General features: G+C 54.4%; 53 protein-coding genes, 1 tRNA gene and 4 pseudogenes (2 of these 58 cut by a window edge). 28 read left to right on the top strand and 30 right to left on the bottom strand.

Annotated features, from left to right (window positions below):
* Together Q3V30_RS03755 and dctA are read right to left on the bottom strand one after the other, a co-directional pair.
* Positions 1-377: the 5' end (the start) of a mandelate racemase/muconate lactonizing enzyme family protein gene (locus tag Q3V30_RS03755; RefSeq protein ID WP_306210608.1), read on the bottom strand. Its footprint begins 787 nt before the window's first position; the window shows 377 of its 1,164 coding nt (coding positions 1-377); the start codon lies at positions 375-377; its stop codon lies off the left edge, out of view.
* On the bottom strand, positions 359-1,726 hold the full coding sequence (gene dctA, locus Q3V30_RS03760; RefSeq protein WP_306210610.1) for a C4-dicarboxylate transporter DctA: 1,368 nt from the start codon (positions 1,724-1,726) through the stop codon (positions 359-361). The genes Q3V30_RS03755 and dctA overlap by 19 nt, the downstream gene beginning before the upstream one ends.
* 142 nt (positions 1,727-1,868) lie before the next feature.
* On the opposite strand from dctA, the gene Q3V30_RS03765 reads away from it, so the two are divergent.
* Positions 1,869-2,807 carry a LysR family transcriptional regulator gene (locus tag Q3V30_RS03765; protein ID WP_306210612.1) on the top strand — a complete coding sequence of 313 codons (939 nt, stop codon included), beginning with the start codon at positions 1,869-1,871 and terminating at the stop codon, positions 2,805-2,807.
* 11 nt (positions 2,808-2,818) lie between these two features.
* On the opposite strand, the gene Q3V30_RS03770 is transcribed toward Q3V30_RS03765, so the two are convergent.
* From Q3V30_RS03770 to Q3V30_RS03780, 3 genes are all read right to left on the bottom strand, one after another.
* On the bottom strand, positions 2,819-3,898 hold the full coding sequence (locus tag Q3V30_RS03770) for a tartrate dehydrogenase (protein ID WP_306210614.1): 1,080 nt from the start codon (positions 3,896-3,898) through the stop codon (positions 2,819-2,821).
* Positions 3,899-4,059: 161 nt separating this feature from the next.
* On the bottom strand, positions 4,060-4,323 hold the full coding sequence (locus tag Q3V30_RS03775) for a hypothetical protein (RefSeq protein WP_306210616.1): 264 nt from the start codon (positions 4,321-4,323) through the stop codon (positions 4,060-4,062).
* Between the two features lie 541 nt (positions 4,324-4,864).
* Entirely contained in the window at positions 4,865-5,206 is a 342-nt protein-coding gene (locus Q3V30_RS03780; RefSeq protein ID WP_306210618.1) for a hypothetical protein, read from the bottom strand.
* Between the two features lie 186 nt (positions 5,207-5,392).
* Here Q3V30_RS03780 and Q3V30_RS03785 point away from each other — a divergent pair.
* A pseudogene (locus tag Q3V30_RS03785) lies at positions 5,393-5,560 on the top strand (tartrate dehydrogenase); the annotation flags it as partial.
* Between the two features lie 102 nt (positions 5,561-5,662).
* Here the strand turns inward: Q3V30_RS03785 and Q3V30_RS03790 are convergent.
* Positions 5,663-6,253 (bottom strand): DJ-1/PfpI family protein, encoded by a 591-nt coding sequence (locus tag Q3V30_RS03790; RefSeq protein WP_306210620.1) that lies wholly within the window; start codon positions 6,251-6,253, stop codon positions 5,663-5,665.
* Positions 6,254-6,927: 674 nt separating this feature from the next.
* Between Q3V30_RS03790 and Q3V30_RS03795 the strand changes: the two genes are divergently transcribed.
* The 9 genes and pseudogenes from Q3V30_RS03795 (at position 6,928) to Q3V30_RS03835 (ending at position 14,445) form a co-directional block, all read left to right on the top strand.
* Positions 6,928-7,755 carry a type VI secretion system contractile sheath small subunit gene (locus tag Q3V30_RS03795; protein ID WP_306210622.1) on the top strand — a complete coding sequence of 276 codons (828 nt, stop codon included), beginning with the start codon at positions 6,928-6,930 and terminating at the stop codon, positions 7,753-7,755.
* Positions 7,733-8,275, top strand: coding sequence for a type VI secretion system lipoprotein TssJ (gene tssJ / locus Q3V30_RS03800; protein ID WP_306210624.1), 543 nt, complete (start codon positions 7,733-7,735; stop codon positions 8,273-8,275). The genes Q3V30_RS03795 and tssJ overlap by 23 nt, the downstream gene beginning before the upstream one ends.
* Before the next feature lie 2 nt (positions 8,276-8,277).
* Complete coding sequence (gene tssE, locus Q3V30_RS03805) at positions 8,278-8,733, top strand: type VI secretion system baseplate subunit TssE (RefSeq protein WP_306210626.1); 456 nt, start codon at positions 8,278-8,280, stop codon at positions 8,731-8,733.
* A 27-nt stretch (positions 8,734-8,760) separates the two neighbouring features.
* Positions 8,761-8,883 (top strand): annotated as a pseudogene (locus Q3V30_RS03810) (carbohydrate porin); the annotation flags it as partial.
* 165 nt (positions 8,884-9,048) lie between these two features.
* Positions 9,049-9,882 (top strand): BglG family transcription antiterminator LicT, encoded by an 834-nt coding sequence (gene licT / locus Q3V30_RS03815; protein WP_306210628.1) that lies wholly within the window; start codon positions 9,049-9,051, stop codon positions 9,880-9,882.
* Between the two features lie 25 nt (positions 9,883-9,907).
* A pseudogene (gene bglF / locus Q3V30_RS03820) lies at positions 9,908-11,879 on the top strand (PTS beta-glucoside transporter subunit IIABC).
* 12 nt (positions 11,880-11,891) lie between these two features.
* On the top strand, positions 11,892-13,286 hold the full coding sequence (locus tag Q3V30_RS03825; protein WP_306210630.1) for a glycoside hydrolase family 1 protein: 1,395 nt from the start codon (positions 11,892-11,894) through the stop codon (positions 13,284-13,286).
* 43 nt (positions 13,287-13,329) lie between these two features.
* Entirely contained in the window at positions 13,330-13,539 is a 210-nt protein-coding gene (locus tag Q3V30_RS03830) for a hypothetical protein (protein ID WP_306213293.1), read from the top strand.
* Between the two features lie 48 nt (positions 13,540-13,587).
* Positions 13,588-14,445, top strand: coding sequence for a manganese catalase family protein (locus Q3V30_RS03835; RefSeq protein WP_306210632.1), 858 nt, complete (start codon positions 13,588-13,590; stop codon positions 14,443-14,445).
* A 625-nt stretch (positions 14,446-15,070) separates the two neighbouring features.
* Here the strand turns inward: Q3V30_RS03835 and katG are convergent.
* Complete coding sequence (katG, locus tag Q3V30_RS03840) at positions 15,071-17,281, bottom strand: catalase/peroxidase HPI (protein WP_306210634.1); 2,211 nt, start codon at positions 17,279-17,281, stop codon at positions 15,071-15,073.
* 270 nt (positions 17,282-17,551) lie between these two features.
* On the opposite strand from katG, the pseudogene Q3V30_RS03845 reads away from it, so the two are divergent.
* A pseudogene (locus Q3V30_RS03845) lies at positions 17,552-17,755 on the top strand (site-specific integrase); the annotation flags it as partial.
* Between the two features lie 47 nt (positions 17,756-17,802).
* On the opposite strand, the gene Q3V30_RS03850 reads toward Q3V30_RS03845, so the two are convergent.
* From Q3V30_RS03850 to Q3V30_RS03875, 6 genes are all read right to left on the bottom strand, one after another.
* Positions 17,803-17,878, bottom strand: a tRNA-Phe gene (locus Q3V30_RS03850).
* Between the two features lie 167 nt (positions 17,879-18,045).
* Positions 18,046-19,362 (bottom strand): NAD(P)/FAD-dependent oxidoreductase, encoded by a 1,317-nt coding sequence (locus Q3V30_RS03855; RefSeq protein WP_306210636.1) that lies wholly within the window; start codon positions 19,360-19,362, stop codon positions 18,046-18,048.
* Between the two features lie 17 nt (positions 19,363-19,379).
* Complete coding sequence (locus Q3V30_RS03860) at positions 19,380-20,129, bottom strand: amino acid ABC transporter ATP-binding protein (RefSeq protein WP_306210638.1); 750 nt, start codon at positions 20,127-20,129, stop codon at positions 19,380-19,382.
* Positions 20,126-20,932, bottom strand: coding sequence for an amino acid ABC transporter permease (locus Q3V30_RS03865; protein WP_306210640.1), 807 nt, complete (start codon positions 20,930-20,932; stop codon positions 20,126-20,128). The genes Q3V30_RS03860 and Q3V30_RS03865 overlap by 4 nt, the downstream gene beginning before the upstream one ends.
* 2 nt (positions 20,933-20,934) lie before the next feature.
* Positions 20,935-21,645: an amino acid ABC transporter permease gene (locus Q3V30_RS03870; RefSeq protein WP_306210642.1), complete on the bottom strand. Its 711-nt coding sequence runs from the start codon at positions 21,643-21,645 to the stop codon at positions 20,935-20,937.
* Between the two features lie 17 nt (positions 21,646-21,662).
* A complete protein-coding gene (locus Q3V30_RS03875; protein ID WP_306210644.1) occupies positions 21,663-22,478 on the bottom strand; it encodes a transporter substrate-binding domain-containing protein in 816 nt (271 codons plus the stop codon).
* A gap of 252 nt (positions 22,479-22,730) precedes the next feature.
* On the opposite strand from Q3V30_RS03875, the gene Q3V30_RS03880 reads away from it, so the two are divergent.
* The 4 genes from Q3V30_RS03880 to Q3V30_RS03895 all read left to right on the top strand — a co-directional run bounded on the left by Q3V30_RS03880 (position 22,731) and on the right by Q3V30_RS03895 (position 28,335).
* A complete protein-coding gene (locus Q3V30_RS03880) occupies positions 22,731-23,534 on the top strand; it encodes an IclR family transcriptional regulator (RefSeq protein WP_306210646.1) in 804 nt (267 codons plus the stop codon).
* 166 nt (positions 23,535-23,700) lie between these two features.
* The gene (locus Q3V30_RS03885; protein ID WP_306210648.1) at positions 23,701-24,405 is read left to right on the top strand and encodes an SDR family NAD(P)-dependent oxidoreductase; all 705 of its coding nucleotides are present in this window, start codon (positions 23,701-23,703) and stop codon (positions 24,403-24,405) included.
* Between the two features lie 11 nt (positions 24,406-24,416).
* Positions 24,417-25,745, top strand: coding sequence for an NAD(P)/FAD-dependent oxidoreductase (locus Q3V30_RS03890; RefSeq protein WP_306210649.1), 1,329 nt, complete (start codon positions 24,417-24,419; stop codon positions 25,743-25,745).
* 439 nt (positions 25,746-26,184) lie between these two features.
* Positions 26,185-28,335, top strand: a complete 2,151-nt coding sequence (locus tag Q3V30_RS03895) for an ornithine decarboxylase (protein WP_306210651.1) — start codon at positions 26,185-26,187, stop codon at positions 28,333-28,335.
* Positions 28,336-28,369: 34 nt separating this feature from the next.
* Here Q3V30_RS03895 and Q3V30_RS03900 read toward each other — a convergent pair whose 3' ends face one another.
* Complete coding sequence (locus tag Q3V30_RS03900; protein WP_306210653.1) at positions 28,370-28,987, bottom strand: TetR/AcrR family transcriptional regulator; 618 nt, start codon at positions 28,985-28,987, stop codon at positions 28,370-28,372.
* A gap of 314 nt (positions 28,988-29,301) precedes the next feature.
* Between Q3V30_RS03900 and Q3V30_RS03905 the strand changes: the two genes are divergently transcribed.
* Together Q3V30_RS03905 and Q3V30_RS03910 are read left to right on the top strand one after the other, a co-directional pair.
* On the top strand, positions 29,302-30,522 hold the full coding sequence (locus Q3V30_RS03905; RefSeq protein WP_306213061.1) for a Tm-1-like ATP-binding domain-containing protein: 1,221 nt from the start codon (positions 29,302-29,304) through the stop codon (positions 30,520-30,522).
* A 2-nt stretch (positions 30,523-30,524) separates the two neighbouring features.
* The gene (locus Q3V30_RS03910; RefSeq protein ID WP_306210655.1) at positions 30,525-31,352 is read left to right on the top strand and encodes a phosphoenolpyruvate hydrolase family protein; all 828 of its coding nucleotides are present in this window, start codon (positions 30,525-30,527) and stop codon (positions 31,350-31,352) included.
* Positions 31,353-31,513: 161 nt separating this feature from the next.
* Here Q3V30_RS03910 and mltC read toward each other — a convergent pair whose 3' ends face one another.
* The 3 genes from mltC to mutY are packed head-to-tail and all read right to left on the bottom strand — an operon-like array spanning position 31,514 to position 34,005.
* Entirely contained in the window at positions 31,514-32,593 is a 1,080-nt protein-coding gene (gene mltC, locus Q3V30_RS03915; RefSeq protein WP_306210657.1) for a membrane-bound lytic murein transglycosylase MltC, read from the bottom strand.
* A gap of 51 nt (positions 32,594-32,644) precedes the next feature.
* Positions 32,645-32,917, bottom strand: a complete 273-nt coding sequence (locus Q3V30_RS03920; RefSeq protein WP_306210659.1) for an oxidative damage protection protein — start codon at positions 32,915-32,917, stop codon at positions 32,645-32,647.
* On the bottom strand, positions 32,917-34,005 hold the full coding sequence (gene mutY, locus Q3V30_RS03925; protein ID WP_306210661.1) for an A/G-specific adenine glycosylase: 1,089 nt from the start codon (positions 34,003-34,005) through the stop codon (positions 32,917-32,919). The genes Q3V30_RS03920 and mutY overlap by 1 nt, the downstream gene beginning before the upstream one ends.
* 151 nt (positions 34,006-34,156) lie before the next feature.
* On the opposite strand from mutY, the gene trmB reads away from it, so the two are divergent.
* From trmB to Q3V30_RS03940, 3 genes are all read left to right on the top strand, one after another.
* On the top strand, positions 34,157-34,876 hold the full coding sequence (trmB, locus tag Q3V30_RS03930) for a tRNA (guanosine(46)-N7)-methyltransferase TrmB (RefSeq protein WP_306210663.1): 720 nt from the start codon (positions 34,157-34,159) through the stop codon (positions 34,874-34,876).
* Entirely contained in the window at positions 34,876-35,202 is a 327-nt protein-coding gene (locus Q3V30_RS03935; protein ID WP_306210665.1) for a YggL family protein, read from the top strand. Before trmB ends, Q3V30_RS03935 begins: the two co-directional genes overlap by 1 nt.
* Before the next feature lie 87 nt (positions 35,203-35,289).
* The gene (locus Q3V30_RS03940) at positions 35,290-36,003 is read left to right on the top strand and encodes a YggN family protein (protein ID WP_306210667.1); all 714 of its coding nucleotides are present in this window, start codon (positions 35,290-35,292) and stop codon (positions 36,001-36,003) included.
* Between the two features lie 66 nt (positions 36,004-36,069).
* Here the strand turns inward: Q3V30_RS03940 and hemW are convergent, their stop codons facing one another.
* The 4 genes from hemW to Q3V30_RS03960 are packed head-to-tail and all read right to left on the bottom strand — an operon-like array spanning position 36,070 to position 39,091.
* A complete protein-coding gene (gene hemW / locus Q3V30_RS03945; protein ID WP_306210669.1) occupies positions 36,070-37,212 on the bottom strand; it encodes a radical SAM family heme chaperone HemW in 1,143 nt (380 codons plus the stop codon).
* Complete coding sequence (gene rdgB, locus Q3V30_RS03950; protein ID WP_306210671.1) at positions 37,205-37,798, bottom strand: RdgB/HAM1 family non-canonical purine NTP pyrophosphatase; 594 nt, start codon at positions 37,796-37,798, stop codon at positions 37,205-37,207. The genes hemW and rdgB overlap by 8 nt, the downstream gene beginning before the upstream one ends.
* Before the next feature lie 22 nt (positions 37,799-37,820).
* Positions 37,821-38,375, bottom strand: a complete 555-nt coding sequence (locus Q3V30_RS03955; RefSeq protein ID WP_306210672.1) for a YggT family protein — start codon at positions 38,373-38,375, stop codon at positions 37,821-37,823.
* A gap of 8 nt (positions 38,376-38,383) precedes the next feature.
* On the bottom strand, positions 38,384-39,091 hold the full coding sequence (locus Q3V30_RS03960) for a YggS family pyridoxal phosphate-dependent enzyme (protein WP_306210674.1): 708 nt from the start codon (positions 39,089-39,091) through the stop codon (positions 38,384-38,386).
* 14 nt (positions 39,092-39,105) lie between these two features.
* On the opposite strand from Q3V30_RS03960, the gene Q3V30_RS03965 reads away from it, so the two are divergent.
* Positions 39,106-40,125 carry a type IV pilus twitching motility protein PilT gene (locus tag Q3V30_RS03965; RefSeq protein ID WP_306210676.1) on the top strand — a complete coding sequence of 340 codons (1,020 nt, stop codon included), beginning with the start codon at positions 39,106-39,108 and terminating at the stop codon, positions 40,123-40,125.
* A gap of 7 nt (positions 40,126-40,132) precedes the next feature.
* Here Q3V30_RS03965 and ruvX read toward each other — a convergent pair whose 3' ends face one another.
* From ruvX to metK, 8 genes are all read right to left on the bottom strand, one after another.
* Complete coding sequence (ruvX, locus tag Q3V30_RS03970; protein WP_306210678.1) at positions 40,133-40,555, bottom strand: Holliday junction resolvase RuvX; 423 nt, start codon at positions 40,553-40,555, stop codon at positions 40,133-40,135.
* Complete coding sequence (locus Q3V30_RS03975) at positions 40,555-41,118, bottom strand: YqgE/AlgH family protein (protein WP_306210680.1); 564 nt, start codon at positions 41,116-41,118, stop codon at positions 40,555-40,557. The genes ruvX and Q3V30_RS03975 overlap by 1 nt, the downstream gene beginning before the upstream one ends.
* Positions 41,119-41,210: 92 nt before the next feature.
* Positions 41,211-42,155, bottom strand: coding sequence for a glutathione synthase (gene gshB, locus Q3V30_RS03980; protein ID WP_306210682.1), 945 nt, complete (start codon positions 42,153-42,155; stop codon positions 41,211-41,213).
* A 234-nt stretch (positions 42,156-42,389) separates the two neighbouring features.
* Positions 42,390-43,121 (bottom strand): 16S rRNA (uracil(1498)-N(3))-methyltransferase, encoded by a 732-nt coding sequence (rsmE, locus tag Q3V30_RS03985; RefSeq protein ID WP_306210684.1) that lies wholly within the window; start codon positions 43,119-43,121, stop codon positions 42,390-42,392.
* 74 nt (positions 43,122-43,195) lie between these two features.
* The gene (gene endA / locus Q3V30_RS03990; protein ID WP_306210686.1) at positions 43,196-43,909 is read right to left on the bottom strand and encodes a deoxyribonuclease I; all 714 of its coding nucleotides are present in this window, start codon (positions 43,907-43,909) and stop codon (positions 43,196-43,198) included.
* Positions 43,910-44,015: 106 nt separating this feature from the next.
* On the bottom strand, positions 44,016-44,540 hold the full coding sequence (locus tag Q3V30_RS03995; protein ID WP_306210688.1) for a SprT family zinc-dependent metalloprotease: 525 nt from the start codon (positions 44,538-44,540) through the stop codon (positions 44,016-44,018).
* Positions 44,541-44,608: 68 nt separating this feature from the next.
* Positions 44,609-46,006: a sugar porter family MFS transporter gene (locus Q3V30_RS04000; RefSeq protein ID WP_306210690.1), complete on the bottom strand. Its 1,398-nt coding sequence runs from the start codon at positions 46,004-46,006 to the stop codon at positions 44,609-44,611.
* 406 nt (positions 46,007-46,412) lie between these two features.
* Entirely contained in the window at positions 46,413-47,567 is a 1,155-nt protein-coding gene (gene metK / locus Q3V30_RS04005; RefSeq protein WP_306210692.1) for a methionine adenosyltransferase, read from the bottom strand.
* A 490-nt stretch (positions 47,568-48,057) separates the two neighbouring features.
* Here metK and Q3V30_RS22725 point away from each other — a divergent pair, with 490 nt between their 5' ends.
* Genes Q3V30_RS22725 through speB form a run of 3 tightly spaced genes read left to right on the top strand, consistent with a single transcriptional unit; the run spans position 48,058 to position 51,061 of the window.
* On the top strand, positions 48,058-48,159 hold the full coding sequence (locus Q3V30_RS22725) for a virulence promoting factor (protein WP_412916661.1): 102 nt from the start codon (positions 48,058-48,060) through the stop codon (positions 48,157-48,159).
* Entirely contained in the window at positions 48,152-50,128 is a 1,977-nt protein-coding gene (gene speA, locus Q3V30_RS04010; RefSeq protein ID WP_306210694.1) for a biosynthetic arginine decarboxylase, read from the top strand. Before Q3V30_RS22725 ends, speA begins: the two co-directional genes overlap by 8 nt.
* 12 nt (positions 50,129-50,140) lie before the next feature.
* The gene (gene speB, locus Q3V30_RS04015) at positions 50,141-51,061 is read left to right on the top strand and encodes an agmatinase (RefSeq protein ID WP_306210696.1); all 921 of its coding nucleotides are present in this window, start codon (positions 50,141-50,143) and stop codon (positions 51,059-51,061) included.
* A 136-nt stretch (positions 51,062-51,197) separates the two neighbouring features.
* Here the strand turns inward: speB and loiP are convergent, their stop codons facing one another.
* Positions 51,198-51,950 carry a metalloprotease LoiP gene (gene loiP / locus Q3V30_RS04020; protein WP_306210698.1) on the bottom strand — a complete coding sequence of 251 codons (753 nt, stop codon included), beginning with the start codon at positions 51,948-51,950 and terminating at the stop codon, positions 51,198-51,200.
* Between the two features lie 285 nt (positions 51,951-52,235).
* Here loiP and tkt point away from each other — a divergent pair, with 285 nt between their 5' ends.
* From tkt to pgk, 3 genes are all read left to right on the top strand, one after another.
* Positions 52,236-54,227, top strand: a complete 1,992-nt coding sequence (gene tkt / locus Q3V30_RS04025) for a transketolase (RefSeq protein WP_306210700.1) — start codon at positions 52,236-52,238, stop codon at positions 54,225-54,227.
* A gap of 335 nt (positions 54,228-54,562) precedes the next feature.
* A complete protein-coding gene (gene epd / locus Q3V30_RS04030) occupies positions 54,563-55,582 on the top strand; it encodes an erythrose-4-phosphate dehydrogenase (RefSeq protein WP_306210702.1) in 1,020 nt (339 codons plus the stop codon).
* 50 nt (positions 55,583-55,632) lie between these two features.
* Positions 55,633-56,327, top strand: partial view of a phosphoglycerate kinase gene (pgk, locus tag Q3V30_RS04035; protein ID WP_306210704.1) — the 5' portion only. Its footprint extends 466 nt past the window's final position; only the first 695 of its 1,161 coding nucleotides appear in the window; its start codon is at positions 55,633-55,635; the stop codon falls past the right edge of the window.

The raw sequence follows: 56,327 nt of genomic DNA on the forward strand, positions 1-56,327 counted from the left end.
TCAATTTTGGCCACGGCATCCCAAATCGCCATATCCAGCGTACCTACTGCCACCGAACGTTCACCGTGGCCACCCGGTTTCTCATTCGACATCATCAGATGCCACAGCTTATCCGGATCAAAATTACTGCCCATATCGTTCAGATAGCTGTCCGGGTCCGCTTCCAGCAGCCGGCTGCGAAACCGTTCGCGGATCAGTCCACCCTGGCCGTAGCGGCCATTGGAGTTAAAACCATACCCGACCACCCGGCGTCCGTCGCGGATCTCATCGGTCACCACCGCCACCAGGCTGGTGGTCATTTTGGAAAAATCGATGTAGGCATTGCGGATGGGCGACGCAATGGGCTGGGTAATTTCTACTACGTCAGTAATGCGCATGGTCTTCTCCAGACTTCAGAAATAAATGATTGATGGGATGATTTTGACGCCGGGACGTCCGTTAAAGCAGATTTTGGGGATTTTTGTTGCTGAACGATCTCCCTGGCTTTCGCCACGTCAAAAGTGTTGTCCCATTTTGCGATCGCCAGCGTGGCGACAGTGTTACCAATCAGATTCACTACGGCACGGGCCTCGTTCATAAAACGGTCCACGCCCAGTAACAGCACCAGGCCTGCAACCGGCACGGTGCCGATAGAGGAGAGCGTTGCGGCAAGTGCTACAAATCCCGCGCCCGCAACGCCTGCCGATCCTTTGGAGGTCAGCAGCAGCACACCAAGCAGCACAAGTTGCTGCATCCACGAAAGATCGGTATTGGTAGCCTGGGCGACAAACAGCGCCGCCATCGTCAGATAGATGCTGGTCCCGTCGGCATTGAAGGTATAGCCCGTCGGCAGCACCATGCCTACTGTGGCTTTCTCCACGCCCGCCTCTTCCAGCTTCATCATGATGCGCGGCAGCACTGCTTCGGTTGAGCAGGTGCCCAGCGTAACGAAGATCTCATCCTTGATGTAACGCAGCAGAGGCAGCAGTGGAAAGCCCACCCAGGACGCTATCGCGCCCAGTACTACCACCACAAAAATAAAGGAGGTGATGTAGACGGCCAGCATCAGATAGCCAAAGGAGAGCAGCGTGGCGACGCCGTATTTGCCAATAGTAAAGGCGATCCCTGCACCGGCTCCGAGCGGAGCCAGCCGCATTATCAGATTGATCATTCTGAACAGACCCTGCAGCCCCCGGTCGATAAAGTCGATCACCGGTTTGCCACGCTCACCGGTTTGCAGCATAGCAATGCCGAACAGCACGGAAATCAGGATCACCTGCAACATGTTACCTTTCACGAAGGCGTCGCCCAGGGTGGCAGGAATGATGCCCATAATGAAGTCGATAATCCCGCCGCCGCTTTCCGCCTTATGCACATAAGAAGAGATGGCACTGGCATCGATATGGCTGGCATCAATGTTCATTCCAGCACCGGGCTTGAGAACATTGACGACGACCAGCCCAATCAGCAGCGCCAGAGTGGAAACAACTTCAAAATAGATCAGCGCCTTGGCTCCGGTTTTGCCGACCTTTTTGATATCACCCATTTTGGCGATGCCCACAACCACGGTGCAAAAAATGATTGGGGCCAGCATCATTTTGATCAGCTTGATAAACGCTTCGGCAATCGGCTGAAGCTGAGTGCCCATCGCGGGAAAGAAATAACCAAACAGACCACCAATAACGATGGCTATCAGAACCTGGACGTAGAGTTGTTTCAGCAAACTGAAACGTGAGGGGCTTTGCATCACACTCACTCCCACAGCTGTTATGCCGTTTTGTTAAAGTAGGGTAGGGTGGTGGCACATCATCAGGCGCCGTCTATGCCTTGTTAGCAGTGAGAATAGCGGCGAAGGCAGTAGCAATCTAATGCCTGTCAGGAGCGCTGTTATGCAAAATCGGCATCATATTGAGTTGACCTGGCTTGAAGACTGCGTTGCGCTGGCCGAGTCGCTGAATTTCTCCAGAGCGGCAGCGGGACGATATGTGACTCAACCCGCATTCAGTCGTCGGATTCGGTCGCTGGAAGAGTGGGTAGGCACCCCGCTTTTTGAACGGACACGGCGTGGTGTACATCTTACCCGCGCGGGCGAGCTGTTCTGCAAACAGGCACCGGATTTGATTCGTTCACTGTATGCATTACGTAGCGAGACGCTGGATCTGGCTGGGCAAGGGGCGCCAGAGGTGGTTTTCTCCGCCACCCATGCCCTCTCATTTACCTTTTTCCCCGCCTGGCTACGTAAGAACGAAAAAATAGCCCGCTTTGGCTCCTTCCAGCTGCTCTCTGATACCATGCGCGCCTGCGAGCGCATGCTGAACCAGGGCGAGACGCAGTTTCTGCTGTGCCATTACCATCCGCATATGCACCTTAACCTCGATATGGGGCGCTATTTCAGCGTTCGGGTGGGCACGGACTGGCTTAAACCTTATTCCAGTGCAATGCCGGGGAACCAGGGTGAAGCGGCAAAACCCCGCTGGTCCGTGGAGAATAAAAAGCCGTTTCCTCTGCTCTCCTACAGTAATGAGTCCGGTCTGGGGAGGATCATTGCCAGTACGGCATCGGTCAATCGCAGGAAAAGGGGAATGGAGGTAGTATTTACGTCCGATCTCGCCGCCACGCTACAGGTTATGGTGCGATCGGGAGATGGTGTGGCATGGCTGCCAGATTCACTGGCGGCGCTGGAGGTCAGCAACGGCACCTTGTGTCCTGCAGCCAGCGAGCAGAGCGACCTTTGTATTCCGGTGGAAATTCGCCTTTACCGCCCGGCAGGCAAGCTGTCGCGGGCGGCTGAAGAACTCTGGACAATTTTTGTTGGAGATCGTGTATAACCCGTTCTGGCTTACAGGGTTGCGGCGATAGCAGAGCCGAGATCCTGCGTAGTGCCGTGACCGCCCATATCCGGCGTTAACGCCGCCTGATTATTCTGCGCTGCCAGCACCTGCTCAATACCTTTTACCACCGCTTCCGCGGCGTCAGCATGCCCAAGGTGCTCTAACATCATTGCACCGCACCAAATCTGTCCAACCGGATTAGCGATATTCTGCCCGGCGATATCCGGGGCAGAGCCATGCACCGGTTCAAACAGACTTGGGAATGTTCTCTCAGGATTGATATTGGCAGATGGGGCAATCCCGATGGTGCCGGTACAGGCAGGCCCCAGATCCGAGAGAATATCGCCAAAGAGATTGCTGGCCACCACCACGTCGAAACGGTCGGGGTGCAGGACAAAATTCGCGGTCAGAATATCAATATGATATTTGTCGAAGCGGACGTCAGGATAGTGGTGGCTCATCTCTTCCACACGGCTGTCCCACCACGGCATAGTAATGGCAATGCCGTTAGATTTAGTCGCGGAGGTGAGGTGCTTTTTCGGGCGCTGTTGTGCAAGATCAAAAGCAAATTTCAGAATACGATCGGTGCCGGTGCGGGTCATCACCGTTTCCTGAATCACGATTTCACGGTCGGTGCCCGGGAACATGATGCCGCCTACGCTGGAATATTCACCTTCGGTGTTTTCCCGCACGACATAAAAGTCGATATCTCCCGGCTTGCGGTTAGCCAGCGGCGCTTTAACGCCAGCTAACAGCCGGACCGGACGAAGATTCACATATTGATCAAACTGACGACGGAACTGCAACAGCGATCCCCAGAGGGAGACGTGATCCGGCACCACCTCGGGCCAGCCCACGGCGCCGAAGTAGATCGCATCGAATGATTTCAGCGTTTCAAACCACTCATCCGGCAGCATTTTGCCATGCTGCTGGTAATATTCCGCACTGGCGAAATCAAACCATTCCCACTCAAAAGCAAGGCCAAACTGGCGGGCGGCAGCCTCCATCACCTTGACGCCTTCCGGCATCACTTCTTTACCAATACCGTCGCCGGGAATAACAGCAATTCTGTATGTTGCTAAAGCCATGTGAAAACTCCTTCAGAGAGCACCATTTATGCTGGATCCATTACAGCATAAAAGTAAGGTACTCATATGGCCTGGCATCCCAGGATCCCCGCTCTCCGACACTCTTTGCCTTTTCAGAAGTGCTTCCGTTCATAAAAAAGGGTAGGTAAGAGGTAGCGCATTCAGTTGTTCGAATGGCGGCGGGACTGGATTTTGTCTGGCAAAGGCGGCTCGCCTTCCTGTCTGGGACGACAGCAGTGATAGCAGGCTTTCACCTTTTTACCTACGCGCATCTGCGCCACTGTTAATGCCTGAGAAACATCGTAGAGGCTGCCGATAAAAAGCAGCGTCTCTTTCGCTGGCATTGCCGGACAGCCTGCCCGGTGAAGCATATAAAAATCCATCTTATCGGGTCGCTGTGTAACATAATAATATTCGGCAGTCATTTTATCACTCCCGTTGTAAAAAGGTCTGAAGAACATAATGTTATTATTTTTTAAAATTTGTTTAACCGGCATTATATATCCGTCAGGACCCATCCTGGCGTTTTACAGAATAAGCCCTTATCCGGCAGTTAAGCCTGGGTAATGTATGCAAAATAATCAGATTTACGTTACTGACAACTCATCTTTTATGCGGCGGAAAGGATGCGGGAATTTTAAGAAAAAACAGAGGGAAAGGTTTTGTAAGAAAAATTAATTCTGGCTCGGTTTCCGGCCTCTGTTCGGGACAGACAGGCCTTTTTAACTGAAAGATATTGATAATTCCCCTGATTTACACGTTTTACTATACCCACTCATAATTAATAAAAACGTTACGCGGCGGATTAAGGTTCACGGAATTTTCTCATTTTTAAATAATCATAACGTTTACCATTTGGGATAATAATAACGACGGAAGGCAGGAAAAAAGAAGAATTATCAAACTAATAAATTTTCATGATAAATAGCTGTTTTACAGCTGACTGGCGGCCGGGCTGCCAGATGCTCAGGATTTATCTGCAGGCAGCATGATCTTCAGGCAGGCATTCATTCCCTGACGGGTCAGAGCCTGCTGCTCTGGCGTCAGAGCATAATAGCGTTTGCTGGCACCGCGCGCAGAGTAGCTGTCGAATTCAACTTTATCAAAAGCATAAGAGGCATTTTCATTCATAATCACCTCCTGAAGTTTCGCCATAAACTGCTCCTGACTGGTGGGTTCTCCAATGTCATTGATCATCACGCAGGCCGCAGCAAAGTAATGCGGGTTTTGCTGATGGGGCTTCAGCGCCAGAAAAAGGGCAATGGCGATCACGACCAGAATCAGTATGGCCAGCAGTTTAGTCTTCATATCAATCGTTCAGGCTGGAGAAATTTGCGCAGAGCTTAGCGTGGGGCGCCTGACGCTGCCAGAAAAATTTAGGTTAGTTCACTCTTCATTAACGCTTTGTTGTTGTTACGGCAATTTGAGGGGGTTCCGCTCTCAGAGAGATAATTTCACCGTTTCCGCTCTCCCTGGAGTCAGGTAAACACCCGTGAAACTGCGGTGGAAGTGGCGCAGGAATTTCCGGATATGAAGTGGGACAAAATGCTGGGGGATGCGATGACGCATCGCAGGACGCTGTATCCCCAGAGTCTGGACACCATTCATTCTGCATGCATTTTGTCTGGCCTGCCTGGCGCCCTGGCAAGATACCGGGGGCTGCTGGCCATTCCGTTCTCCGTCCAGCATCCGGACGGCAGCGAAATAAAGGCATCCTTGTAGCTTTGATAAATCAAACCTCCCGCCTCTGCGGGAGGTCTGTTATTATCTGGCGTTAATCCCTTCGTAGCTCCGCCAGTGATCGAAATAAATATGCTCAGCCTGAAAATCGGCAGTAGTGGTGTCGTGGGTTAAACGCCACGCCAGCTGAAACGCAAATTCGAAACTCACCCCTAATCCCTTTCCACTAATCAGATTGCCATCCTCAACAATATCATCGCCCCTGTAAGTCCCTTCGGTGACCACCTTATAAAGATCGCCGGAGCAGGTGTAATTGCGGCCTTTCAGCAGATGGTTTCCACCCAATACGCGAGCTGCGGCGGAGCAGATGGGGGCTATCCATTTACCGGCGTCGTCGTGTCGGCGGATAAACTCAATGACCTGCGGATTGGCAGCGAGATTCACCGTTCCCTCTGGTCCGCCAGGAATGACTACGGCATCGAACTCCCTCTCCGTAAGATCGGCCAGCAGCGCGTCGGCAATGACCGGTACAGCATGATAGCTGGCAACCTCACGCGAGGTATGGCAGGCCACGGTAGTAACCTTGACATGCAGCCGGTTGAGAATATCGATAATGATAAAAGCTTCAGCCTCTTCAAAACCTGGGGCAAGCAGTATGGCAGCCTGTTTACTCATTATTCCTCCTGAATTTAAATTGAGCGATTAGCATTATTGAAATAACGTTTTATTTTTCATGTGTCAATCGGCGAGCGGCCAGAATGGGGGGAGGGGAGATAACGACAAACGCCGCTGCTTTTTAGCAAAATAGATAAGCCTCCTTTAAGTGAAAGATAAAAGTTGTGCTAATGAAAAAGAGCCTGTTTTTTCGCGTTATTCAACAATCTGTTAACGCTCATTTTTTGCAGAAAATGATAAATCAGACTTTTCATACGGATGGTGGTTTTTTGTACATTTTCAGGCGCCAATTCAAATCGATGATTTTATGCCCACCCTTATTCCATAAGGCCTGAAGGGGGATTATCTGGAAAATACTTAAAAATCAATCTGATGATCTGATTTTCTAAATTCTCAATCTGTAAAATTATGTTACATTTTTTTATTTCCGCTAGCACATGTAACGTTTTTACACTCCTGCCTATAGGGCATTGTCCGAAAGGATGCAATTTCAGATAAACCCTTAAAAATGAGGTGTCAGCTTGCTGGTGAATGGAATGTGCTCGCTTTTGACCCCGGCAGTAAGATTCGCGTTGGATAATGCGAACAGGGATATGTTTTGGCAGGGTAAGCCTTTCTTATTAATTTCTCACTGGCAATGACCGTTTCTATTACTCCATAGAACAGGGATAGCCATGTCTAACTCCTATCAGTCCGAGATCCCCAAGGCCCGCGTTAACATCCAGTTAAGCCTGCACACGGGCGGTGCCCAGAAAAAAATCGAACTCCCCCTCAAGCTGATGGTGGTGGGGGATTACAGCAATGGTGCCGAGCAACGTCCGGTGTCGGAGCGTGAGACTGTCAGCATCAATAAAAACAACTTCGATAACATCTCACAGTCACTGCTGGGCCTGGTGGGGCTGGGTATTCCCGGCACCGCTGAGCATATCCCCGCCCCGATGTCGCGCTTTCTGTCACTGCTTGGCGTGCTGCAGCAGCCCGGGAAAACTCAGGAGGGCATGCAGGCATTGGTGAGCCTGCTGGCGCCTGACACCAGAGTGCAGGTCAGCCCGTACTGCCTGCGGCCGGTGGAGATCGGTAAACCACTGGGCTTTTACGGCGATGAAGATTTTCTGCTGGATGGCAACATGCCGCTTGGCGATGAAGCGATGGATGCCAACAGCCAGCTGCTGATTGGACTTTCCACCGATAACGAGCAGGAGACACAGGGCTGGAAACCAGATGGTCTGCTGTATCAGGATTTTCTGGTCATGCTGAGGGTGTATCTGGGCTGGCGGTTTAAGGCAAAAATCACCCTGACCACCCGCACCTGCCTGCTGGCACTCCCTCCGTTGGGGGAGGGACCTTTCTGGCTCGGCATGAACGGTGTGCTGGGCGTCGAAGGCGATAACCTTCCGGATGATATTCCGCAAACATTTACCACTGAACTGGGTTACTACGCCGGGCTGGAGCCTGCGATACCACAACAAGGAAACCGACGTGTTACGTACAAGTTTGACTAAATCTGGGCGCTGGTTATTACCGCTGCTGGCTTTCAATCTGACGGGCTGCGGCCTGACTCAGAGCGTCAGCGACGGGACTAAATCGGCCTTTACCGCCGTATTTTACAAGAAAATTAAGGAACTGCATCTGGACTTTACCGCCCGTGAGGCACTGAATACCGATTCCCGTGAAAGTAATTCGCTCTCCGAACCGTTGGTGGTAAGAGTTTACCAACTGAAAGATCGTAAAACGTTCGACAAAATGGTGTATCAGCAACTGTTGAAAGAGGGGGAGACGATCCTGAAAGCGGATCTGCTGGCGAGCCGTGATGTAATAGTCAAGCCGGGCGGTGATGCGAACCTTGATATGCCAATGGAGGCCGGTGCGCAGTTTGTCGCGGTGGTGGGGCTGTTCCGCTATCCGGATATGATCAACAACACCTGGAAGCTGGTGGTAGAACGTGAAGAGCTGGACCCGGACAAGGCCAGAATTATTGAAGCGGGGAATAATCATCTGACACTGATGCCAGTGAAGGAGTAATTATGCCACAGTCACATCGCACCCCCTCGCTGTACGAGATGCTTTACGGTAACTTCACTGGCGGCCTCGATCTCCATCAGGTCAGCGAAGAAAACCAGGTGATCCTGTCCGTGCTGGACAACATGCAGCGCATCCTTAACTGCCGCGCCGGGACGCTGGCGCACCTGCCGGACTATGGGCTGCCGGATATGACCAAAATCTTGCAGGGCATGCCGGGAACTGCTCATCAGTTACTGGGCACGCTCTCAGCAGTTCTGCTCAAATATGAGCCCCGCCTGAACAGTATTAAGGTGCTGCTGCTTGAACAAACTCAGCCCGGCGAGCTGCGCTATGCCATTGATGCTGAGCTGAAGGGACTTGGCCTTGTACGCTACGGCACGGAGTTTATGCCGGAAGGGCGGGTGTTGTTACGCCATCTCAGGCAGCAGCACTACCTTGGTAATGGCGCGAGAGTGTGAGCCACTTTATTATCCCGTGCAGAAAACCAGATCCGTCCGGTAGCATGGCTCGAACTGCAGCCGGATATTCAGTACTGGCACCATCCAGGCGGCGTCGCCCGAACACAGAATGCATGGGTAACAGAGCTGAAAACCGGGGTGACTTTCTGATGTCAGCGTAGCAAGTACGATCCGGATCACGATTTTACTGGTGACGGATTGAGGCTGAGAATGAAACTGATAGAGTGCCAGAACTGGATTGTTACTGCTCAGGCAGGCAAAACCTGATTTTCTGGCTTCTGCCGGAGGTCAGGTTTTTTTGTTTCTGGAGTTCCGATGAAAATCGCCAAAATTCTTAATAATAATGTGGTGGTTATTCAGGATGAGCGCGGGTGCGAACAGGTCGTGATGGGCCGGGGACTGGCCTTCCAGAAGCGCGTCGGTGAAGAGCTGGATACCTCGCTGATTGAAAAGGTGTTTGCGTTACAAAGCGACGAACTGGTACGTCGGCTGGGGGAGCTCATCAGCCAGATCCCGCTGGAGGTGATGACCACCTGCGACCGCATTATTGGGCTGGCGACGCAGCGGCTGGGGACATTGCAGGAGAGTTTGTATATCACCTTAACTGACCACTGCTACTTTGCGATTGAACGGCAGAAAAAAGGGCTGGCAATCAAAAACGTGCTGCTGTGGGATATCAAGCGCCTCTATCCGAAGGAGTTCGAACTGGGGCAGGAGGCGCGGGCCATTATCGCCAGACGCCTGAACGTTGAGCTGGCGGAGGATGAAGCCGGGTTTATTGCACTGCATCTGGTTACCGCGCAGTTGAACAGCGAGATGTCAGAAGTGATGCACGTAACCCGGGTTATGCAGGAGATCCTGCAACTGGTGAAGTATCAGCTGCAGCTCGAGTATGACGAAGAGTCGCTCAGCTATCAGCGTTTAGTCACCCATCTGAAGTTTTTTGCCCAGCGGATGCTCACCCGCACCGTGGTGGAAGATGATGATGTCTCACTGCATACGGCGGTGAAAGACAACTACGCGAAAGCCTGGAAATGTGCCGAGAAAATCGCGCAGCATCTGAATAAAAGTTATCAGCGTGAGCTGACAACCGAAGAAATTATGTTCCTCGCTATTCATATCGAACGGGTGAGAAAAGAGAGGCATTAAGCCTCAAAAACTGGATTGTTACTGCATAACGCAGGCAAAACCTGAGCGCGGCCTTCGAGAGGAGGACGCCCTCGGGTTTTTTTATTTTTATACTCAGTCAACAGCTGCCCGCGGGCATCGGAAGTAAGGAAATCGAGATGGAATACCAGGCTTTAGCTAAGGATATTCTCGGCCACGTTGGCGGAAAAGAGAACATTGTCACTCTTGTCCACTGCGCCACCCGGCTTCGTTTCAAACTGAAAAATAATCAAAAAGCGGATGCAGAAGGGCTGAAGGAAAACCCGGGCGTGATTATGGTGGTTGAAAGCGGTGGCCAGTTCCAGGTCGTTATTGGCACCCATGTGAATAGCGTCTGGAAGGCGGTGCGTAGTGAAGCAGGGCTGACGGATGAAACCCCCGCTGTTGAAGAGAAGGGCGAAAAAGGCAATCTGCTGAGTCGCCTGATCGACATCGTTTCCGGGATTTTCACGCCGTTTATCGGCATTCTGGCGGCCTCCGGTATTCTGAAAGGGTTGCTGGCACTGGCAGTCGTCTGTGGCTGGCTCACCCTTGAAAGCGGCACTTATAAAATCTGGTTTGCGGCGAGCGATGCGTTGTTCTTCTTCTTCCCACTGGTGCTGGGCTACACCGCCGGGAAAAAATTTGGCGGCAACCCGTTTATCACCATGGTGATCGGAGGGGCGCTTACCCATCCAATGATGATTGCAGCGTTTAACGCCAGCCAGCAGCCTGGGGCCGTTACAGAAGCGTTCCTCGGCATACCTGTGACCTGGTTTAACTACAGCTCGTCGGTAATCCCGATCATTCTCGCCTCCTGGGTGAGCTGCTGGCTGGAAAAACAGAGCACGAAACTGCTGCCATCGTCGATGAAAAACTTCTTTGCGCCGCTGATCTGTTTAGGCGTAACCGTGCCACTGACCTTCCTGATGATTGGTCCGCTGGCCACCTGGCTGAGCCAATTGTTGGCGAATGGCTACCAGTGGATTTACGTTCTGGCACCGTGGCTGGCGGGTGCAGCTATGGGTGCGCTGTGGCAGGTCTGCGTGATTTTCGGCCTGCACTGGGGACTGGTGCCGCTGATGATTAACAACCTGGCGGTGCTGGGCCATGACTCGATGCTGCCGATGCTGCTGCCAGCGGTGTTTGGTCAGGTGGGCGCCGCACTGGGGATCTTTCTGCGTACCCGTGATGCTCGTCAGAAAATGCTGGCCGGTTCATCCGTAACGGCAGGGATTTTCGGTATCACCGAGCCGGCAGTGTACGGCGTTAACCTGCCGCTGCGTCGTCCGTTCATCTTTGGCTGTGTGGCGGGTGCAATTGGTGGAGCAATTGTCGGTTTTAGCGACACCCACGTCTATTCCTTCGGCTTCGCCAATATCTTTACCATCGCCCAGATGATCCCGCCAGCTGGCGTGGACGCCACGTTATGGGGCGGCATTATCGGTACCGTAGTAGCACTGGTGCTGAGCTGCGGCCTGACGCTGGTAGCGGGTATGCCGGGTCATAAAGCGCAAGATACCGCGGTGCCGGTAACCCCCGGTGATAACGACGTGCTGTCACCGATGACGGGAACCGTTCTGGCGCTTGACCAGATCCCAGATACCACCTTTGCCAGCGGCCTGTTGGGGAACGGCGTTGCCATCATTCCCTCTGATAACAAGGTAATTGCTCCTTTTGCCGGTGAAGTGGCCTCGCTGTTCCAGACCAGACATGCCATAGGTTTACTCAGCAACAGCGGCATTGAACTGTTTATCCACGTCGGGATAGATACCGTGAAGCTCGACGGCAAGCCGTTTACTGCCCATGTAAAGGTGGGCGACAAAGTGCAGCCGGGTGACCTGCTGCTGGAGTTTGATCGTCAGACGATGATCGATGCCGGATATGACCTGGCGACGCCGATTATTATCAGTAACAGCGACGAGTATCGGGAAGTCATGACCGTGGCGACAACGTTCGTCAACGCTGGCGCACCGTTACTCAGCGTAAGCCATCAATAACAGGAGAACGTGATGAAGACTTTCCCGGATAATTTTTTATGGGGCGGTGCCGTGGCCGCGAATCAGGTAGAAGGCGCTTATCTGGAAGATGGCAAAGGGCTCTCCACCTCTGATGTTCAGCCGCAGGGGGTCTTTGGCCCGGTGGTGGAGCGTGTGGCAGGAGACAGTGGCATCAAGGATGTCGCTATCGACTTCTATCACCGCTACCCGGAAGACATAAAACTCTTTGCCGAGATGGGCTTTAGCTGCCTGCGCGTCTCCATTGCATGGACGCGTATTTTCCCGAACGGGGATGAGCAGCAGCCAAACGAAGCGGGCCTGGCGTTTTACGACAAGCTGTTTGATGAGCTGGCGGCGCACGACATCACGCCGCTGGTGACCTTGTCCCACTACGAGATGCCGTGGGGGCTGGTGAAACACTACGGCGGCTGGGGCAGCCGTCAGACCATCGGGTTCTTTGAACGCTATGCCCGTACCCTGTTTGCACGTTACAAAGAGAAGGTGAAGCTGTGGCTGACCTTTAACGAGATCAACATGTCTCTGCATGCGCCGATGACAGGTGTGGGCCTGCCGGAAACCAGTAGTAAAGGTGAGGTGTATCAGGCTATCCACCATCAGCTTGTGGCTAGTGCGCTGGCGGTGAAAGCCTGCCATGAGATTATCCCTGACGCCAAAATTGGCAATATGCTATTAGGCGGCCTGATGTACCCGCTGACCTGCAAGCCTGAGGATGTACTGGAGGCGCTGCAGGAAAACCGCGCGTGGCAATTCTTTGGTGACGTGCAATGCCGTGGGGCCTATCCGGGCTATATGTTGCGCTTCTTCCGCGACAACGGTATTCAGCTTGAGATCACTGATGCTGACCGCGAGGCGCTGAAATCGACTATCGATTTTATCTCATTCAGTTACTACATGACCGGCTGCGCCACCACTGATGAAGAACTTAAGCAACTGACACGCGGCAACATTCTGAGCATGGTGCCGAACCCGCACCTCGCAAGCTCCGAATGGGGCTGGCAGATTGATCCAGTTGGTCTGCGCACGCTGCTGAACGTGCTGTGGGATCGCTACCAGAAGCCGCTGTTTATCGTCGAAAACGGTCTGGGCGCGAAGGATAAACCGGATGCGGATGGCGTAGTGCAGGATGATTACCGCATCAGCTACCTTAACGATCATCTGGTGCAGGTACGTGAAGCTATTGACGATGGTGTCGAGGTAATGGGGTACACCAGCTGGGGGCCGATCGATCTGGTCAGCGCATCTAAAGCGGAGCTCTCCAAGCGCTACGGCTTTATTTATGTCGACCGTGACGACAATGGGAATGGCACGCTGGCGCGTAGCCGAAAGAAAAGCTTCTACTGGTATAAAGAGGTTATTGCCACGAAAGGTGCGTCACTGAAAGTGTAATTACCATTGGTATTAATGGCATCAAATCTTGTCGCGAGTGTTGATGAATGCTCGCGGCGAGAAACAGAGGTCAGAAGGCGACTTTGCGGTTTCATCATACGCTGACGACGGAGCTGATAAAATCGCCGGTACGGGATTTTCAACTGGTAAAGGGCTTGCTGGGGCACAGGAGCGTCAGTACAAAAGCGTTTCATGGCCAGGAAAGGGAAAAAATAAATACTTCTCATTACGCTTTATTTATCTGACTTCTTGAACCAGGATTTTTACTGCAAAACATATTCAAGTTTACCAGGAGGAAGCCATGTTTCATCATTCATCCAAAATGCAGTTCCCTGTTCGAGTTGAAAAACCAGACCCGGAATTTGCCATGCTACTTCAGCAGGCGATTGGTGGTGTGGAGGGCGAAATCCGTGTGGCGATGCAATACTTTTTCCAGGCCATGGGCGCTCGGGGCGATGCCCGAATCAGGGATCTGCTGATTTCTACCGCAACAGAAGAACTGAGTCATATTGAAATGCTGGGGTATGCCGTTGCCCTGAATCTTGAAGGCGCGCCGCTTTCCTATCAGGAAGAGTCAGCGAAAGACCCGGTAATTAACGCTATTCTGGGTGGCATGAACCCCCGCCACATCCTCTCCTCCGGGCTGGCCGCCATGCCGGTAAATGCTAACGGAGTGCCCTTTGATATGAGTCACATCTACGCATCTGGTAACGTAGCTGCCGACATGCTGGCAAATGTCACTGCGGAGGCAACCGGCCGAGTGCTGGCCACCCGCCTGTACAACCTTACTGAAGATAAGGGCATGAAAGATTTCCTTTCGTTCCTTATCGCCCGCGATACCATGCACCAGCAACAGTGGCTGGCAGTGATTGAAGAAATGGGTGGACTCAACGCTTCGCTGCCTATCCCAAACAGCTTCCCACAGGAAAATGAGGCACAGGAACACTCTTATTATTGCCTGAATACTTCTCTGGACAAGCCATTACCTAAAGGACGCTGGAGCGAAGGCCCGGCTTATGACGGACGTGGTCAGTTCACGGCTAAAGAGCAACCGGACATGTTGGGTGGAGAACCAATATTGGGTGCTGCCCGTCCGGGTTCAGGTGCGCAGCAGGAACAAATTGAAGGAAATGTTCCACCGGCAGGCAAGCCTTTGTAAAACCGTTTAATCTCTTTTTAATTGCAATAAAGTACAGACTAACTGCGGTCCATGCACCCAGTTAGTCTGTCCACCCCCCGCCTGCTTATCCGGCATCAGTTTGTAGCCTGTCGATATCTCTGCCAAACCCGGTCTTTCAGTTACGCAGCTTGAGCGAACGCTGTTGAAAACGCCAACTTCGGACCGGATCAGGCTAAACTGAGTACGCCGATGCCGGAAGTCTGCCGTAAGCTGGACATTCCCCCTTCACTGAATAATGGCCAGATGCAGGGGTGACAGGATTCAATGCGATTCCATGGACGGTGAATGTTTCTGTCCACAAAAATGCTGAAACTCTTCCATACGAAAGCCGGTTATTTCGGCGATCTCGGGACAAGAAAGACCTAATTTATAAAGGCTCAGGATCTGCAAATGCTCTTTGGTATTTGAACATATGATTCGTGGATTAGCGAAAGCGGGTTGGAGTGCATTAATCGGCCTGTCGGGACAGGCGTTATTCTTTGGCTTGCCGCCAGGCATTATCTTCCTCCTTCAGCCAGACCCTGCTTTAATATTTAAAGGGCCTTGGTATCACGGGGTTAAATACCGGGGGAGGGCATTGATCTCCCTCCTCCGGTTAACCGCCTCAGATATCGAATCGATCCAGATTCATGACCTTGGTCCATGCCGCGACGAAGTCTTTAATGAACTTGTGACTGGCATCTCCGCTGGCGTAGACTTCTGCTGTGGAACGTAAGATGGCGTTCGAGCCAAACACCAGATCGGCGCGGGTTGCGGTAAATTTCACCTCGCCGCTGACGCGATCCCGTCCTTCGAATAACTCGCCGGAGGTATCGGCGGCTTTCCATTCAGTACGCATATCCAGAAGATTCACAAAGAAGTCAGTGTTAAGTTGACCCACATTTTCAGTGAATACACCGTGACGACTACCGTCATAGTTGGCGCCAAGTGCTCTTAACCCACCAATCAGCACGGTTAATTCCGGTACAGTCAACGTAAGTTGCTGCGCCTTGTCAATCAGCAGATTTTCAGTCGACGTAGTGCTGTAAACGCCCCGGTAGTTACGGAAACCATCGGCTTTAGGTTTAAGTAAGTCGAACGATTCAACGTCTGTCTGATCCTGACGTGCATCTACACGTCCCGGTGTGAAAGGCACCTCGATGTCGACGCCTGCCGCTTTTGCTGCCTGCTCAACGCCCACCACGCCCGCCAGCACAATCACATCTGCCAGTGAAACGTTATGGAATGACTGCTGCAGAGATTCCAGCGTCGGCAGCACCCGGGCGGCAATGGCGTTAATGGCCCATTCTCTTTGCGGGAGCAGCGCCAGGCGGGCACCGTTTGCACCGCCACGCTTGTCACCGCCGCGGAAGGTGGAGGCTGAAGCCCACGCTACCGAGGTCAGCTCACTAACCGTAAGGCCGGATGCGGCAATTTTCTCTTTCAGCTGAGCGATATCGTTCACTGTTGGCGCAGACGTTGCCACTGGCAGCGGATCCTGCCAAATCAGATCTTCTTTTGGCACTTCCGGTCCAATGTAGCGCGCTTTTGGCCCCATATCACGGTGAGTCAGCTTATACCAGGCGCGGGCAAACGCTTCGTTGAACGCCTGAGGATCGTTCAGGAAACGCCGCGAAATTATCTCAAACTCTGGGTCGAAACGCAGGGTGAGGTCGGTGACCAGCATTGTGGGCTTATGTTTTTTTGATGCATCAAAGGCGTCAGGAACCATATCCGGCGCGTTGGAGGCTTCATACTGAATCGCGCCGGCAGGGCTACGCGTCTGGACCCAGTCATATTTGAACAGGTTTTCGAAGAAGTAATTACTCCACTGGGTTGGCGTCTGAGACCACGTCACTTCCAGACCTGACGTGATGGCATCAGGACCGACACCTGTCCCATGGCTACTACTCCAGCCTAATCCCTGTGCTTCGATGGGGGCCGTTTCAGGATCGACGCCCACATGACTGGCCGGGCCTGCGCCGTGGGTTTTGCCCAGCGTATGACCGCCAGCAATCAAGGCGACGGTTTCTTCATCGTTCATCCCCATATTGCCGAATGTGGCGCGGATAGCCGGAGCTGCCGACGCGGGGTTACCGCTGTGGTTCGGGCCCTCAGGGTTGACGTAAATCAGGCCCATTTCGGTGGCTCCCAGCGGGGCCTGGGCCAGTGATTCAGGATGGCGGTGCTCAAGCCAGGTTGTTTCATCACCCCAGTTTACGTCAAGATCAGGTTCCCATACGTCTTCGCGTCCGGCACCGAAACCAAAGGTGCGGAAACCGGAGTTTTCAAGCGCTACGTTGCCTGCAAGAATATAGAGATCGGCCCAGGAAATTTTTTGACCATATTTTTGCTTTACAGGCCACAGTAAACGGCGTGCTTTGTCGAGGCTTACGTTGTCTGGCCAGGAGTTCAGAGGTGCAAAACGCTGCTGTCCGCGACCCGAACCGCCACGGCCGTCGGCCGCACGGTAAGTCCCGGCGCTGTGCCACGCCATGCGTATGAAAAGCCCGATGTAACTACCCCAGTCAGCTGGCCACCAGGACTGCGATTCGGTAAGTAAGGCTTTGAGGTCGGCCTTGAGTTCAGAATAGTTCAGGCTGGCAAATTCTTTGCGGTAATCAAAATCTTTATCAAGCGGATTAGAGCGGTCTGAATGCTGATTCAGAAGGTCAACTCTTAACTGATTAGGCCACCAGTCTCGATTATCTGTCCCGCCGCCTGCAGATTTATTACTGCTTTGCTGATGAAAAGGGCACTTCCCCGCAGAAGCTTCTCTTTCTGCTTCAACAATTGGTTTTGCGTCTTTTGCTTCTTCATCGATAGGATTACTCATAATGATACCCTTCCATTCATTGGTTTCGCCTATCTTATGCGCACGTTCTGATAAGTTATATCTGAATCACTCTATGGATTTGATAGCCTTTCCCTGCAGTATTTCCGGGCATTACCTCGCTCAGGCATCAGATTTCCACTGGCTCATATGCTATGCATCTCTGGGGAGGCCGCCCGCAGGCTCAGGCGAGGGAAGGGGAAAGGAAAGTTAAGCATGCCATCATGGGTATGCCTCAGGCTATTAAGCGCTCAGGTATTATTTATCAGTGCCGTTTCGCCGCACCGTTTCAGACATACTCTGGCTACGGAACTGATGAAAGCACCGGAAAGGAATCTTTAGCTGTTTAAAGGTTTACTGGGTTATCGGGGCGTAAGTACAACAATGGAATATGTGGAATTCAAGAGGGACATTATGGGCAAAACGCTGGAAGAAGGATTATCGTTGCACACAGATCTCTGTGTAGAAAGGGAATGACAACTAAGGGTTTAATCTCTTAAACAGCGTGCTTTGAGGCGAATTAGTGGTGCCCGGACTCGGAATCGAACCAAGGACACGGGGATTTTCAATCCCCTGCTCTACCGACTGAGCTATCCGGGCAACGGGGCGCATTAAACCTTACTGGCTGCGGAGCGTCAATGGCTTTATAGCCAAAAACGCACTGGTTGCACTCTTTTCCATCAACCCGGCGAAAAAGTAGCAAATTCGGCCGCAGGCATGCTTACTGCCCCCCTGATCTGTTCATTCTGCTTCTGTTGACTGCCCCTTCAATCCAGTCGTTTATCCACCACGTCACGCAGGCGATACCAGCCGCTGACAAAGGGTACAAACCAGGGGCGGCCATCATAAAGCGGTATGCGCTTAAACGTCGGACGATCGAATGAGAGCGGACGCTCCTCTGTACCCAGCACCTTCTGCGCCGTGCGATATCCCAGCCAGCTCATCAGCGCCACGCCATTGCCGTTGCAGCCTACGGCAAAACGGGTGCTATCCATCAGGCCTGCATAAGCCGTTTTGTCATGCGTCATGCCAACATAACCGCTCCAGGCATGACTGATGCGGTAATCCTTCAGCTCCGGCCAGATAGCCAGCATGCGTTCGCGGATCCTTACAGCCGCTGTTTTATCGTCGCAGTCCATGATACCGGGACGCGATCCAAACAGCAGGCGAGTCCCGTCGGGAGAAGGGCGGGTGTAGATCAGATCGCGTCGGCTGTCGGTGATCATTCTGCCGCCAGGGATCAGTTTAGCCATCAGCTCAGGCGGCAGAGGCTCCGTGGCAATCTGATAGCTTTTTACCGGGACAATGCGTTTTGCCAGGTTTGGCGTAGCCAGTGAATCGGTATAGCCATTGGTGAGCACCAGCACTTCCTGCGCTTCGATGGCACCGCGTTCGGTATTTACAATCTTCAGCCCGTTACGGGGTGTCACTGAGATGACACGGGCGTGAGAATAGAGACCTGCTCCGAGCTGGCGAGCGAGATCCCGCAGTGCCTTGTTGTACTTCCCAGGATGCACCCCGCCATATTCATCTACCAGAATCCCGCCGTGATAAAATTCCGATCCGATAATCGATGCCTGCTCCTTCCGCTTCACTTTGTGTACGGTTACGCCGGTAACTTTGTGCAGGATATCGCCCATCTCATACAGACTGTCGAGCTGCTTTTTAGTGTGTGCACCAAAGTAGCGACCACCAATAAACAGGTCGGCGTCCAGCTGCTCATTTTTCACCAGCTCCTGAATAAAGGCGTAGGAGGCGATGGAGTCTGCAATCATGCGGCTGAACAACTCGGCGGAAATGCCCTTTATCGCGCCGCCCACCACCAGTTTCTGTCCACTGCTTATCATTCCGCCAGTGCGGGTGCTGCCGCCGCTGCCCAGCTCATTTGCATCCAGCACCACCACCTTTTTACCATGGCGTGCCAGCTCAATCGCCGCGTTAAGCCCGGCGAAACCGGAGCCGACCACCACCACATCTGCGGTTGCCGGTAATGGATCTAACGCCGTTTCAGGCGGTGCCGCTTCCCACCAGTAGGGACTGGTTTTAAAGTCTGGCGTAAAAATGTTATTAGTTGTGCTTGCCATAGTGTCTCTCAGAAGGATCACAAAACCTGACCGAGGAATTCGCGGGTGCGCGGATCCTGCGGGGCATCAAACAGCTGCTCAGGCGCGGCGCTTTCCACAATCCGGCCCTGGTCGGTAAAACAGACGCGGTGAGAGACTTCACGCGCAAACCGCATCTCGTGCGTCACCAGCAGGCAGGTCATGCCTTCCTCTACCAGTTCGCGGATGGTGCTCAGTACCTCTTTCACCGTCTCCGGATCCAGCGCGGCGGTGACCTCATCAAACAGGATGATTTCTGGCTGCATCGCCAGCGCACGGGCAATCGCCACGCGCTGCTGCTGGCCGCCGGAGAGTTCGCCCGGATAGCGGTTCTCTTTTCCGCTCAGGCGTACTTTTGCAATCAGTTTCAGGGCTCTTTCGCGCACCTCTTCACGCTGATGCTTCAGTACCTGCATCGGAGCCATCATGATGTTGTCCAGTACTGTGCGGTGTGGGAAAAGGTTGTACTGCTGGAAAACCATCGCCACCTGATGACGCAGCGGGCGCATCTGCTTTTCGTTGGTGATTTCATGCACGCGATGATTGCCCACGCGCACAAACCCTTCATCCACCGGCAGCAGGCCGTTGATGCAGCGCAGAATGGTGGATTTGCCGGAGCCGGAAGGGCCGATAATACATACCGCTTCCCCTTTGCTGACGTTAAGAGAGATCCCCTTCAGAACGTGGGTCTCTCCGAACGACTTGTGAATGTTGTCCAGCTCGATAAGAGCCTGGTTGCGTTCGCTCATAGGGCATCCCCTTTGGTATTTTTTTCCAGCCGACGCGCCAGCAGTGCAATCGGGTAGCAGTAACAGAAAAACATCAGCAGCACGGTGGCATAGAAGTAAACCAGCGAGCTTTCGCTTTCGGTCGCCAGCGTGGTACGCAGCAGCGTCACTACTTCCTGCACGCCAGTCACGGTTGCCAGTGAGGTAGAGATGGTCAGCAGCGCATAGAGATTCATCCAGCCCGGAATGATGCGGCGAAAGGCCTGAGGCAGGATCACCAGCCGGTAAATTTGCCAGTAGCTGTAGCCCAGAGAGCGTGCAGATTCCCACTGTCCGCTGTGGACAGACTGCACCGCGCCACGGATCACTTCTGCGAAGTTGGCGGCGGTAGGCAGGCTCAGGCCAACAATCGCTTTGAACAGCGGCGAGAAGGTGAACGGGATGCCAAACAGCGTGGCGTGATAGGGCAACAGGTAGAGCATTGAGAACAGCAACACCAGCCATGGCGAGTTACGCAGAAAGTTCATCAGGGCGCGTGCAGGCAGACTCAGCCAGCGGCGTTTTGCCATCATCGTCAGGCCCAGCAGCAGGCCGAATACGGTAGAGATCGCCATGCTGACTACGCTGATGAAGATGTTCAGCACAAATCCACCCGTCCACGGCCAGCCCTGCTGGCTGCCGGTCAGCAGTAGCGGCAGGCGCAGCCAGACCTGGTGCCATTCACCGCCTGGATCGTTAAAAATGCTGAACAGCAGGCCCATCAGCGCCAGCAGCATGAAAGCCTGTTTGGTGCGGCGTTTTTGCTTCAGATAAACGGCTTCCATGATTAACCTCCGTAGCCAGGATAAGCCAGACGTCGCTCCACCCAGCCGATAAACCACACCAGCAGGCTGACCAGCACTACGTAAATCACCAGCACCAGCAGCATCACTTCCAGCGTGCGGAAAGTGTCGTTATAGATTTGCCCGGCGGCGTACATGAGCTCCGGCACGGTGATCACCGAAGCCTGAGAAGTGGTTTTAAACAGGTTGGTCAGCACGTTAGTCAGCGGCGGCAGGCAGATGCGTGAAGCGATGGGCGCCTGCACGTGGGTAAAGAGTCCCCAGCGTGAATAACCCAGCGAACGTGCGGCTTCCAGCGTGGCTTTTGGCACCGCATCAAAGCCCGAACGAAACGCTTCAATGCAGAGCGCACCGCCAAACAGGCTGAGCGATACGGTTGCCGAGGCGAAGGCGCCGATCAGCGGCACCTGCAGCCCGGTAACCGGATCTTCCGTGGTAAAGCCGATCTGCGTCAGGGTAAAGTAGAAAAACAGCATCTGCAGCAGCGGCGGCGTATTGCGAAACAGCTCTACAAACAGCTCGATTAGCGCATCAAGCCAGGCGATTTTTAACGTTAACCCAAGCGCACCAGCAAGGCCGACCACGACGGCAATCGCTGAAGAGAGTGTCGCCAGCTCCAGCGTCTGCACAACGCCCTGGATCAGCCACTGTTGGTAGACCGGATCCAGCAGCCAGGAATAATCGAGTCCGAACATGGTTACGCTCCCGGCGGTTATTTGGCCGCGCGGGCGGCTTCTGCACGCTTAGCGATATAGTCAGACGGCGGCATGTGATAAGTGGTCTGCCACTCAACCAGCTTGTTCTCGCCTTCTGTTTTCACAATGGCTGCGTTAACAGCTTTTTTAAAGGCGTCGTCACCTTTGCGTAAGCCGCCAGCCATTGGCTGGTACTCATAAGGGGTGATGGCGATTTTATAACCGCTCCAGCCTGGTTCGCCCAGTTTGTTTTGCAGCGTAATATCATCAAATACCATCGCCACGCAGCGGTTATCCTGCAATGCCCGATAGGCTTCCGGCAGGGCGGTAAAGTTCACCAGTTGAATGCTGTATTTCTGCGTCAGCGTTTTGTTGTAATAAGAGCCCTGGATGCCGCAGACCTTCTGATTTTTCAGCTGTTCCCACTGGTTGAATTTGGCTTCTTTGCGCGCCAGTACGGAGGGGCCCGCTGCCAGTACGTACTGGTCAGTGAAGTCGATCTCTTTCTCGCGCTCAGGCGTAATGCCCAGCGTCGCCATGATCAGATCGATTTGGCCAGACTGAAGAAACTGAATGCGGTTGGAGGCGTTGACCGGCACCAGTTTGATTTTGTCAGGGGAACCCAGCAGATCAGCGGCGATGGCGCGGGCCAAATCTACTTCAAAACCCACCGTTTTACCTTCAGCGTTCATGAAGCCATAGGGCGGATAATCGTTTTTGATGCCTACGGTCAGTACGCCACGGCTTTTGATATCTTCAAGCGTGTCTGCGTGGGTGATGACAGGCGTCATAACCAGCAGGGAAAGCGTTAGCAGTGCGCGATGTTTATTCATATTTACATCCTTCCGGTGTAGTGATGATTGCAGATGGTTTTATCGTTATTCCCCCGGCGAGTAAGGCTCAGGTAGCTCTGTCCCGGCGGTAATGGGCCTGGCATTGTCCGGTTTTTATCTCCTGGCAAAGTGATTAAAAAAACCTCTCACTTGCCAACCGAGTGTGAAATCTGCTAGAAATTTAGTCAATAAAAAACCACATACTGAAATCTTATAATTAAAAGTTCCACATTGTGGAATTCTGGAGGGGCGATGAGCGACGTTCAGGGGAAGAATGGCGTGCAGCTACTGGATCGTGCCGTGATGCTGATGGATCTGGTCGCTGATGTCGGCAGCGAGGGCGTGTCGTTGAAAACGCTGTGTGAGCTGTCCGGGCTAAACAAAGTAACCTGCCACCGCATATTGAACTCGCTGGTGGACCATCAGCTGCTGCACAAAGCGCAGGGCGATAAGTGCTACCGGCTGGGAACCAAGCTGTTAATTTTTGGTGCAAAAGCCGCGAAAGGGCCGGGGCTGCGTCGCCAGTTCCAGCCTGCGCTTGAGCGTTTGCGTAAGCTGACCGGCGAAACGGTGATGCTGATGGCGCGTGACCGGGATGACTCCGTCTGTATCGACCGCTACGACAGCGATTTTCAGATGCAAACGCTAACCGGCTCGATTGGTGGCGCAGTCCCGCTGGGTCTTGGCCCCGGAAGCCTGGCGATCCTGTCGTTTATTGAGCCTGAAACGCAACAGGCTATTTTTGAACGGAATCTTAAGCGCCTGCATACCTGGCCGATCCTGACCAGGAGCAGGCTGCAGGCTCTGATCGAGCAAACCGCTGAGCAGGGATATGCATTTGATCCGGGGGAGCTACTGCCTGGCATTGGCGGAGTGGCCGTACCGATCCGCGTGGCGGGCGCTGGCGTGGTCGGCTCGTTAGGGTTAACAGTGCTTTCACCGCGCCTGACGGCAGAAACCGTGCAGCGTTATGTCGCGCTGTTACAGGAAGAAGTGGCAAACGTCGAGCCGCTATTGAGCCCACTGGACACGCGCTTGCGGGCATCGCTGGGTTAACTTTTGCGTTAAGAACGGCGTGTTTACAGAAGGAGGTTTCCTGAACTGCAAAAACGGTTGAACTTTGCCTTTGGTCACAAGTGCATCCGGTACGCTCAGAACGTGCATTTTTCAAACGGAGAAAGCTTTCTCCGTCATGATTCAGAACCTTTTCAAGGAGCATAAAATGACGATTTCCAGCCGCCGCGTGGCGCTGATCAGTGGAGCAAGCCGGGGCATTGGTGCGGCTGTCGCCGCTAATTTATTGGCTAACGGCTGGGCCGTAAGCCTGGGATGCCGCACGCCTGACGAAGTTGAAAACAGCGATCCGGAACATAAGCTGGTATGCAAATTTGATGCGCTGGAGGGGGCCACCGAAGATAGCTGGATTGCCGCCACGCTGGCGAAATTTGGCCGTATCGATGCGGTAGTGCATAACGCGGGCATGATGCTGCCGGTTTCCGTACTTGCGGCCACCGATGAGGAGTTCGATAAAACGTTTGACGTCAACGTGAAATCGCCCATGCGTCTGAGCCGCAAGCTCTGGCCGCATTTAGTGGCCAGCGGCAACGGGCGTATTGTCACACTGGTTTCCCTCTCCGGTAAGCGCGTTCGCGGCGAACGTTCAAGCTTGTACGCCATGAGCAAATTTGCCGCGCTGGCGCTGGCGCACGGCCTGCGCCGCATTGGCGATGAGCAGGGCATCCGGTCAACCGCCATCTGCCCGGGCTATGTGGCGACCGATATGGGGACTTCGCTCTCTGACGTCCCGGTTGAAAAAATGACCCAGCCCGAAGATCTGGCACATCTGGTGCGCACGGTTCTTGAGCTGCCGACCACCACCAGCATCGCGGAAATTCCGGTTAACTGGACCGTGGAAGATCAATACTAGGAGCGAATAACATGGGTCCAGGGGTCGATCTGTTGTCATCTTCGGAAAAATTTCCTTCGCAGGCGGAAGTTGTGGTCATTGGGGGAGGGATTATTGGCGTGGCCACGGCGCTTTCGCTGGCGCAGCGCGGGGTCCAGACGGTGCTGCTGGAAAAAGGCACCGTGGCCGCCGAGCAGTCCAGCCGGAACTGGGGCTGGTGCCGCCGCACCGGTCGCGATCTGCGTGAGCTGCCGCTGATCCACAAAAGTATGAAGATGTGGGAAGCGATGAATGCTCTGGTCGGCAGCGAAACGGGCTTTCGTCGGGAAGGCATTCTCTATACCTCACGCACAGAGGAACAGCGCGCAAGGCATCTGCGCTGGGTTGAAGAGGCGCGGCACCACGATATCCACAGCGAAATGCTTTCCGTTGCGCAGGTCGGTGAGAAACTTCCCGGTCTGCAGGGTTCTGTTGTCGGCGGACTCTGGACACCACTTGATGGGCGGGCAGAACCGCAGAAAGCGACTCCGGCGATGGCGAAATATGCGATGTCGCTTGGCGTGAATCTTCAGCAACACTGCGCGGTACGCACCATTGAACAGTCCGCCGGACGCGTGAGCCACGTTGTTACCGAGCATGGCGTGGTGAACTGCCAGTCCGTGGTAGTGGCAGGCGGTGCCTGGTCAAGAGTGCTGATGCAGGGAATGGGCATCGATCTGCCGCAGCTAAAGGTGCTCTCCACGGTGATGCGAACGCGTCCGGTACAGAGTGATATCGCCTTTTGCGCCAGCTTTGGCAACGTGGCGCTGCGTAAACGGCTGGATGGCGGCCTGACGATAGCCAGCTCGGCGATTAACACCGCAGATATCACGCCTGACTCGCTGCGCTTTATGAAGGCGTTCTTTCCGGCCTTCTGGCACGAGCGTAGTTCTCTTCAGTTAAGAGTGGGCAAGCGATTTATTGAAGAGGCACTGCACTGGCAGCCGGGTCATGCCGATAAAATCTCAATCTATGAGCGGATCAGGGTGCTGGATCCACACATTAACCCAGCGATTATCAGCCAGATGCTGGCAAGTTTGAAACAGTGGCTGCCATCGCTGGGTAAAGTGCAGGTTGCGCAAAGCTGGGGAGGCTTGATCGACACCATGCCGGATGCCATTCCTGTTATTTCCGGCGTGCCTTCATCGCCGGGGCTCTATCTGGCAACTGGATTCTCTGGCCACGGTTTCGGCATTGCGCCTGCCGCTGGTCAGCTGATGGCAGACCTGGTCACCAACGTTACGCCAGTTGTCGATCCCAGCGCCTTCCGTTTGTCGCGTTTCAGTGACGGTGAGCAAATACGGGCACAGCACTGGTTATAGCCAGATTAAAGGTGCGATTTTATAAGCCGTGACGGCTCGACATCGCACCTGTTTTTAAGCCGCTCCCCGTCTTGAACCGCAAAATAAAAAATGCCATGATTGCGGCCTTACTGACGACTCCCGTCATTTCTCTCCTGAGGCCGCCGCTATGCCAGGTTCACTGCTGCTATCCAGCGACTGTTCCCGACATCACCCGATGCCGCGCGCCCGTCACATTCTGTCAAAAAAGAGTCACACCGTTCGGTGAGGTTTTCATACGCTTAACTCATGGCCATGCGTAAAAACAGACGCGATCTGATTTTACTGATGTCTATCGGTTGAAGCCTGCACCCCTGGCTGTTCATCCTCCAGACACCTTTCGCCGGGCGAGGGCTGTTGCCGTTTCCCATTGCTGTGCCTTATGGCACCCACTCATCCTTGCCGCTTAAGGATTTGTGTTATGACACCACTGAAAATTGCAGCCAGCACCACTGTGGCTATTCACCTCCAGACCGGACGCGAAGTCGTTACGCTGGAGAAAACCGATTTTACCGATGTGGCGGCAGTGGTCGTCTCGGTTGCCGACTCCAGATCCGGCATGCTGGCGCTGCTGCGGCATACCGGCTTCAATCTGCCGGTCTTTATTTCGCTCGATTATCCTGAACAGGCGCAAGAGCTGGAGTTGCCAGACAATGTCGGGCTGCTGGCTGGCGATGGGGATGACGCTATCAAGCTGGAAGCTGCCGCGGCGGAATACCAGAGCGAACTCCTGCCGCCCTTTTTCAACACACTGACCAAATATGTGGCGATGGACAACAGCACCTTTGCCTGTCCGGGCCATCAGGGCGGGGCGTTTTTCAAAAAGCACCCTGCCGGACGACAGTTTTTTGATTTCTTTGGTGAAAACGTTTTTCGTGCGGATATGTGCAATGCTGACGTGAAGCTTGGCGATCTGCTGATCCATGAAGGCTCCGCCAAGCATGCCCAGAAATTTGCCGCCAAAGTGTTTAACGCGGATAAAACCTATTTCGTGCTGAACGGCACCTCCAGTGCCAATAAAGTGGTAACGAACGCGCTGCTGACGCGCGGCGATCTGGTGCTTTTCGACCGCAACAATCACAAATCTAACCATCATGGCGCCCTTATCCAGGCGGGGGCCACGCCGGTTTATCTGGAAACGGCCCGCAACCCGTTTGGTTTTATCGGCGGCATTGATGCGCGCTGCTTTGATGAAGAGTACGTACGTAATCAGATCAAACAGGTTGCGCCGGAGCGGGCTGAGGAAGCACGGCCCTTCCGTCTGGCGGTGATCCAGCTTGGGACTTACGACGGCACGGTCTATAACGCCCGTAAGGTGATCGACAGCATTGGGCACCTGTGCGACTACATCCTGTTTGACTCGGCATGGGTTGGCTATGAGCAGTTTATTCCGGTGATGGAAGCCTGTTCTCCACTGCTTTTAGAGCTGAAGGAGAGCGACCCGGGCATTTTTGTTACGCAGTCGGTGCACAAGCAGCAGGCAGGCTTCTCGCAGACTTCGCAGATCCACAAAAAAGATAACCATATTCGCGGGCAGCAGCGTTTTTGTAGCCACAAGCGCCTGAATAATGCGTTTATGCTGCACGCCTCAACCAGCCCGTTTTACCCGCTGTTTGCCGCGCTGGACGTCAATGCCAAAATGCATCAGGGCGAAGCGGGGCGCCGTCTGTGGCACGAGTGCGTGACGCTGGGAATTGATGCGCGAAAAGCGATTCTGGCCCGCTGCGAAATGATCAAACCCTTTATTCCTGATGAGGTGGATGGCAAGCCCTGGCAGGAGGCGAAAACTGAAACCATCGCTTCAGATCCCCGCTATTTCAGCTTCGCCCCGCGGGCAGAGTGGCACGGCTTTGAGGGTTATGAAAAAGATCAGTATCTGATCGATCCCTGCAAGCTGTTGCTGACCACGCCCGGCATTGATGCCGCAACGGGGCAGTACGCCTCTTTTGGCGTCCCGGCGACGATTCTGGCTAACTATCTGCGCGAAAATGGCGTGGTGCCAGAAAAATGCGATCTCAACTCCATTCTGTTTTTGCTGACGCCGGCGGAGAGCGTGGAAAAAATGGCGTATCTGGTCGGCAAGCTGGCGCAGTTTGAACAGCATCTGAAACAGGATGCGTTATTGTCCGACGTGCTGCCCACCATCTACCGGAAAAATGCGAAGCGCTATGCAGGCTATACGCTGCGTCGTCTCTGTCTGGAGATGCATCAGCTCTACGTCAGCTACGGCGTGAAAGATTTGCAGAAGGCGATGTTCCGTCAGGAGAGCCTGCCGAAGGTAGTGATGAACCCGCAGGATGCCAACATTGAATTTATACGTGGCAACGTCGAGCTGGTGCCCATCGCTAAGGCGGAAGGGCGCATAGCTGCAGAAGGCGCTTTGCCTTATCCTCCGGGCGTGCTGTGCGTGGTGCCTGGCGAAGCCTGGGGCGGCGCGGTGCAACGCTACTTCCTGGCGCTGGAAGAGGGGCTTAATCTGCTGCCGGGCTTCTCGCCGGAACTGCAGGGCGTTTATGCCGAGGTGGATGAGCAGGGCGTTAAACGGCTCTATGGCTATATGATTAACGAGTAGGCAACGGGGGCCGCATGCGGCCCCTTTTCAGCGATTATTTTGCGTCTGAAACTGACAGCTTTTCATCTTCCCGCGCCTGACGCACTATCGCTTTAGCAATCCATTTGCCTATATCCTGCAGCTGGTCATTTGAGCAGCCCCAGATATCCTTCATCACCAGAAAAATCTCCGAGCCGTAAACCAGCGACAGCGACTGCACCACACGCTCCACCCTTTCCGGCGACATCTCCTGATTCAGCGGCTCGACAACGTGCTGCAGCAGCGCTTTACGATTGCCTCTGACCAGCTTCTCTTTCTCCGGGCGCTCGTTAGAGCGGGACTGCGCCCACTGCGTCAGCGAAAGGTGCAGCGCAGCGCGAAGCGTGCCTTCATGCTCCAGCATGCGCGGAAAAGCAAAGCCCAGCAGTTCATCAATGCGTTCGCTGGCATCCTCTTTTACCGGACGCCAGCTTTTGATAGGGCTTAGCGTTTCCGTCACGATGGCGGAAACCAGCGCGCTCTGCGTAGGGAAGTAGCGGTAGGCCGTGGCTCTGGAAAGCTGTGCCTCCTGAGCCACTTCGGTGATGGATGGAAACGCGCCGCTGTCGAACATTTTCATGGCGGTCTCGATCAGTAAACGACGTGTTCTTGCTCTTGTAGCGGTTAGTGTCATAACCCCAGCGGAATCCCTTTGCTCCACAATAACCTCATTTGTCCGGTTAAATCTGCTTGCTGTACAAGCGATTGTCTGATGAAGAACAGGGTTACCGTTGTTAACTCCTGTTCGAATCTGGTTGCCAAATTCCACCATCAAGCATAGTCAACATCTCTGTGAGACGCGTATTCCATTCAATTGATTTATCAATAATGAAGGTGATACTGTTATCCAGTAACGTTAAAAGAAATGCATTCTTATACGTTATTTACGTTTTTACTACTGATTTATCAAGTCTTTATTTCGTCTAATAACAGGGTGTTGTTATGGCTATGGGTACAAGTACAGGGTATGTCTATGCTGTTGCGACAGCAGATACTAAAGGAAGGGAACTGTTTTACGTCAGAGAATGCGTGGCCAGAACGGGCGCAGAAGTTCTGACAGTTGACCTGTCTACTCAACCAGTTAGCGCTGCTTCAGGGGCAGATTTCCCGCCTGAACTGATTGCTGATTTCCATCCCGAGGGTCGTGCCGCAGTGTTCTGCGGCGACCGGGGAAAAGCCATTGACGCGATGGCGCTGGCATTTAAGATTTTCCTCAGTAATCGTCCCGATTTAGCTGGCGTGATCGGCCTGGGCGGATCGTGCGGCACTGCGCTGATCACGCCAGCGATGCAGGCTCTGCCGGTGGGCATCCCCAAAGTGATGGTCTCTACCATGGCTTCGGGTGACGTCTCCGGTTATGTGGGCGCCAGTGATATCAGCCTGCTCTATTCCGTCACGGATGTGGCCGGGCTTAACCGCATTTCCCGTCAGGTACTGGGTAATGCTGCGCATCAGATAGCGGGTGCTGTACTCTGGAAGCCGGAACGCAGTGCGGATGATAAGCCTGCGCTGGGGCTGACAATGTTTGGCGTGACAACTCCCTGCATCCAGCAGGTGAGCGCAGAGCTGGAGGCCGACTACGATTGCCTGGTTTTTCATGCCACAGGCAGCGGCGGCATGGCGATGGAAAAACTCGCTGGCAGCAGAATGCTTGCCGGCCTGCTGGATCTGACCACTACGGAAGTGTGCGATCTGCTGTTTGAGGGCGTGCTGGCCTGTGAGGAGACGCGCTTCGAAGCGATGGCGGCGTCTGGCATACCTTGTGTTATCTCCTGTGGGGCGCTGGATATGGTTAATTTCGGCCATGCGGAGAGCGTGCCGCAAAAATATGCCAGCCGCCTCTTCTATCACCACAATGCGCAGGTAACGCTGATGCGCACCACGGTGGAGGAGAACGTCAAGATGGCGAAATGGATAGCGGAGAAACTCAACCGGTGTGAAGGTAAAGTAGCCTTCCTGATCCCGGAAGGGGGCTTCTCGGCGCTAGATGCACCCGGGCAGGCCTTCTGGTCACCGGAAGCGGATAACGCCTTCATTACCACGCTTGAGGCGCATCTTATTCAGACGGAACGCCGCTTTATTCGCCGTCTCCCTTACAATATCAACGATCCTCAATTTGCGCAGGCTGCAGTCAGGCAGTTTCGCCAGCTTACAGAGAAGGAGTTCTGAAAATGGCTTTTACCCGTCAGGATATACTGACAAAATTTAACGCGATGATTGCCCGCCGCGAACCGATCATCGGTGGCGGCGCCGGAACGGGGCTCTCCGCAAAATGTGAAGAAGCGGGCGGGATCGATCTGATCGTGATCTACAACTCAGGTCGCTACCGCATGGCAGGACGTGGATCGCTTGCGGGCCTGCTCGCCTACGGCAACGCCAATGAGATTGTGGTAGATATGGCAAAAGAAGTGCTGCCGGTAGTGAAAAATACGCCAGTGTTAGCGGGCGTGAACGGCACCGATCCTTTCTGCCATTTTGACAAATTTCTGGACGATCTGAAGGCGATGGGCTTTTCGGGCGTGCAGAACTTTCCGACCGTAGGGCTGATTGATGGCAACTTCCGCGCTAATCTCGAAGAGACGGGCATGGGATATGGGCTGGAAGTGGAGATGATCGCCCTGGCGCATCAGAAAGGGCTGCTGACTACTCCCTACGTATTCAGCGAGGCGGATGCCATTGCGATGACCAAAGCGGGTGCCGATATCATTGTGCCGCATATGGGGCTGACCACCGGCGGCAATATCGGCGCTGAAACCGCGCTGAAATTATCCGACTGCGTGCCGCTGATTAATCAGTGGGCGGCGGCGGCAAAAGCGGTGCGTAAAGAGGTGATTGTGCTCTGCCATGGCGGCCCGATCTCCAGCCCGCAAGATGCGCAATATATTCTGGATAACTGCCCACAGTGCGATGGTTTTTACGGCGCCAGCTCGATGGAGCGCCTGCCGACCGAGAGCGCACTGACCGATACCACCCGCCAGTTTAAAAATATCACCCGCTGAAAGTCTGTTCTTGCCTGAAAAACGGCAGCCCTTTTTGGGCTGCCAGCAGGCGCACGGCATCTGAAAAATTTGCCCTGGTGGAAACAGTCATCTTTGCCGTGCTGTATGCCGGACATGAACCGCTACCGGATAAAGTCGACCTCATCCGGTAGCTAAAGCACTCAGTAGAGGTGATAGCTCTTCTGGGCGCTGTTCACCTTGTAGAGATAGCGGCGGGATTCAGCCGATGGATGGTTAGAGGTCAGCGTCTGATAGACCTCGGCAGGCGAGAGGTTGTTAATCGTATTGAATGCCCGGGTCTTATCGCTGGAGAAGACCTTGAGCACGCTGCCAGCCCCTCCGTTATAGGCGGTGATCACCGCATAACGGCGTGAAGTCGGGTTGCTGATACCGCCCAGATAGTTGCTCTGAAGGATCGACAGATAGGCCGTACCGGCATCAATATTATTCTCCGGATCCAGCAGATAGCTGCGGCTCGGTTTGCCCCATTTACCTTTCATGCGGAACACATCCACACCGGCGGTGTGCTGCACCACCTGCATCAGCCCCAGCGCATCGGCATGACTCACCGCATAGGGGTTGAAGCTCGATTCAATCTGCATGATCGCCAGGATCAGCGACTGATCGACGCCATATTTCGCAGCGGCTTCGCGGACCATCGGCAGATATTTATGCGCACGCTTATCCAGATGGTTTGGCACCATCGGGATGGTGACCGACCAGATCACATGCAGGCCGACATTGCGGCGCTGAAGCTTATTCTGGATCAGGTAATCTGCGAAGCTGGCCGCACGACCCTGCCAGCGGATCGGCTGCCCGGTGTTATCCAGTACCTGGCCATAGAGCAGCGGCTCGGTGCCGAGCTTGATGTCGTTCGCATCGGAATAGAGATCGACATTACCCGGATCTTCACCGATCAGCAGCGTGGTGATAATGGCCTGACGCAGGCTGGCCATTGGATCGGTTCCGGCGATGGTCTCGATCGTGATCGAGCCTGACTCAAAGTTAATGTGGCTGCGCGTATAGTATTGATCGCTGTACTTCACATAATCTTTGGGGCCGGCGATCAGCACTTCGTTAATGCCCCAGATATTCTCGATGTTATGGGCAAATTGACCCATCAGAATATCGAAGCCGTTGGTGTCCTTGACCCACTCTTCGTGGAAAGCTGGTTTTTTATTGCCTGAGCAGGAGATCAGCAGCGGCGCTATTACCAGCAAACCTATCAGTTTCTTCTTCATCTTGTCGTGCTTCGCCCACATTGAGAGGGCCTCATCTGTGAGGCCCAACGATTATTCTTCTGGCGGGGTGTAACCTTCGATATGGACGTCATGCCCTTCGAACAGGAACTTGATCATCTCCTGCTCAAGCTGCTTACGATCTTCCGGGTTCATCATGCTGAGTTTCTTTTCATTGATCAGCATGGTCTGCTTGCTCATCCATTGCGACCAGGCTTCTTTAGAGATCTCATTATAAATACGCTTGCCTGTTTCGCCCGGATAGAGCTGGAAATCCTGCCCTTCGGCGTCACGCTGCAGGAACGTGCAAAAAATCATTCGGCTCATTACTCTTCCTCTTCTGTGGCGCGGATGTTCAGCGCTTTCTGTTGTGGCTGACGCAGCTGTTGTAACAGGCGTTCCACCGGAGCGGCCAGCCCAACGGACTGTGGTTGCGCTAAGTTATACCAGAGACCAGCGCCTTCATCCATTGCCGCGCCTGCCGGAGGCAGTTCCAGCCACATCGGGACAATATCCAGGTGGAAATGGCTGAAGGTGTGGCGAAACGCGATACCCTGCTGCAAAGCGGCGCTATCGATGCGTTTTTCACTCAGCCACTGTTCCAGCTCTGGCTGCGTAGCAAACTGCGGGAAGCAAAACAGCCCACCCCAGAGCCCCACTGGCGGGCGCTGCTCCAGCCACACTTCCTGACCCTGCTGCATCATCAGCAGCCAGCCAGTGCGCTCTGGTAGCGTCTGTTTCGGCTTCTTACCCGGGTAAGAAGCCCAGCTCCCGTTGGCATAGGCCAGACAGCCCATATTCAGCGGGCAGATTTCGCATTTTGGCTTAGAGCGGGTGCAGACGATGGCGCCCAGATCCATCATCGCCTGATTAAACTGGCTGACCCCCTCTGCAGGCGTCACCTCTTCACTGATCTGCCAGAGGCGTTTCTCAACCTCTTTCTTACCCGGCCAGCCGGAAACGGCATAGCAGCGAGCCAGCACGCGCTTAACGTTGCCATCAAGGATAGGGTAATGCTGTCCCAGAGAAAGAGAGAGAATGGCGCCAGCGGTGGAGCGGCCAACGCCCGGCAAATCTGCCACTTCGGCAAAAGTCTGCGGAAAATTCCCGTGATGCTTATCGGCCACCATTTTAGCGGCTTTGTGCAGATTGCGCGCGCGGGCGTAGTAACCCAGCCCGGTCCAGAGGTGCAGGACTTCATCCAGCGGTGCAGCCGCCAGATCGGTAACGGTGGGGAAACGCGCCATAAAACGCTCGAAGTAGGGGATCACCGTCGCCACCTGCGTCTGTTGCAGCATCACTTCCGAAAGCCAGACTTTATAGGGCGTTTTTTCCAGCTGCCAGGGCAGCGTTTTGCGGCCAAAGCGTTGATACCAGTCCAGTACCTGCCGGGAGAAGTGCGGCGCTTGCATCATGGTAGAGAAATATCCTGGAGAATGAAAAATCAGGCTGGGATTCCAGCACAGACCAACTATGCTGTAAACCGGAAGTTGCCGGAGCTTGCTTAACCGCCGTAACTTTGCATAATGCCCCCTTTCCAGAGATTCCAGAGCAGCAGGCAGAAACATGAAGAATGATGTCATTTCTCCGGAGTTTGATGAAAACGGTCGCCCGATGCGCCGTATTCGCAGCTTCGTTCGTCGTCAGGGCCGCCTGACAAAAGGCCAGCAGCACGCGCTGGATAATTACTGGCCAGTGATGGGCGTGGAATATCAGCCTGAGGCGGTGGACCTGGTGAGCCTGTTTGGGCGTGAAGCCCCTGTTGTGCTGGAAATCGGCTTCGGCATGGGCGCCTCGCTGGTGACCATGGCTGAAAGCAATCCACAGCAAAACTTCCTGGGTATTGAAGTGCACTCGCCGGGCGTGGGGGCCTGCCTGAGCAGCGCGCATGAGGCTGGCGTGGAGAATCTCCGCGTGATGTGCCACGATGCCGTCGACGTGCTGGATAAGATGATCCCGGATAACTCGCTGCGTATGGTGCAGCTGTTCTTTCCGGATCCGTGGCATAAAGCGCGCCACAACAAGCGCCGTATCGTTCAGGTGCCGTTTGCCGAGCTGGTGATGCGCAAGCTGAAGCTGGGCGGCGTGTTCCATATGGCGACCGACTGGGAAGCCTACGCCGAGCATATGCTGGAAGTGATGAGCAGCATCGCGGGCTATAAAAACCAGTCCGAAACGCAAAATTACGTGCCGCGTCCCGAGTCGCGTCCGTTAACGAAATTTGAGCAGCGTGGCCAGCGTCTTGGCCACGGTGTTTGGGATCTGATGTTTGAGAGGATTAAATAATGGCTACCCAACGCAGTCGTCGTTTGCGTAAAAAAATGCATATCGATGAGTTTCAGGAATTAGGTTTTTCCATCGGCTTCGGCTTCCCGGAAGGCACCAGCGAAGAGACCATCGACAAAACCGTTGATGCACTGATTGAAGAAGTGATCGATCCTAACGGCCTGGCGTTTGACGGCAGCGGCTACCTGCAGTGGGAAGGGTTGATCTGCCTGCAGCAGACCGGTAAATGTACTGACGAGCACCGCGAGCTGGTGCGCAAGTGGCTGGAAGAGCGCAAGCTGAATAACATTCAGGTGACCGAACTTTTCGATGTCTGGTGGGACTAAGTAGTATCCCGCTTAACATCCCGCAGGATGTGGGAAATAATTTTGGGGCCACGCATGCGTGGCCTTTTCACTTTCAGGAGAATGCAAATGCGTAAAGCGATGATGGTGGGTGCGTTGTTACTGGCAGCGGGCCAGGCTCAGGCAGACTATCAATGTAGCGTGAAACCTCAGGATGATATCGTTCTCTCTCCGCAGAGCGTGCAGGTTGTCGGAGCCAGCGGCAATCTGACCATCACGCCGACGGGAGATGTGCAGCGCAACGGTAAAGCCGCGACGGTGGATACCGCCACGCGGCAGAAAGCGATTGATTACCAGACCGCGCTACGGCGTGATTTGCCCTGGATCGATCAGGGCGCGCGTCAGCGTCTGGAAAAAGGCCGCCTAGCGCTGGACAAAGTGATCGTAGAAAAGCTGGGTCAGGATAGCAACGTGCGTAACCGTCTGACCTCGCTGGATACGCAGCTTAAGCAGCAGATGAACCGCATTATTGAGCACCGCGACGACGGGCTGACTTTCCACCATCAGGCCATCGACCAGGTTCGTCAGGACGGTGAGCAACTGGTGCAGAATGCGATGGGTGGCGTGGTGCAGGACAGCCTGAACGAGATGGGCAGCAAGCAGGCTGGCAACGGCAGCAATCCTCTGCAGGCGATCATGGGTAATCTGGGCGGTCTGCAGCAGTCTATTCAGGCCGAATGGAAAAATCAGGAGAAAGATTTCCAGAATTTCGGTCATGAAGTCTGTAACCGCGTTACCACGCTGGAAGATCAGCGCAAGGCGATGATTGCCGGGCTGAAATAACAGCCTGACTTACAGCCATAAAAAAACGCCTGATAAACACATCAGGCGTTTTTTTTCAGTGAAGAGTTACGCCTCTTCGGCCAGAAACAGCTCCAGCAGCGAATTCAGAAACAGCTTGCCTTTCTCCGTCACCTGCCAGCTTTCCGGCGTTTCGGTCAGATAGCCCTGGCTGAGAGCTTCGTCGATCTGCGGCCGGATAACGCTTTCCGCAAGGCCGGTATAAAGCTGAAACTCCTCGCGCGGCGCGGCTTCCAGCAGGCGGAAGCGGTTCATAAAGAATTCGAACGGCTTCTCGCTGTCGCTGACTTCATGGCGGCGATCCAGATAATTTCCCGCCATAAATCCACGAGGATGCCGCGTTTTGCTGGTGCGGATGATTCGCCCGTCAGCCTGAGTCAGCTTACCGTGCGCGCCGCAGCCAACGCCCAGATAGTCTCCGAAGCGCCAGTAATTAAGATTATGTTCGCAGCGGTAGCCTGGCTTTGCATAAGCAGAGGTTTCGTACTGCACGTAACCTGCCGCCGTCAGCAGCTGGTCACCCTGTTCAAAAATATCCCACAGCGCATCGTCATCCGGCAGAACCGGCGGACGAGAGGCAAACAGCGTGTTTGGCTCAATAGTAAGCTGATACCAGGAGAGATGCGGCGGATTGAGCGCAATGGCCTGGCGCAGATCGTCCAGCGCCTCTTCCAGCGACTGATCCGGCAGCCCGTGCATCAAATCCAGATTAAAGCTGCGCAGGTTCAGGTCAGTGGCGAGTCCTGCTGCCCGTCTGGCCTCTTCCGGGCCGTGAATGCGTCCCAGACGCGCCAGTTTCTGCTCGCTGAAGCTCTGCACCCCAATCGAGATACGGTTAATCCCGGCACGCTGGTAGCCGCTGAAGCGGTCTGCTTCCACCGTACCAGGGTTCGCCTCCATGGTGATTTCAGCAGTCGGGGAGAGCGGCAAACGAGCGCGAACGCCATCCAGCAGCATCTGCATCGCTTCACTGCTTAACAGGCTGGGGGTGCCGCCGCCGATGAAAATGGTGCTGACTTCACGTCCTGAGGCCAGCGGCAGGTCAGCATCCAGATCCGCCAGCAAATGCCGCACGTACTCCTCGTGCGGCACTTCGCCCTTCAGCGCGTGGGAGTTGAAGTCGCAGTAGGGGCACTTCTGCACGCACCATGGGATATGGATATAGAGGCTTAACGGAGGCAGCTTACGCATTACGCATCGCTTCCAGCAGCAGCGTCATCGCTTTACCCCGATGGGAAACGGCATGCTTCTCCGCTTTTGTCAGCTCCGCCGCCGTTTTGCCCAGGGCCGGAACAAAGAAAATCGGATCGTAACCAAAGCCGCCAACGCCCGCAGCGGCACGGGTAATTTCACCCTGCCAGCTGCCGTGGAACACCAGTGGCGTGGGATCCTCTGCATGACGCAGATAGACCAGCACGCAGTGGAACTCTGCCTGGCGGGCGCCGTCCGGCACGCTTTCCAGCGCGGCAAGCAGCTTGAGCAGATTCTGCTGGTCGCTCGCCTCTTCGCCCGCATAGCGCGCAGAGTAGATCCCCGGCGCGCCGCCCAGCGCATCTACCGCCAGCCCGGAATCATCGGCGATCGCCGGCAAGCCGGTTACCGCCGCGGCGTGACGCGCCTTCAGGATCGCGTTTTCAATAAACGTCAGGCCGGTCTCTTCGGCTGACTCCACGCCCAGTTCCGTTTGCGCCACAATGTCGAGGCCAAAGGCGGCCAGCAAATCGGCCATTTCACGAACTTTGCCGGGATTTCCGGTGGCGAGCACAACTTTTTGCATATCAGGTCCAGAATTTTTCAAATTACAGCAGATACCAGAGGCCAGGGAAGAGATCCATGCCCAGGTAGTTCAACATATAGAGGATCAGGATCACCACCATCGCGGAGAAATCGATCCCGCCCATCGCGGGCAGTATACGGCGGATGGGGGCCATCAGCGGTTCGGTCAGCTGGATTAATACATAGTCTACCGGGCCACGACCCTGACTGATCCAGCTCATCAGCGAGCGGATAATGATCACCCAGAACACCAGATAACCGACCGATTTAATCAGCGAGAGCAGGCCAACCAGCAGGTTCATCGGATCAACAGAGAAGGCCCCTACCTGGATTAACAGTAAAATTGGGTATTTCAGCGTAGTGAGCACAAAGGCCAGCAGCAGTGGTGCAGTATCTACCGGGCCAATAGAGGGGAGGATCCGCCGCAGCGGTTTGAGCACCGGCTGAGTAATTTTTACGATAAATTGTGAGAGCGGATTATAGAAATCACAGCGCGACCACTGCATCCAGATACGCAACAGCAGCACCATTACGTAGAGATCGATCAGGGTCTTGACCAGAAAAGTCAACGTCAGCATGGGGTTCCTCAGTTATTGTTGTGAGCGGCGCTGTAATCACGCGCGCCAAAAATTGCGGTGCCGATGCGCACCATTGTACTGCCTGCCGCTATCGCGGCATCCATATCGTCGCTCATTCCCAGAGAAAGCGTGTCGACGGAGGGATACTTTTTTTTCAGTTCGTTAAACGCTTCTGCCATCTGGCTACAGACGGCTAACTGCCGCGCATAGTCACTCTCAGGCGCGGGGATAGCCATCAGACCGCGCAGCGTTAAACGAGGCAGCAGTGAAATCTCTTTTGCCAGCTCGCTCAGCGCCTCCAGCATGATGCCAGATTTACTGTTTTCGTCACTGATGTTTATCTGGATCAGCACGTTCAGCGGCGGCAGCTCCTGCGGACGCTGCTCGTTAAGACGGGCAGCAATCTTCAGCCGGTCAATGGTGTGGCACCAGTTAAAATGTTCAGCAACCAGCCGACTCTTGTTGGATTGCAGCGGGCCAATAAAGTGCCAGTCGAGAGCGGAATTTCCTGACGCTTTAATTTTGTCGACACCTTCCTGTACGTAGTTCTCGCCAAAACAGCGCTGGCCCGCGGCAACCGCTTCTTCGATCGCGCTCGCAGGTTTTGTTTTGCTGACTGCAAGCAGGGTAATTTCTGCCGGATCGCGCCCGCACCGTGCGGCGGCCGCTGAGATCCTCTCGCGGACTTGCTGTAAGTTGTGCTGAATCGAGGTCATAGTCAGGGAGTAATATGAATATTGAGGAGATGGTGGCCCTTAGTGTAAAGCATAACGCGGGGGATCTGCACCTTTGCAGTGGTCATTCTCCATTCTGGCGGCGTTGCGGCAGGCTGGAGCCGGTGCCGGATGCCATCACCGTCACCGCCGGGCTGCTGGAAGCGACGGCAAAAAGGTGGCTTACCGCAGCCCAGATCGGACAGTTTGACCAGGCGGGCCAGCTCGATTTTGCTCTGACGATGGCGGATGGCACGCGTCTGCGTGCCAATCTGTTCCGCCAGCAGCAGGGGCTTTCACTGGCGCTGAGGCTGATAGCGTGCCATTGTCCCGAGCTTGCGGAGCTGAAACTGCCTGCCTTCGCTCACACCTTGTTAACCCTGAACGACGGACTGGTACTGGTAACCGGCGCAACGGGCAGCGGTAAATCCACCACGCTGGCGGCGTTGATTGGCGAGATCAACAGAGTGCAGGATCGGCACATTCTCACGCTGGAAGATCCGATCGAATTTATTCATCACAGTCAGCGCTCGCTGATCCAGCAGCGGGAAGTGGGTCAGCACTGCATTTCGTTCAGTGAAGGGCTGCGCGGCGCGCTGAGGCAAGATCCCGATATTATCCTGCTCGGGGAACTGCGTGATGGCGAGACGATTCAACAGGCGCTGACGGCGGCAGAAACCGGGCATCTGGTGCTGGCAACGCTGCATACCCGTGGCGCAACGCAGGCCGTGGAGAGGCTGGTGGATCTCTTTCCCGGGGCGGAGAAAAACCTGGTGCGCAGCCAACTGGCTGGCAGCCTGAAAGCGGTTATAGCACAGCGGCTGGAGCAGGGCGCGGAACAGGGAAGGGTGGCGCTATTTGAAGTACTGGTGAATACGCCTGCGGTAGCGAACCTGATCCGCGAGGGGAAAACCCATCAGCTTGCTGGCCTGCTGGAAACGGGCATGCAAAGTGGGATGCAGACCTTTGCTCAAAGTCTGGCCGGGCGGAGAAAAACGGGGTTAATCGCCGGGCCAGACCCGGATCAGGCTGGTTAATCTGACCTCAGGCCCAGCTGTTCTCGAACCAGCTTTCAAGAATGATCACCGCAGAGAGAGAGTCCACGCTGCCTTTGCTCAACGCGCGGAAGCCACCGCGTTCGAACAGCTCTGCCCGGGCTTCAATGGTGCTGAGACGCTCATCGTGGAGGTCCACCTGCACGCCAAACCGGCCATGAATGCGGTTAGCAAACTTACGGGCGCGTACCGTCAGCGGTTGCTCGGTGCCGTCCATATTCAGCGGCAGGCCGACGACCACGCGGTCCGGCTGCCACTCTTTCAGTAACGCTTCAATTTTATTCCAGTCCGGCGTGCCGTCCTGCGCCTTCAGCGCCGCTAACGGTCTGGCCGTGCCGGTGAGCTGCTGCCCAATGGCCACGCCAATACTTTTGGTGCCGAAATCAAACGCCAGCAGAGTCATATGGCTCATCAGGCGTGACCTGCATCACTGGTGATATTGTGAATATCAATACCAATGCTTTTTGCTGCTTCCCGCCAGCGTTCGGCTATTGGGGTCTGGAACAGAATATTGCTGTTAGCGGGCGTGGTCAGCCAGGCGTTTTCCAGCAGCTCATTTTCCAGCTGATCTTTCTCCCAGGCGCAGTAGCCCAGCGCAACCAGCACGCTGCTCGGCTGTTCTGGCGTCCCCAGCGTTTCCAGCACATCGCGCGAGGTGGTAATCACCGTATTATCGGAAACGCGGATGCTGGAGGCGAAAGTGCGTTGGGCAGAGTGCAGGATAAATCCACGATCTTCTGCCAGCGGGCCACCGGAGAAAACCGGCTTGTCGAGTTTGACCTCTGGCTCACGCGGCGTGGGCATAATTTTGAGTTTCTTCAGAATACCGTCAACGGTTAAGTTATCCATTGGCTTATTCACAATCAGGCCCATGGCTCCGTCATCATTATGCTCGCAGATATAAACCACCGAGCGCTTGAATAACGGGTCCTGCAGCGTGGGCATCGCAATCAAAAAATGATGCTGTAAATTCATATCAGGATTCTGTATTCGGGTTAACCGCACGCGACCCGGGCCGCGTGCGTAATTAACGGGTTAATAAAGGGGCCCGTTGACCCCGCGTACCGTCAGGCCAGACGTTTTTCAATGGCATCCATCAGCATACCAGTAATTGAAATTGGGAATGCGGCCTCGATCTCACGGACGCAGGTTGGGCTGGTCACATTAATCTCGGTCAGCTTATCGCCAATAATATCCAGACCTACAAAAATCAGGCCTTTGGCTTTCAGGGTCGGGCCCACGCGGCGGGCAATTTCCCAGTCGCTTTCAGAAAGCGGACGCGCTTCACCACGTCCACCAGCCGCCAGATTTCCACGCGTTTCACCAGACTTGGGAATACGGGCCAGGCAGTAGGGCACAGGTTCGCCATCCACCACCAGCACGCGCTTATCCCCTTCTTTAATAGCAGGCAGATAGTTCTGCGCCATGCAGTAGAAGTTACCGTGCTCGGTTAACGTCTCGATGATGACCGACAGGTTAGGATCTTCCTGCTTGATGCGGAAAATGGACGCGCCGCCCATGCCATCCAGCGGTTTCAGGATGATATCGCCATGCTCCTGCCAGAACTCACGTATCTGCTGCGCATTGCGGGTCACCAGAGTATCTGGCGTCAGTTCCGCAAACCAGGCGGTGAACAGCTTTTCGTTACAGTCACGCAGGCTCTGCGGTTTGTTGACGATCAGCGTTCCCTGTTCCTCGGCACGTTCAAGGATATAGGTAGCATAGATGAACTCGGTATCAAACGGCGGATCTTTACGCATCAGCACCACGTTCAGATCGGCCAGCGCAATGTCCTGCTCGCTGCCGAACTCAAACCACTTATCATAGTTCTGCTCTACGCTAAGGCTGCGGGTACGCGCACGAGCTTCCCCACCGCGCAGATAGAGATCGTTCATCTCCATATAATGGATTTCGTAACCACGGCGCTGTGCTTCCAGCAACATTGCGAAGCTGGTGTCTTTTTTGATATTGATGGAGGTAATAGGGTCCATCACAATGCCAAGCTTAATCATTTTGTCTCTCCAGTGAGCTATCTTATTTGCCATGTTTAACGCTGGCCGTGTTTGAAACTCACGCGCCTTTGAGTTCGCTGAAGTTCCTGCACGCTGGCGTGGCCGCAACAAGGACGCTCAGACTCAGCGGTCCGGCATAACTTACCCAACTAAAATAATTTTGCATCACCAATTGGGCTCTCCGGCCCGCTCTGCAAGGCGGGATGAAGTGATGCGTTCTGTTTTATCGCACGCCTACCCGAGATCGCCAAAGCGGACCTGAAGGGCAGTAATCACCGTCAACGCCGTTGTTTCAGTGCGAAGTACGCGCGGACCTAACAGGATATCGGTAAAGCCGTAGCGTGCCGTCATGCTGATTTCATCAGCGGTCAGGCCACCTTCCGGACCAATAAGAAGCCGGACTCGCCCGACGGGGAGTGGCAGCGTCTTAATGCTCTGGCTGGCTCTTGGATGCAGGTTCAACTTTAATCCCGCATCCTGCTCTGCGCACCACGCTTCCAGCGTCATGGCTTCACGTACTTCCGGCACGCTGTTTCTGCCGCACTGTTCACAGGAGGCAATCACGATTTTTTGCCACTGCTGATGCTTTTTAGCCAGACGATCGGCGTCCAGCTTTACGCCACAGCGCTCAGAAAACAAGGGGGTAATCACATTTACCCCGAGTTCAACGGCCTTCTGAATGGTGAACTCCATCTTCTCGCCGCGGGACATTACCTGCCCCAGATGCAGGTGAAGCGGGGATTCACGGCTCTCTTCGCGGCTTTCGCCCACCAGAACGCGAACGCTTTTTTTATCTGCCTGCACAATTTCTGCGGGAAAAGTCAGATTAGTACCATCGAACAATTCCAGGGCCTGTCCGGCTCCCATGCGCAGTACGCGACCTACATGGTTCGCGGCCTCGTCGCTGAGGGCAATCTCACTGCCAGCGGTCAACGTCTCGGGATGGAAAATGCGGGGTATTCGCATGGAAATCCTGCTAAAGGTTAATGGCCACGCCATCGGCACGGCCTGAAGATGTGCTCTAGTTTAGGTCAGTGATTTTACCGCTGGCAAGCCTGCTGTACATAAGGATTATGATTGCCCTGTACCTTAGCAATGCGGTTATCTCTCTCACACTCCCACGGCGTGACCGGATAGAGCTGGTTCCAGACCGTCATCAGCTGGGTCTGCTGCTTTGACATGCTTATCTGGTATTGGTCGCGCATATAAAGCCAGGTTCGTGCTATCGCACCACGGGCGCGGGCTGGCGGCTCCGCCAGTTTGTTTTTAAAGTCGATTTTCATTTCACACTGACCATACTGGCGCTCGCTGCCGTTCCACTGGCTGTACATAAAGTTACCGCGATCGCCGTTCACTTCACCGATTGCGGGCTGAAGGTTATGCAGGTCCGTTTCAATACGGCGATAGCCAGCATCTTTGGCGCACTGTTTACGGCCGCCATTCTGCCAGCACTGGCGCTGGTGTCCAAAGGTCCAGGCCGGTACCACATGTTCCCATTCGATACGCTTTGCGCGGCTGGCGTTTTTACGTACCTGATAGCCGCAGGAGGCGAGATCCGGAACGCCTTTCTTGCCTTTCCAGGTGATTTTACAGCCACAGTAGAAGGAACCCGGCGCGTCAGCATTGAGCTTAGCCGCATACTCCTTAGCCTGACCAAAACTGTTCTGGTGATAGTTGTTCAGGCTGAAACTGTGCGCAACCAGCGGGGAGAGGAGCAAAAAGAGTGAAAAGCAGCGAATAATGTTGCGAAGCATGTTCCGAAAATCTCTCTTGAAAACGAGGCGGCGAGAGTAACAGATGCAAGCGGTTACGGGAAATCAACTGGCGTTAATTGGAGCATTATTGGCGCTATTTTCGCTCTCAGGCCAGTTTTTCAGATTTTTGGAAATCACCGGGCTGAAGGCGTTCACCGCAGTGGACGCAGCGATACTCGCTCTCCCCCCGTATCACGCGGTTGTGGCGGCGTACGGTCAGCTGATGCTGCTGGCAGCCACAGCGATAGGGAAATGCACGGCTGCGTACGGAGTCAATCTCAAATTTGTGGGTGCGCTCTGCAGGCACACCGAGCACGCTTTCCATCATCCACTTCCACTCTTTGCCGTGGGGAGGCACGCGGCCAAAATGCTTCCAGACCAGGAGATGCGCCAGCTCATGAGGAACGACTTCATCAATAAACGCCTGCTGATTCTCCAGCAGAAGCACCGGATTCAGGCGGATCTCCCACTGTTGCAGCCATGCCGTGCCTGCAGCCGTGCCGCGCTGCTGGTAGAGAAGTTTGGGTTCAGGATAGTGGCGCTCAAGCCGATGGTTTGCCTGCTGCAATTTTTCACGCAGCGAGCGCATCACCGCCTGTTGCAGCGCAATGGGAACTCTGAGGGATTTCATACGGCAAAGGATACGATCGGGGGAGGAGGATTACAATAAAGCTGGCCGGGTTTCCCCGGCCAGTACTTTTAGTCACGCTGGCCGATATCGCGCAGCTTTTTGCCGCCCAACAGGTTGCGTTCAATGTGTTCCAGCGAAACGTTCTTGGTTTCCGGAATCAGCATAATGGTCAGGATAATGAACACGACGTTCAGACCGGCGTAGACCCAGAAGGTATTCGCGTTGCCCAGGGTATTAAGCATGGTCAGGAAGGTTGCGCCCACAATCATGTTGGCAATCCAGTTAGTCGCGGTGGAAACGGTGATACCGAAATCGCGGCCTTTCAGCGGCTGGATCTCAGAACAGAGTACCCAGATCAACGGACCGGCGCTCATGGCAAAACCAATGATGAACATCATCAGCATGGCGATAGCAAAGTACTGCGCGCCTTCAGAATGAATGCCCATATGCAGCATGGTTCCCAGCACGCCCATGCCTACTGCCATCACCATAAAGCCCAGCTTCAGCGTTGGTTTGCGGCCCCAGCGGTCAACCAGACCGATAGCGATAAAGGTAGCCAGTACGTTGACCAGGCCAACGATTACGGTGCCCCACATCTGCTCGGTGGTATTGGTAAAGCCAGCGATCTCAAAAATCTTCGGCGCGTAGTACATGATGACGTTCATACCGGTGAACTGCTGCATCACCTGCAGAAGCACGCCCAGATAAACCGCACGGCGGAAGTTGCTGTTGTCTTTAAACAGACTCCAGCCAGACTGTTTGATCTTCAGGCTTTCACGGATCTCATCCAGCTCGCGTTTTGCCTGTTCGCTGGTATCACGCAGACGATCCAGCACGCGTTGAGCGGTGCGGAAGTCGCCTTTTGCCGCCAGCCAGCGCGGGCTGTTTGGCAGGAAGCAGACACCCACCAGCAGCAGAGCAGCAGGAATGGTGATGATACCCAGCATCCAGCGCCATTCGCCGGTGTAGCTGAAGGCGGTGTCAGAGAGGTAAGCACCCAGGATCCCGATGGTAATCATCAACTGGTAGAGCGAAATCATACTGCCGCGAATTTTTTCCGGAGCGATCTCGGAAAGATAAAGCGGCGCAGTATAAGAAGCCACACCCACGGCCAGACCCAGAATAACGCGGGCGAAGATCAGCATTTCCGGGTTAGAGGACATGGCAGACCAGAGGGAGCCGATGACGAACAGCACTGCGCCAATCATCAGGCTTTTTTTACGCCCCAGACGGGAGGACATCCAGCCGCTGCCGACAGCACCGACGGCGGCACCGAACATCATTGAGCTGACAATCCACTCCTGCTGATGCGGGGTGACGTTAAAATCTTTGGCGATAAATGGCAGGGCGCCGGCGATCACGCCGATATCCAGACCAAATAACAGACCGGCCAGTGCTGCAAGGAAACAAACAAAAAAGGTCATCGCCTTGTTCGATGTTCTGCTCTGTTTCTTATTATCAGGCATAACGCCTCCATTAAAGTGGTACTGCTTATTGTTGTTATAAATGTTAGAAAACCTCAGCCCGCAAGACTGTGCTGGAGATCACATTGGTGTAATCGGTTACACACCAGATCAATCCGAAAAACAGCATTTTCACGCGCGCTTACGCTTTGTAACCAGTTAGTGATAGTAGTCTTACTTAGTTCCCAAGTGCCCCGCTATCGGACAGCGCTGAAAATAGCGCATTCCGCTACACCTTGTTAAGCGTGTTAATTCTTAATTGTCAGATTTACAGAATGTTTCTGCGTGTAACCGTTAACAATTATGCCCCTCAGGACCAAAAGAAGTGTAGCCACAGAAGGCTATTCTGCCAGCGGCAGAGATGAAAAAAGGGCACCCACTGGGTGCCCTCAGAACTGCCTGTCTGGGCTTACTTCAGGCCGGCCGCTTCACGCAGCAGTGCCGCTTTGTCAGTTTTTTCCCATGGGAAGTGCTCACGACCAAAGTGACCGTAAGCTGCTGTCTCACGGTAGATAGGGTGCAGCAGGTCCAGCATCTGGATCAAACCGTATGGACGCAGGTCAAAGAACTCGCGCACCAGCAAGGTCAACTGCTCGGTAGAGATTTTCTCAGTACCGAAGGTTTCCACCATGATTGAGGTCGGTTCAGCCACGCCGATAGCGTAAGAAACCTGAATCTCGCAGCGGTCAGCCAGACCCGCAGCAACGATATTTTTTGCCACATAGCGCGCCGCATAGGCTGCAGAACGGTCAACTTTAGAGGGGTCTTTACCGGAGAATGCGCCGCCACCGTGACGTGCCATACCGCCGTAGGTATCAACGATGATTTTACGTCCGGTCAATCCGCAGTCGCCCATTGGACCACCGATAACAAAACGGCCGGTCGGGTTGATGTGATATTTGGTGCTGGCGTTGATCCACTCTTCCGGCAGTACCGGCTTGATGATCTCTTCCATCACCGCTTCCTGCAGATCTTTCTGAGAGATATCTTCAGAATGCTGGGTAGAGAGAACCACAGCGTCGATACCGACAATTTTGCCGTTATCATACTGGAAGGTGATCTGGCTCTTGGCATCCGGGCGTAGCCACGGCAGCGTGCCGTTTTTACGCACTTCTGACTGACGATGCACCAGACGGTGAGCATAGGTCACGGGGGCTGGCATCAGCACATCAGTTTCGTTGGTGGCGTAGCCAAACATCAGACCCTGGTCGCCTGCACCCTGCTCAAGAGGGTCCGCACGGTCAACGCCCTGGTTGATGTCAGGTGACTGTTTACCAATAGCATTCAGTACGGCACAAGAGTTGGCATCAAAGCCCATATCGGAATGGACATAACCGATTTCGCGCACGGTGTTACGGGTGATCTCTTCGATATCAACCCAGGCAGAAGTGGTAATTTCGCCGCCTACCAGCACCATGCCAGTTTTTACATACGTCTCGCAAGCCACACGAGCTTTCGGATCCTGCTCAAGAATGGCATCGAGCACGGCATCGGAAATCTGGTCAGCAATTTTATCAGGATGTCCTTCTGAGACGGACTCGGAAGTGAAAAGGTGTTTAGCCATTAATTCTTTACCTTACTGAATACGGGTTGAAATCGACTGCCTAGCGCGAAAATACTGTCACCGTTAACCGGTTCAGGCTCTCAGCGCCCCCTCAGGCAAAGCCATGAGCAGTACATATAAATGAAGACGCTTAGAAGTTAACCAGTATAGATGGATTAACATCTGGACGGCTATTTTAGGTTACTCATTAATCGGATTGCCAGCCTTTTTTCTTTAAAGCTTTTTTCCGTTTAGGGGCAGAGTGGAAAATATTCATGACAGGGTACTCACTTCAACGATTTAGATTTTGCATTTTGGGCGTTTCGGCTGTATAAAACGCCGCTGCGTTGAACTGTCCCGACCTCCTTCATCTTTCCGACATCCACGCCGTCTACTCTTTTATTGTGCTTTCCCCTCACTCAGCGCTGTCTGAGAGTGAGTGCCCTGGGGAGTGCGCGCCAGGTTTAATGTTATACTTCAGAGACCGATTGGTGTGATTCGCCAGTGTTTTATGCTGGATTTCCCGGTAGTCGATGGGTTGTTGTCGCAGCATTTCCCTGCGATAGTAGTTAACTGTTTCGCATCATTTGAATTTGAGGCTCGTAATGTCTGACGACATGAAGACTATCAAGGGTTCGTCAGCAGGCGAACAGGGTGTACTCCGCTCAATGCAGGAGGTGGCTATGAGCGATCAAGATGCCAGCAAGATGCTGCGCACCTACAATATTGCCTGGTGGGGCAATAATTATTATGACGTCAATGAGCTGGGGCATATCAGTGTCTGTCCCGATCCGGACGTGCCGGAAGCACGCGTTGATTTAGCGAAGCTGGTTAAAGAGCGTGAGGCTGAAGGCCAGCGTCTTCCCGCCCTGTTTTGTTTCCCTCAGATTCTGCAACATCGCCTTCGTTCGATAAACGCGGCTTTTAAACGTGCGCGTGAATCCTATGGCTATCGCGGTGATTACTTCCTCGTCTATCCAATTAAAGTTAACCAGCACAAGCGCGTAATTGAGTCGCTGATTAACTCTGGCGAACCGCTGGGCCTGGAAGCGGGTTCCAAAGCTGAGCTGATGGCGGTGCTGGCGCATGCGGGCATGACGCGCTCGGTGATTGTCTGTAACGGCTACAAAGACCGTGAATATATTCGTCTGGCGCTGATCGGCGAAAAGATGGGCCATAAAGTCTATCTGGTGCTGGAAAAAATGACCGAAGTGAAGCTGGTGCTGGAAGAGGCTGAACGGCTGAATGTCATTCCTCGCCTGGGTATCCGTGCGCGCCTGGCCTCGCAGGGTTCCGGTAAATGGCAATCCAGCGGCGGCGAAAAATCTAAATTTGGTCTGTCGGCAACCCAGGTTCTGAAGCTGGTAGAGATCATGCGTGAAGCGGGCCGGATGGAGAGCCTGCAGCTGCTGCACTTCCACCTCGGTTCACAGATGGCGAACATCCGTGATATCGCGACTGGCGTGCGTGAGTCGGCGCGTTTCTACGTGGAGCTGGCTAAGCTTGGCGTAAACATTCAGTGCTTTGACGTGGGCGGTGGCCTGGGCGTCGATTATGAAGGCACCCGTTCGCAGTCCGACTGTTCGGTAAACTACGGCCTGAATGAGTATGCGAACAACGTCATCTGGGCGATAGGCGATGCGTGTGAAGAGCACAATCTGCCGCACCCTACGGTGATCACCGAGTCTGGCCGTGCGGTAACCGCGCACCATACTGTGCTGGTGTCGAACATCATCGGCGTGGAGCGTAACGAGTTCAGCGAACCGCATCCGCCTGAAGGCGATTCGCCACGTCCTATCGTCAGCATGTGGGACACCTGGCAGGAGATGCACGAGCCAAATAACCGCCGCTCGCTGCGCGAATGGCTGCACGACAGCCAGATGGATCTGTTTGATATCCACACCGGCTACTCGCAGGGAACTTACGACCTGAAGCAGCGTGCCTGGGCCGAGCAGCTTTATCTGAGCATCTGCCACTATATCCAGCAGCATCTGGATCCAAGCAACCGCGCGCACCGTCCGATTATCGACGAACTGCAGGAGCGCATGGCGGACAAAATCTACGTCAACTTCTCGCTGTTCCAGTCGATGCCGGATGCGTGGGGAATCGATCAGCTGTTCCCGGTTATGCCGCTGGAAGGACTGAATAAATCGCCAGAGCGTCGCGCCGTGCTGCTGGATATCACCTGTGACTCGGACGGCACCATCGACCACTACGTGGACGGTGACGGCATCGCGACTACTATGCCAATGCCGCAGTACGATGTAGATAACCCGCCGATGCTGGGCTTCTTTATGGTCGGTGCCTATCAGGAGATCCTCGGCAACATGCACAACCTGTTCGGCGATACCGAAGCGGTTGACGTCTTTGCCTATGCGGATGGTCGGGTTGACGTGCAGCTTTCAGATGAAGGCGACACCGTTGCTGACATGCTGGAATATGTCCAGCTCGATCCGCAGGAGCTGCTGACGCACTTCCGCAATCAGATCAAAGAGAGCGATCTGGACGAAGAGCTGCGCGCGCAATTCCTGGAAGAGTTTGAGTCTGGCCTCTACGGCTATACCTATCTGGAAGATGAATAAAGAGGATTGTGTATGAATAATACCCTGGGCAACCAGTATGATAACTCGCTGGTTTCAAACGCCTTTGGTTTTATGCGTTTTCCGGTTAACTTCCAACCCTACGACAGCGATGCCGAGTGGGTGATTACCGGTATTCCTTTCGATGCGGCGACCTCGGGCCGACCGGGCAGCCGTCTGGGGCCGGGGGCCATTCGTCAGATCTCCACTAATTTGGCGTGGGAAGGCTGCCGCTGGCCGTGGAACTTTGATCTGCGTCAGCGCCTGAAGGTGATTGACTGTGGCGACCTGGTTTACGCCTTTGGCGATTCGCAGGATCTGACCGATAAGCTGCAGGCGCACGCGGAAAAACTGCTGGCGAACGGCAAGCGCATGATGACCTTCGGCGGCGATCATTACGTGACGCTGCCTCTGCTGCGCGCGCATGCGAAATACTTCGGCAAAATGGCGCTGGTGCATTTCGATGCCCATACCGACACCTACTCTAACGGGCCGAAGTTTGACCACGGCACCATGTTCCACCATGCGCCGCAGGAAGGGCTGATCGATCCGGCACGCTCCGTGCAGATCGGCATCCGCACTGAATTTGACGCCTCGCTGGGCTTTAATGTTCTGGATGCGGCGCAGGTTAACGATCGCAGCGTGGATGAGATCCTGGCTCAGGTGAAAGAGATCGTAGGCGATATGCCGGTTTACCTGACCTTTGATATCGACTGTCTGGATCCGGCTCACGCGCCGGGAACCGGCACGCCGGTGATTGGTGGACTGACCACGGATAAAGCAACTAAGCTGGTGCGCGGTCTGCAGGGGTTAAACATCGTCGGGATGGATCTGGTGGAAGTGGCACCGGGCTACGATCAGTCCGATCTGACGGCGCTTGCTGCGGCAACGCTGGCGCTGGATATGCTGCACGTTCAGGCCGTGAACAAGGGCTGAGCTGCAAAGAGCAAGATAACGGCTGAAAAGTAAGGCGGGCTGTGCCATCAGGCAAGCCCTCTTTGCAAAAGCCTGGCTCTGAAAGAGAGTCAGTTAAAGGGCGCACCGGTGGGTGCGCCCTTTTTGATCGCTTTAATTATTTACCCGCAGCGATACGATCTTTGATGTGCTGCGCGCGGGAAGCGGAAGAGGGGTGGGAGTCAAACATGGTGCTTTCGTGGCTGCCTTCCAGCTTCGAGAGTTTTTCAAAGCTGGTGACCAGGCCCTCCGGATTGATACCGCGTTTCTTCATCAGATCAAACGAGTAGTCATCTGCCTGCGATTCCTGTTTCTGTGAGAACTGCGCGTTAACCAGTTTCTCGCCAAGGTCGCCCAACTGAGACTGGGAAAGCGTAGCGGCGATGCCGCCCACCGATGCCGCCGCCGTACGGGCAGCCGTAGCGCTGTAGGCAACCTGCATGGCGCGACGGGTATGACCCAGCGCAACGTGGCCCATTTCATGGCCGAGTACGCCTTCCACTTCATTGTCGGTCATGATATCCATCAGTCCGCTGTAGACGCGGATACAGCCGTTCGCCATCGCCCAGGCATTAACGTCTTTGGTCACATAAACCTTGTAGTTAGCTGGCGTGCCGTTGATGTTGTCGCCCAGCGCTGCAGCGATCTTGTTCAGGCGCTGGGTATATACGCTGCCGGCGGGCGCAATCTGCGCTTCGCTGTCCATCTGCTCGCACGACTTCACACTCAGCTCTTTGACCTGTTCATCGCTAAGCGTGGCAGCCTGATAGGCCTGCGCGCCAGACTGCAACAGCGCATTACTGTCGAAATTCTGGCAACCAGAAAGTGCGGAAATCAGACCCAGGGTAAGTAAAGAGTGACGTAATTTCATATTATTTCATCCAGTGAGTAACAAGGTAATAAAAACAAGAACCTGCCAAAAAGAGTGGTAAAAAAGCGAACGATAAAGAGGGCGTTATAACCTTCCCCGCCACAAATGCATAGTGGCTCGGCTCTCAAAGCGCAAGTTTCCCCCCGGTATTTTGCACGTTTCGCCATGTACAGGAGACCTGTGTTTCATGTACATTGTGGGTCGACTTTTACAACTTTGCCTGATAACTCATTGATTAAAATAGGTTAAGGACGGCGAAGCGTTTAATCCGACCTGGAGTAGAACATGTCTTCTCGTAAAGAGCTTGCTAACGCCATTCGCGCACTAAGTATGGATGCGGTACAAAAAGCCAAATCTGGCCACCCGGGCGCCCCAATGGGCATGGCGGATATCGCCGAAGTGCTGTGGCGTGACTTCCTGAACCATAACCCCACTAACCCACTCTGGGCTGACCGCGACCGCTTTGTGCTGTCCAATGGCCACGGCTCTATGCTGATTTACAGCCTGCTGCACCTCAGCGGCTATGATTTGCCGATCGCGGAACTGGCTAACTTCCGTCAGCTGCACTCTAAAACTCCAGGTCACCCGGAATTTGGTTACACCGCAGGTGTTGAGACCACCACCGGTCCGCTGGGGCAGGGCATTGCAAACGCCGTAGGCATGGCGATTGCAGAGCGCACAATGGCCGCTCAGTTTAACCGTCCTGGTCACGAAGTTGTCGATCACAGCACCTATGTGTTTATGGGGGACGGCTGCATGATGGAGGGTATCTCCCATGAAGTCTGCTCGCTGGCGGGAACGCTGAAGTTGGGCAAGCTGGTTGCCTTCTATGATGACAACGGCATCTCTATCGACGGCCATATTGACGGCTGGTTTACCGATGATACCGCTAAGCGTTTTGAAGCCTACGGCTGGCACGTGGTACGCGGCGTGGATGGCCACGATGCTGAAGCGATTAAAAAAGCGGTTGAAGAAGCGAAAGCAGTCAGCGACAAACCATCTCTGCTGCTGTGCAAAACCGTTATCGGTTTCGGCTCGCCAAACAAAGCTGGCACCCATGATTCACACGGCGCGCCGCTGGGTGATGACGAGGTAGCCCTGACCCGTAAGCAGCTTGGCTGGAGCCATGCGCCGTTCGAAATCCCACAGGATATCTACGCGCAGTGGGATGCCAGAGAAGCAGGCCAGGTTAAAGAAGCCGCATGGAACGAGAAGTTCGCGGCCTATGCTAAAGCGCACCCTGAGCTGGCGGAAGAGTTCAAACGCCGTATGGGTAACGAGCTGCCGGCTAACTGGCAGGCAGAGTCGCAGAAGTTTATTGAGCAACTGCAGGCTAACCCGGCGAAAATCGCCAGCCGTAAAGCGTCGCAGAACAGCCTGGAAGCCTTTGGTAAGCTGCTGCCGGAATATCTGGGCGGCTCAGCCGACCTGGCACCAAGCAACCTGACCATGTGGTCCGGCTCTAAGCCAATCAATGAAGACGCAGCCGGTAACTATATCCATTATGGCGTCCGCGAATTCGGTATGACCGCCATCGCTAACGGCATCACGCTGCATGGTGGCTTCCTGCCGTATACCGCAACCTTCCTGATGTTTGTGGAATATGCGCGCAACGCGGCCCGTATGGCTGCCCTGATGAAAATCCGTCAAATCATGGTCTATACCCACGACTCTATCGGTCTGGGTGAAGATGGCCCGACGCATCAGCCGGTTGAGCAGATGGCCAGCCTGCGCGTCACGCCAAACATGAGCCTGTGGCGTCCTTGTGACCAGGTAGAGTCTGCGGTGGCGTGGAAATACGCGATTGAGCGTGTTGATGGCCCAACGGCGCTGATCTTCTCCCGTCAGAATCTGGCGCAGCAGGATCGTAATGCTGAGCAATTGGCTAACGTTGCGCGCGGCGGTTACGTGCTGAAAGATTGCGATGGCCAGCCTGAGGCGATCCTGATCGCTACCGGTTCCGAAGTTGAGCTGGCGGTGGGCGCGTATGACCGGCTGACCTCAGAAGGGCGTAAAGTTCGCGTAGTTTCTATGCCTTCTACCGATGCCTTCGACAAGCAGGATGCTGCCTACCGTGAAGCGGTACTGCCGAAAGCGGTCAGCGCTCGCGTGGCTATCGAAGCGGGTATCGCCGACTACTGGTTCAAGTATACCGGCCTGAACGGCGCTATCGTGGGCATGACCACCTTTGGTGAGTCAGCGCCTGCTGAGCAGCTGTTTGAGATGTTTGGCTTCACCGTGGATAACGTGGTCGCTAAAACCAAAGAACTGCTGTAATCCGCTGGGGCGGGAGCTATCCCGCCCCTTTACTGCGGCCTGTGTCCACTCATGCCAAAATCTGCCTTCGATTCCTTTTCTGCCACCCCTCTCTCCACCGGCTTAATTTTGCAAATCTGTGACACAGATCCAAAGATTGTCGCTGCAATTGATCCCGGTCATTCCTATTATTCCTGAGTTCAATTATCCTAGCTGAACCGTTTCAGTTGGTCTCCGGGCGTAACTCAGACGGGTTTTCAGGCTGGTGGCGTGACATAAAAATTCCCTGTACAAACCCGATCGTCTGCCTCAGGCTAACGCTCCAGTTTTACACTGAATTCAGATGCTGGAGTGATATGACAGTTCGCATTGCCATAAACGGGTTTGGCCGCATCGGACGTAACGTACTGCGTGCGCTCTATGAAACCGGCCGTCGGGCGGAAATCACCGTGGTGGCTATCAATGAGCTGGCGGAAGCAGCGGGCATGGCGCACTTGCTGAAGTACGATACCAGCCACGGACGCTTTGGCTGGGAGGTGCGTCAGGAGCGGGATCTGCTTTCGGTAGGCGAAGATACGATTCGTTTGCTGCACCGTGCGGAGATTGCCGCACTGCCGTGGCGGGAGCTGAATGTGGACGTGGTTCTCGACTGCACCGGCGTCTATGGCAGCCGCGAAGATGGTGAAGCGCATCTGGCTGCGGGCGCCAAAAAAGTGCTCTTTTCCCATCCTGGCGGTAATGACCTGGATGCCACCGTGGTTTTTGGTGTGAATGAGAAAGAACTCCAGCCTAATCACCTGATTGTCTCCAATGCCTCCTGCACGACGAACTGTATTATTCCCGTGATTAAATTGCTGGATGATGCCTACGGCATCGAGTCGGGTACGGTGACTACCATCCACTCTGCCATGCACGATCAGCAGGTGATTGATGCTTACCACAGCGACCTGCGCCGTACGCGTGCGGCCAGTCAGTCCATTATTCCGGTCGATACGCGGCTTGCTGCCGGGATTACCCGTATTTTTCCTAAATTTAATGACCGGTTTGAGGCTATAGCGGTACGCGTGCCTACTATAAACGTGACGGCGATTGATTTGAGCGTCAGCGTCAGGCGCGCGGTAGGGGCTTGCGAAGTTAATGCCTTGTTGCGAAACGCGTCAGAAGGGGCATTTAGTGGTATAGTTGACTATACGGAACTACCGTTAGTCTCAATAGATTTTAACCATGATCCGCACAGTGCCATAGTCGATGGCACGCAGACGCGGGTCAGCGGTCAGCACCTGATCAAGACGCTGGTCTGGTGCGACAACGAGTGGGGCTTTGCTAACCGGATGATCGACACCACGTTAGCGATGGCCGCAAGCGGTTTCAGGTAGGGCGCGGACTGCGCCCGTCAAAACTTAGAGAATCAACGAGAGGATTCACCATGTCTGTAATTAAGATGACCGATCTGGATCTTGCTGGCAAACGCGTACTTATCCGTTCTGATTTGAACGTGCCGGTAAAAGAAGGGAAAGTGACGTCTGATGCACGTATTCGTGCTTCATTGCCGACCATCGAAGCGGCGCTGAAGCAGGGCGCAAAAGTGATGGTAACCTCCCACCTTGGTCGCCCAACTGAAGGTGAATACAACGAGGAGTTCTCTCTCCTGCCAGTTGTTAACTATCTGAAAGACAAACTCTCTTCTCCTGTTCGCCTGGCAAAAGATTACCTTGATGGCGTGGAAGTTGCCGAAGGTGAACTGGTCGTGCTGGAAAACGTTCGCTTCAACAAAGGCGAAAAGAAAGACGACGAAGCCCTCTCTAAAAAATATGCTGCGCTGTGCGACATCTACGTGATGGATGCGTTTGGTACGGCTCACCGCGCGCAGGCTTCTACCCACGGCGTAGGTAAATTTGCTCCGGTCGCCTGTGCAGGCCCGCTGCTGGCTGAGGAATTAGACGCGCTGGGTAAAGCGCTGAAAAGCCCGGCTCGCCCAATGGTGGCTGTGGTTGGCGGTTCTAAAGTCTCTACCAAGTTTGACGTGCTGAATTCGCTGGTGAAAATTGCGGATACCGTCATTGTGGGCGGCGGCATCGCTAACACCTTCGTGGCTATCGATAACAACGTCGGTAAATCTCT

This window comes from Erwinia pyri, assembly GCF_030758455.1.
Taxonomy (GTDB): Bacteria; Pseudomonadota; Gammaproteobacteria; order Enterobacterales; family Enterobacteriaceae; genus Erwinia; species Erwinia pyri.

Bases quoted from the DNA above. Each gene is read 5' to 3' on its own strand.
- tssE (WP_306210626.1), top strand. From the start codon at position 8,278: ATGCCACAGTCACATCGCACCCCCTCGCTGTACGAGATGCTTTACGGT.
- Q3V30_RS03870 (WP_306210642.1), bottom strand. From the start codon at position 21,645: ATGTTCGGACTCGATTATTCCTGGCTGCTGGATCCGGTCTACCAACAG.
- rdgB (WP_306210671.1), bottom strand. From the start codon at position 37,798: ATGCAAAAAGTTGTGCTCGCCACCGGAAATCCCGGCAAAGTTCGTGAA.
- trmB (WP_306210663.1), top strand. From the start codon at position 34,157: ATGAAGAATGATGTCATTTCTCCGGAGTTTGATGAAAACGGTCGCCCG.
- Q3V30_RS03935 (WP_306210665.1), top strand. From the start codon at position 34,876: ATGGCTACCCAACGCAGTCGTCGTTTGCGTAAAAAAATGCATATCGAT.
- katG (WP_306210634.1), bottom strand. From the start codon at position 17,281: ATGAGTAATCCTATCGATGAAGAAGCAAAAGACGCAAAACCAATTGTT.
- Q3V30_RS03895 (WP_306210651.1), top strand. From the start codon at position 26,185: ATGACACCACTGAAAATTGCAGCCAGCACCACTGTGGCTATTCACCTC.
- metK (WP_306210692.1), bottom strand. From the start codon at position 47,567: ATGGCTAAACACCTTTTCACTTCCGAGTCCGTCTCAGAAGGACATCCT.
- Q3V30_RS03775 (WP_306210616.1), bottom strand. From the start codon at position 4,323: ATGACTGCCGAATATTATTATGTTACACAGCGACCCGATAAGATGGAT.
- Q3V30_RS03790 (WP_306210620.1), bottom strand. From the start codon at position 6,253: ATGAGTAAACAGGCTGCCATACTGCTTGCCCCAGGTTTTGAAGAGGCT.
- Q3V30_RS03855 (WP_306210636.1), bottom strand. From the start codon at position 19,362: ATGGCAAGCACAACTAATAACATTTTTACGCCAGACTTTAAAACCAGT.
- Q3V30_RS03905 (WP_306213061.1), top strand. From the start codon at position 29,302: ATGGGTACAAGTACAGGGTATGTCTATGCTGTTGCGACAGCAGATACT.
- dctA (WP_306210610.1), bottom strand. From the start codon at position 1,726: ATGCAAAGCCCCTCACGTTTCAGTTTGCTGAAACAACTCTACGTCCAG.
- Q3V30_RS03865 (WP_306210640.1), bottom strand. From the start codon at position 20,932: ATGGAAGCCGTTTATCTGAAGCAAAAACGCCGCACCAAACAGGCTTTC.
- epd (WP_306210702.1), top strand. From the start codon at position 54,563: ATGACAGTTCGCATTGCCATAAACGGGTTTGGCCGCATCGGACGTAAC.
- Q3V30_RS03940 (WP_306210667.1), top strand. From the start codon at position 35,290: ATGCGTAAAGCGATGATGGTGGGTGCGTTGTTACTGGCAGCGGGCCAG.
- ruvX (WP_306210678.1), bottom strand. From the start codon at position 40,555: ATGAGCCATATGACTCTGCTGGCGTTTGATTTCGGCACCAAAAGTATT.
- Q3V30_RS03765 (WP_306210612.1), top strand. From the start codon at position 1,869: ATGCAAAATCGGCATCATATTGAGTTGACCTGGCTTGAAGACTGCGTT.
- Q3V30_RS03920 (WP_306210659.1), bottom strand. From the start codon at position 32,917: ATGAGCCGAATGATTTTTTGCACGTTCCTGCAGCGTGACGCCGAAGGG.
- Q3V30_RS03860 (WP_306210638.1), bottom strand. From the start codon at position 20,129: ATGAGCGAACGCAACCAGGCTCTTATCGAGCTGGACAACATTCACAAG.
- loiP (WP_306210698.1), bottom strand. From the start codon at position 51,950: ATGAAATTACGTCACTCTTTACTTACCCTGGGTCTGATTTCCGCACTT.
- mltC (WP_306210657.1), bottom strand. From the start codon at position 32,593: ATGAAGAAGAAACTGATAGGTTTGCTGGTAATAGCGCCGCTGCTGATC.
- Q3V30_RS03955 (WP_306210672.1), bottom strand. From the start codon at position 38,375: ATGCTGACGTTGACTTTTCTGGTCAAGACCCTGATCGATCTCTACGTA.
- Q3V30_RS03890 (WP_306210649.1), top strand. From the start codon at position 24,417: ATGGGTCCAGGGGTCGATCTGTTGTCATCTTCGGAAAAATTTCCTTCG.
- Q3V30_RS03965 (WP_306210676.1), top strand. From the start codon at position 39,106: ATGAATATTGAGGAGATGGTGGCCCTTAGTGTAAAGCATAACGCGGGG.
- Q3V30_RS03910 (WP_306210655.1), top strand. From the start codon at position 30,525: ATGGCTTTTACCCGTCAGGATATACTGACAAAATTTAACGCGATGATT.
- speB (WP_306210696.1), top strand. From the start codon at position 50,141: ATGAATAATACCCTGGGCAACCAGTATGATAACTCGCTGGTTTCAAAC.
- Q3V30_RS03830 (WP_306213293.1), top strand. From the start codon at position 13,330: ATGAATGCTCGCGGCGAGAAACAGAGGTCAGAAGGCGACTTTGCGGTT.
- Q3V30_RS03960 (WP_306210674.1), bottom strand. From the start codon at position 39,091: ATGACCTCGATTCAGCACAACTTACAGCAAGTCCGCGAGAGGATCTCA.
- Q3V30_RS03995 (WP_306210688.1), bottom strand. From the start codon at position 44,540: ATGAAATCCCTCAGAGTTCCCATTGCGCTGCAACAGGCGGTGATGCGC.
- rsmE (WP_306210684.1), bottom strand. From the start codon at position 43,121: ATGCGAATACCCCGCATTTTCCATCCCGAGACGTTGACCGCTGGCAGT.
- Q3V30_RS03835 (WP_306210632.1), top strand. From the start codon at position 13,588: ATGTTTCATCATTCATCCAAAATGCAGTTCCCTGTTCGAGTTGAAAAA.
- Q3V30_RS03885 (WP_306210648.1), top strand. From the start codon at position 23,701: ATGACGATTTCCAGCCGCCGCGTGGCGCTGATCAGTGGAGCAAGCCGG.
- Q3V30_RS03880 (WP_306210646.1), top strand. From the start codon at position 22,731: ATGAGCGACGTTCAGGGGAAGAATGGCGTGCAGCTACTGGATCGTGCC.
- Q3V30_RS03900 (WP_306210653.1), bottom strand. From the start codon at position 28,987: ATGACACTAACCGCTACAAGAGCAAGAACACGTCGTTTACTGATCGAG.
- Q3V30_RS04000 (WP_306210690.1), bottom strand. From the start codon at position 46,006: ATGCCTGATAATAAGAAACAGAGCAGAACATCGAACAAGGCGATGACC.
- Q3V30_RS03975 (WP_306210680.1), bottom strand. From the start codon at position 41,118: ATGAATTTACAGCATCATTTTTTGATTGCGATGCCCACGCTGCAGGAC.
- Q3V30_RS03825 (WP_306210630.1), top strand. From the start codon at position 11,892: ATGAAGACTTTCCCGGATAATTTTTTATGGGGCGGTGCCGTGGCCGCG.
- Q3V30_RS03875 (WP_306210644.1), bottom strand. From the start codon at position 22,478: ATGAATAAACATCGCGCACTGCTAACGCTTTCCCTGCTGGTTATGACG.
- Q3V30_RS22725 (WP_412916661.1), top strand. From the start codon at position 48,058: ATGCTGGATTTCCCGGTAGTCGATGGGTTGTTGTCGCAGCATTTCCCT.
- mutY (WP_306210661.1), bottom strand. From the start codon at position 34,005: ATGATGCAAGCGCCGCACTTCTCCCGGCAGGTACTGGACTGGTATCAA.
- Q3V30_RS03780 (WP_306210618.1), bottom strand. From the start codon at position 5,206: ATGAAGACTAAACTGCTGGCCATACTGATTCTGGTCGTGATCGCCATT.
- hemW (WP_306210669.1), bottom strand. From the start codon at position 37,212: ATGCGTAAGCTGCCTCCGTTAAGCCTCTATATCCATATCCCATGGTGC.
- endA (WP_306210686.1), bottom strand. From the start codon at position 43,909: ATGCTTCGCAACATTATTCGCTGCTTTTCACTCTTTTTGCTCCTCTCC.
- speA (WP_306210694.1), top strand. From the start codon at position 48,152: ATGTCTGACGACATGAAGACTATCAAGGGTTCGTCAGCAGGCGAACAG.
- tkt (WP_306210700.1), top strand. From the start codon at position 52,236: ATGTCTTCTCGTAAAGAGCTTGCTAACGCCATTCGCGCACTAAGTATG.
- licT (WP_306210628.1), top strand. From the start codon at position 9,049: ATGAAAATCGCCAAAATTCTTAATAATAATGTGGTGGTTATTCAGGAT.
- gshB (WP_306210682.1), bottom strand. From the start codon at position 42,155: ATGATTAAGCTTGGCATTGTGATGGACCCTATTACCTCCATCAATATC.
- Q3V30_RS03795 (WP_306210622.1), top strand. From the start codon at position 6,928: ATGTCTAACTCCTATCAGTCCGAGATCCCCAAGGCCCGCGTTAACATC.
- Q3V30_RS03770 (WP_306210614.1), bottom strand. From the start codon at position 3,898: ATGGCTTTAGCAACATACAGAATTGCTGTTATTCCCGGCGACGGTATT.